The 48,729-nt window shown below is 68.9% G+C and carries 43 protein-coding genes (1 of these 43 only partly in view); 23 read left to right on the top strand and 20 right to left on the bottom strand.

Features of this window, described 5'->3' with window-relative positions:
- Positions 1-684: 684 nt before the first annotated feature.
- The 3 genes from PIQ37_RS17270 to hemH form a co-directional block, all read right to left on the bottom strand.
- Positions 685-2,880 (bottom strand): methyl-accepting chemotaxis protein, encoded by a 2,196-nt coding sequence (locus PIQ37_RS17270; protein WP_342074401.1) that lies wholly within the window; start codon positions 2,878-2,880, stop codon positions 685-687.
- A 228-nt stretch (positions 2,881-3,108) separates the two neighbouring features.
- A complete protein-coding gene (locus PIQ37_RS17265; protein WP_267085926.1) occupies positions 3,109-3,951 on the bottom strand; it encodes an alpha/beta fold hydrolase in 843 nt (280 codons plus the stop codon).
- Complete coding sequence (hemH, locus tag PIQ37_RS17260) at positions 3,948-4,907, bottom strand: ferrochelatase (protein WP_342074400.1); 960 nt, start codon at positions 4,905-4,907, stop codon at positions 3,948-3,950. Before hemH ends, PIQ37_RS17265 begins: the two co-directional genes overlap by 4 nt.
- Positions 4,908-5,074: 167 nt before the next feature.
- Here hemH and PIQ37_RS17255 point away from each other — a divergent pair, with 167 nt between their 5' ends.
- The 4 genes from PIQ37_RS17255 (at position 5,075) to tatC (ending at position 7,622) form a co-directional block, all read left to right on the top strand.
- Positions 5,075-5,971, top strand: coding sequence for a lipid-binding SYLF domain-containing protein (locus tag PIQ37_RS17255; RefSeq protein WP_342074399.1), 897 nt, complete (start codon positions 5,075-5,077; stop codon positions 5,969-5,971).
- 125 nt (positions 5,972-6,096) lie between these two features.
- Positions 6,097-6,327: a Sec-independent protein translocase subunit TatA gene (tatA, locus tag PIQ37_RS17250; RefSeq protein ID WP_019798768.1), complete on the top strand. Its 231-nt coding sequence runs from the start codon at positions 6,097-6,099 to the stop codon at positions 6,325-6,327.
- Positions 6,328-6,342: 15 nt separating this feature from the next.
- Positions 6,343-6,885, top strand: coding sequence for a Sec-independent protein translocase protein TatB (tatB, locus tag PIQ37_RS17245; protein WP_342074398.1), 543 nt, complete (start codon positions 6,343-6,345; stop codon positions 6,883-6,885).
- Complete coding sequence (gene tatC / locus PIQ37_RS17240) at positions 6,882-7,622, top strand: twin-arginine translocase subunit TatC (RefSeq protein WP_184646866.1); 741 nt, start codon at positions 6,882-6,884, stop codon at positions 7,620-7,622. The genes tatB and tatC overlap by 4 nt, the downstream gene beginning before the upstream one ends.
- A 163-nt stretch (positions 7,623-7,785) precedes the next feature.
- On the opposite strand, the gene PIQ37_RS17235 is transcribed toward tatC, so the two are convergent.
- From PIQ37_RS17235 to PIQ37_RS17225, 3 genes are all read right to left on the bottom strand, one after another.
- Positions 7,786-8,685 carry a BPSS1780 family membrane protein gene (locus tag PIQ37_RS17235; RefSeq protein WP_342074397.1) on the bottom strand — a complete coding sequence of 300 codons (900 nt, stop codon included), beginning with the start codon at positions 8,683-8,685 and terminating at the stop codon, positions 7,786-7,788.
- Between the two features lie 48 nt (positions 8,686-8,733).
- Positions 8,734-9,504, bottom strand: a complete 771-nt coding sequence (locus PIQ37_RS17230) for a glutamine amidotransferase (protein WP_342074396.1) — start codon at positions 9,502-9,504, stop codon at positions 8,734-8,736.
- 103 nt (positions 9,505-9,607) lie between these two features.
- Complete coding sequence (locus PIQ37_RS17225) at positions 9,608-11,428, bottom strand: GspE/PulE family protein (protein WP_342074395.1); 1,821 nt, start codon at positions 11,426-11,428, stop codon at positions 9,608-9,610.
- A gap of 75 nt (positions 11,429-11,503) precedes the next feature.
- On the opposite strand from PIQ37_RS17225, the gene glyQ reads away from it, so the two are divergent.
- From glyQ to glyS, 3 genes are read left to right on the top strand one after another with little or no spacing between them, the layout of a single operon-like run.
- Positions 11,504-12,412, top strand: coding sequence for a glycine--tRNA ligase subunit alpha (gene glyQ / locus PIQ37_RS17220; protein ID WP_342074394.1), 909 nt, complete (start codon positions 11,504-11,506; stop codon positions 12,410-12,412).
- 10 nt (positions 12,413-12,422) lie between these two features.
- Positions 12,423-12,683, top strand: a complete 261-nt coding sequence (locus PIQ37_RS17215) for a hypothetical protein (RefSeq protein ID WP_342074393.1) — start codon at positions 12,423-12,425, stop codon at positions 12,681-12,683.
- The gene (gene glyS, locus PIQ37_RS17210) at positions 12,680-14,947 is read left to right on the top strand and encodes a glycine--tRNA ligase subunit beta (protein ID WP_342074392.1); all 2,268 of its coding nucleotides are present in this window, start codon (positions 12,680-12,682) and stop codon (positions 14,945-14,947) included. Before PIQ37_RS17215 ends, glyS begins: the two co-directional genes overlap by 4 nt.
- Before the next feature lie 809 nt (positions 14,948-15,756).
- On the opposite strand, the gene rep is transcribed toward glyS, so the two are convergent.
- Complete coding sequence (gene rep, locus PIQ37_RS17205) at positions 15,757-17,733, bottom strand: DNA helicase Rep (protein WP_342074391.1); 1,977 nt, start codon at positions 17,731-17,733, stop codon at positions 15,757-15,759.
- A gap of 132 nt (positions 17,734-17,865) precedes the next feature.
- On the opposite strand from rep, the gene PIQ37_RS17200 reads away from it, so the two are divergent.
- A complete protein-coding gene (locus PIQ37_RS17200) occupies positions 17,866-18,486 on the top strand; it encodes a thymidine kinase (RefSeq protein WP_150409980.1) in 621 nt (206 codons plus the stop codon).
- A gap of 165 nt (positions 18,487-18,651) precedes the next feature.
- Entirely contained in the window at positions 18,652-19,416 is a 765-nt protein-coding gene (locus PIQ37_RS17195; RefSeq protein WP_342074390.1) for an SEL1-like repeat protein, read from the top strand.
- 462 nt (positions 19,417-19,878) lie between these two features.
- Here the strand turns inward: PIQ37_RS17195 and PIQ37_RS17190 are convergent, their stop codons facing one another.
- From PIQ37_RS17190 to PIQ37_RS17175, 4 genes are all read right to left on the bottom strand, one after another.
- The gene (locus tag PIQ37_RS17190; RefSeq protein ID WP_342074389.1) at positions 19,879-21,483 is read right to left on the bottom strand and encodes a glucan biosynthesis protein; all 1,605 of its coding nucleotides are present in this window, start codon (positions 21,481-21,483) and stop codon (positions 19,879-19,881) included.
- Between the two features lie 403 nt (positions 21,484-21,886).
- Positions 21,887-22,699, bottom strand: a complete 813-nt coding sequence (gene mutM, locus PIQ37_RS17185; RefSeq protein ID WP_342074388.1) for a bifunctional DNA-formamidopyrimidine glycosylase/DNA-(apurinic or apyrimidinic site) lyase — start codon at positions 22,697-22,699, stop codon at positions 21,887-21,889.
- Between the two features lie 135 nt (positions 22,700-22,834).
- Positions 22,835-23,179, bottom strand: coding sequence for an EF-hand domain-containing protein (locus tag PIQ37_RS17180; protein ID WP_267123179.1), 345 nt, complete (start codon positions 23,177-23,179; stop codon positions 22,835-22,837).
- 59 nt (positions 23,180-23,238) lie between these two features.
- The gene (locus PIQ37_RS17175; protein WP_342074387.1) at positions 23,239-24,435 is read right to left on the bottom strand and encodes a DesA family fatty acid desaturase; all 1,197 of its coding nucleotides are present in this window, start codon (positions 24,433-24,435) and stop codon (positions 23,239-23,241) included.
- A 135-nt stretch (positions 24,436-24,570) separates the two neighbouring features.
- Here PIQ37_RS17175 and PIQ37_RS17170 point away from each other — a divergent pair, with 135 nt between their 5' ends.
- A complete protein-coding gene (locus PIQ37_RS17170) occupies positions 24,571-25,413 on the top strand; it encodes an ABC transporter ATP-binding protein (RefSeq protein WP_342074386.1) in 843 nt (280 codons plus the stop codon).
- A gap of 153 nt (positions 25,414-25,566) precedes the next feature.
- Here the strand turns inward: PIQ37_RS17170 and PIQ37_RS17165 are convergent, their stop codons facing one another.
- The gene (locus PIQ37_RS17165) at positions 25,567-26,019 is read right to left on the bottom strand and encodes a winged helix-turn-helix transcriptional regulator (protein WP_342074385.1); all 453 of its coding nucleotides are present in this window, start codon (positions 26,017-26,019) and stop codon (positions 25,567-25,569) included.
- A gap of 133 nt (positions 26,020-26,152) precedes the next feature.
- On the opposite strand from PIQ37_RS17165, the gene PIQ37_RS17160 reads away from it, so the two are divergent.
- Positions 26,153-27,064 (top strand): NmrA family NAD(P)-binding protein, encoded by a 912-nt coding sequence (locus PIQ37_RS17160; protein WP_342074384.1) that lies wholly within the window; start codon positions 26,153-26,155, stop codon positions 27,062-27,064.
- A gap of 29 nt (positions 27,065-27,093) precedes the next feature.
- On the opposite strand, the gene mnmE is transcribed toward PIQ37_RS17160, so the two are convergent.
- The 5 genes from mnmE to rpmH form a co-directional block, all read right to left on the bottom strand.
- A complete protein-coding gene (gene mnmE / locus PIQ37_RS17155; protein WP_342074383.1) occupies positions 27,094-28,437 on the bottom strand; it encodes a tRNA uridine-5-carboxymethylaminomethyl(34) synthesis GTPase MnmE in 1,344 nt (447 codons plus the stop codon).
- Between the two features lie 32 nt (positions 28,438-28,469).
- Positions 28,470-31,211 (bottom strand): polysaccharide deacetylase family protein, encoded by a 2,742-nt coding sequence (locus tag PIQ37_RS17150; RefSeq protein ID WP_342074382.1) that lies wholly within the window; start codon positions 31,209-31,211, stop codon positions 28,470-28,472.
- Positions 31,212-31,312: 101 nt separating this feature from the next.
- Positions 31,313-33,043 carry a membrane protein insertase YidC gene (gene yidC / locus PIQ37_RS17145; RefSeq protein ID WP_342074381.1) on the bottom strand — a complete coding sequence of 577 codons (1,731 nt, stop codon included), beginning with the start codon at positions 33,041-33,043 and terminating at the stop codon, positions 31,313-31,315.
- Between the two features lie 18 nt (positions 33,044-33,061).
- Positions 33,062-33,499, bottom strand: coding sequence for a ribonuclease P protein component (gene rnpA / locus PIQ37_RS17140; RefSeq protein WP_026143608.1), 438 nt, complete (start codon positions 33,497-33,499; stop codon positions 33,062-33,064).
- Positions 33,500-33,537: 38 nt separating this feature from the next.
- Positions 33,538-33,678, bottom strand: a complete 141-nt coding sequence (gene rpmH / locus PIQ37_RS17135) for a 50S ribosomal protein L34 (RefSeq protein ID WP_003469983.1) — start codon at positions 33,676-33,678, stop codon at positions 33,538-33,540.
- A 261-nt stretch (positions 33,679-33,939) separates the two neighbouring features.
- Between rpmH and dnaA the strand changes: the two genes are divergently transcribed.
- The 12 genes from dnaA to PIQ37_RS17075 all read left to right on the top strand — a co-directional run bounded on the left by dnaA (position 33,940) and on the right by PIQ37_RS17075 (position 47,312).
- Positions 33,940-35,280, top strand: coding sequence for a chromosomal replication initiator protein DnaA (gene dnaA, locus PIQ37_RS17130; protein ID WP_026144198.1), 1,341 nt, complete (start codon positions 33,940-33,942; stop codon positions 35,278-35,280).
- Positions 35,281-35,602: 322 nt separating this feature from the next.
- The gene (gene dnaN / locus PIQ37_RS17125) at positions 35,603-36,703 is read left to right on the top strand and encodes a DNA polymerase III subunit beta (protein ID WP_017911750.1); all 1,101 of its coding nucleotides are present in this window, start codon (positions 35,603-35,605) and stop codon (positions 36,701-36,703) included.
- A 490-nt stretch (positions 36,704-37,193) separates the two neighbouring features.
- Positions 37,194-38,294, top strand: coding sequence for a DNA replication/repair protein RecF (gene recF, locus PIQ37_RS17120; RefSeq protein ID WP_342074380.1), 1,101 nt, complete (start codon positions 37,194-37,196; stop codon positions 38,292-38,294).
- Between the two features lie 112 nt (positions 38,295-38,406).
- Positions 38,407-40,869: a DNA topoisomerase (ATP-hydrolyzing) subunit B gene (gyrB, locus tag PIQ37_RS17115; RefSeq protein WP_153751409.1), complete on the top strand. Its 2,463-nt coding sequence runs from the start codon at positions 38,407-38,409 to the stop codon at positions 40,867-40,869.
- A gap of 78 nt (positions 40,870-40,947) precedes the next feature.
- Positions 40,948-41,793: a CPBP family intramembrane glutamic endopeptidase gene (locus PIQ37_RS17110; RefSeq protein ID WP_342074379.1), complete on the top strand. Its 846-nt coding sequence runs from the start codon at positions 40,948-40,950 to the stop codon at positions 41,791-41,793.
- Positions 41,794-41,861: 68 nt separating this feature from the next.
- On the top strand, positions 41,862-42,668 hold the full coding sequence (locus tag PIQ37_RS17105) for a M48 family metallopeptidase (RefSeq protein ID WP_342074378.1): 807 nt from the start codon (positions 41,862-41,864) through the stop codon (positions 42,666-42,668).
- A gap of 159 nt (positions 42,669-42,827) precedes the next feature.
- The gene (locus tag PIQ37_RS17100; protein ID WP_342074377.1) at positions 42,828-44,021 is read left to right on the top strand and encodes a tetratricopeptide repeat protein; all 1,194 of its coding nucleotides are present in this window, start codon (positions 42,828-42,830) and stop codon (positions 44,019-44,021) included.
- 152 nt (positions 44,022-44,173) lie between these two features.
- On the top strand, positions 44,174-44,848 hold the full coding sequence (locus PIQ37_RS17095) for an energy transducer TonB (RefSeq protein WP_242082628.1): 675 nt from the start codon (positions 44,174-44,176) through the stop codon (positions 44,846-44,848).
- A 97-nt stretch (positions 44,849-44,945) separates the two neighbouring features.
- Positions 44,946-45,710 carry a TonB-system energizer ExbB gene (gene exbB / locus PIQ37_RS17090; RefSeq protein WP_010340667.1) on the top strand — a complete coding sequence of 255 codons (765 nt, stop codon included), beginning with the start codon at positions 44,946-44,948 and terminating at the stop codon, positions 45,708-45,710.
- 40 nt (positions 45,711-45,750) lie between these two features.
- On the top strand, positions 45,751-46,176 hold the full coding sequence (locus tag PIQ37_RS17085; RefSeq protein WP_010340666.1) for an ExbD/TolR family protein: 426 nt from the start codon (positions 45,751-45,753) through the stop codon (positions 46,174-46,176).
- 3 nt (positions 46,177-46,179) lie between these two features.
- A complete protein-coding gene (locus PIQ37_RS17080) occupies positions 46,180-46,593 on the top strand; it encodes an ExbD/TolR family protein (RefSeq protein WP_026143210.1) in 414 nt (137 codons plus the stop codon).
- Between the two features lie 311 nt (positions 46,594-46,904).
- Positions 46,905-47,312, top strand: coding sequence for an ExbD/TolR family protein (locus PIQ37_RS17075; RefSeq protein ID WP_342074376.1), 408 nt, complete (start codon positions 46,905-46,907; stop codon positions 47,310-47,312).
- A gap of 195 nt (positions 47,313-47,507) precedes the next feature.
- Here PIQ37_RS17075 and PIQ37_RS17070 read toward each other — a convergent pair whose 3' ends face one another.
- From PIQ37_RS17070 to cls, 3 genes are all read right to left on the bottom strand, one after another.
- Positions 47,508-48,260 (bottom strand): pyridoxine 5'-phosphate synthase, encoded by a 753-nt coding sequence (locus PIQ37_RS17070; RefSeq protein WP_342074375.1) that lies wholly within the window; start codon positions 48,258-48,260, stop codon positions 47,508-47,510.
- A 14-nt stretch (positions 48,261-48,274) separates the two neighbouring features.
- A complete protein-coding gene (locus PIQ37_RS17065; protein WP_267098921.1) occupies positions 48,275-48,541 on the bottom strand; it encodes a hypothetical protein in 267 nt (88 codons plus the stop codon).
- Positions 48,542-48,652: 111 nt separating this feature from the next.
- On the bottom strand, positions 48,653-48,729 hold the end of the coding sequence (cls, locus tag PIQ37_RS17060; protein ID WP_267082408.1) for a cardiolipin synthase. 1,396 nt of this gene lie beyond the right edge of the window; 77 of the gene's 1,473 nt are visible here — the last part of the coding sequence; the start codon falls outside the window, past its right edge; the stop codon is at positions 48,653-48,655.

Below are 48,729 nucleotides of genomic sequence, written 5' to 3'. Positions count from 1 at the left end.
GCTTCAGCCGCGACGGGCGTCACCGGTAACGCCCGTCGCGGCTGAAGCCGCTCCTACAAGCCAAGCACACGACAGGCTTGGCCGAAGCACGTTCTTCGAAACGTCCGGAAGGCCCCGCGGCGGTGACACACCCGGACCTCGGCTGAACGCCGAACATCGCGGTGCGCGCGGCGTCAGCGGCGAGGGTTCATTTGGTCGCGAATCGGGCACGCATGCTGCGCTGCGGCACGACATGGCGCAAACGGGGATGCGAACAAGGGGGGAATGAGCAGGCAGGTGGGCGCACCGATGCGGTCGCATCGCGGTGTGTTGGCCCAGCGCTGCGGAAGCAGAACTCCATGCAGCGCCCGGCAGGCCCCCTCTCCTCCCGCCTACCGCGAATCAGGCGCGACCTCCGGCGCCAGCGAGGCGGTACGGTCCGTGCGGCACTACGCCGGCATGTCAGGACGCCGGGATCGAGCCGCGTACACAGGACGTATCGCGTCTACGCCTGTTGACGGCAGGCGTGGGCGCAACTTAAGCGAAAATTTTTCTACACACAAGCTTCACGATGGGTGTGTAGGGAACACACCGACAGGCCTGTCCGCATGCCCCTGACGTGGGTGCGTCCGGCCTGGCGATCGACGCCATATCGGTCGTCAACCGCACTGCGCGCGGCGCGCCGCTCAAGGGAACGCTTCCGCATCAGGCGCTGCGCGCATAGTCGAAGCCGGCTGGCGCAGGCTGGATCGCCAGCACCGGCAACGCCTGCTCCGGCAGCGGGACCGACGGTGCCGCGTCGGCCAGCCGGAACACCGCCACCGCCTCGCTCAGACTGCCGGCCTGCTGCTCCAACGCGCGCGACGCGGCCGTGGCCTGCTCCACCAACGCCAGGTTCTGCTGGGTGCTGCGGTCCATCTGCGCCATCGCCTGTCCGACTTCGTCGATGCCGGCGGCCTGCTCCTGCGAGGCCGCCGCAATGCCCGCCATGAGTGCATTGACCTCGTCCACCGAGGCCAGCACGCGCCCCATGGTGCGGCCGGCGTCGTGCACCTGCGCCGAGGCCACCGCGACCTGGTCCACCGAGGCCTCGATCAGGCGCTTGATCTCCTTGGCCGCATCGGCCGAGCGCTGCGCCAGCGCGCGCACCTCGCTGGCGACCACCGCGAAGCCTCGGCCCTGCTCGCCGGCACGCGCTGCCTCCACCGCGGCATTGAGCGCCAGGATATTGGTCTGGAAGGCGATGCCGTCGATCACCGCGATGATCTCGCCGATCTTGCGCGAGGCCGCTTCCACGCCCTGCATCGCACCGACCGCCGCGTCGATCGAAGCGCCGCCCTGCCCGGCCACGGTCGCCGCCGCGTCGGCCAGCTGGTTGGCATGGTGCGCATGGGTGGCGTTCTGGCGCACGGTGTCGGTCAGGCGCGCCGCCGCACGGGCGGTGCGCTCCAGCGTGCCGGCCTGTTCGGCGCTGCGCAGCGACAGGTCCTGGTGGCCGCCGGCGATGGCGCCGGCCTCGGCGTCGATCGCCGCGGCCGCGTGCTGGATGCCGGCCACGATCGCCGCGAGCTGGTCGGCGCTGGCGTTGGCGTCGTCGCGCATGTCGGCGAACACGCCATGGAAGTCGCCGTGCATGCGCACGCCGAGGTCGCCGCTGGCGATGGCGCGCAACAACCCGGACAATTCGCCCAGGTTGCCGTCCACCGTCGCCATCAGTTGGTTGAGGCTCTCGAGCATGATGCGGAAATCGTGCTGGTGCGCGCCGAGATCGGCACGCGCGCTGAAGTCGCCGGCCGCGGCGGCCTCGGCCAGATGCCAGATGTCGCGGCTGAGCGTACCGAGGTTGGCCTTGATCGCATCCATCGCCTCGGAGATCGCGGCCTGCTCGCCCGGCAGGCGCGGCATGTCCTCGCTGAGATCGCCGATGGCGTAGCGCCGCATCAGCGCCACCATCGACTGCGCGGTGCCCACGTGCAGGTCGACCAGCGCGTTGGCGTCGCGCAGCAATTGGCCGTAGTCGCCGGGGAACGCCGCCGCATCGCCGCGGCAGGCGATGGCGCCGTCCGCATGCCGTTGCGCCATCCGCCGCTGCTCGGCCAGCACCGCGCGCAGCTGCGTTTGCATGGTCTGCATGCTGCGCAGCAGCTCGGCGGCCTCGTCGTTGCCCTGTGCCTGCACCACCGCGTCGAGCTGGCCGGCGGCGATCGCCGCGGCGACGCGGGTACCTTCGCGCAGCGGCCGCACCAGGCTCTGGGTGATGCACCAGCCCAGCCACGCACTGACCGCCAGCAGCAGGCCGCCGCCGAGCAGCAGCAACCAGCGCGCGCGGGCCATCGTGGTCACCGCCTGCGCATAGGAGCCGTCGCTGAGCGTGCGCAGGTGCGCGGCGTTGCGCTGGATCGCCTGCTGCCACTGCGCCAGCAGCGGCTGCAAGGTGTACAGGTGCAAGGTCTGCGCATCCAGGTTCTGGTTGTCGGCGGCCATCGCCAGTACCTGCGACTGGAACGGCTGCACCTGCACATAGGCCTTGTCGATTGCCGCGCGCAGCTGCGCGCCGGTGCGGTCGGCCGGGTCCAGGCGCAGCGCGAACAGCTTGCGACGTGCCTGCGCGTAGTCGCGCTGGGCCTGGTCGATGGCGCGCACCACCGCCTGCTTCTCGTCGGGGTTGGTGAGGATGACGTCGTTGAGCAGGCCGATCTCCAGCCGCGCCTGCGCCGCGACCATGGCGTTGGACAGGCGGATCTTCTCCATCTTGTCCAGGGCGATGTCGTCGAGCTGCTGGCGCGCAAGCGCCATCGACGCGAGGCTGGCCACGATCAGGGCGCCGCAGATCAACAGCAGGGCAGCGAAGGCGAAGGTCAGGCGTGGGCCGACCCGGTAGCGGCGAAGGAGGCGGATCATGGAAGCGCGGCGTCAGGGCGAAAGGTGCGCGCTACGCTGTGCGTCGAAGTTTTCCGAACCGCGACGGCATGGCGACAACATGGCGAACTGTGACGCCGCGAAAGGAACGACTGCGGCGGCCTGCGCAGCGCCGGCGCACACTGCGTCGCAGTGTGCGTGCGCGATGCCCGGAGTTCGATGGTCGCGGCGGCGCAGGCGCATGACGACGCGGTCAGCGCCGCGTCTGCCTCAGAGGAAGCCGTGCAGCAACGCGGCCACCGCCGCCGGTTGCTCCATGTGCAGATGGTGGGTGCCGGGCAGCGTGTGCACCCGGCCGTCGCGCAGGCACGCCGCGCGCGTCAGGCGCAGCGACTCGGGCAGGATGTCCTGCGCCGGATCGGCGAACACCACCGCGGTCGGGCACTCGATGCCGGCCAACAGCGCCTGCATCTGCGGCTCGGTCGGGCGGATCGCGGTGGGCAGGGTCAGCCGGCGGTCGCTACGCCACACGTAACCGCCGTCCACCGCGCGCACGCCGCGTTCCACCAGCAGCCGCGCCGCCGGCTCGCTGAGCTGGTTGGCCAGCATCCGCGCCCGCACCGGGGCGGCCAGATCGGGAAACACGCGCAATGGCGTGGCATTGACGCGGCGGGTGCTGGCGACGCTGTTGCGCAACCGTTCCACCGCGCCCGCCTCGCTCTCGGCCAGGCCGCCCAGCATCTCGATCGCCACGAACTTCTCGATGCGCTGCGGCGCCGCGGCGGCCAGCAGGCTGGCGATGGCCGCGCCCATCGAGTGGCCGATCAGCACGAAGCGCTCCCAGCCCAGCGCATCGGCCGCGTCCAGCACCGGGTGCAGGGCGCTGGCCAGCAGGTACTCGGCGCCATCGGGCAGGTCGCTGCTGTGGCCATGGCCGGGCAGGTCCAGCATCACCAGGTCCAGCTGCGGCAGGTGCCGGCTCAGCGGCACGAAGCTGGCGGCGTTGTCGAGCCAGCCGTGCAAGGCCAGCGCCTTGGGGCCCTCCGGGTCACCGCTGCGCAGCCCGGCCAGCGCGCCCACCCGCGACGGGCAGGCAAAAGCACGCAAACTCATGCCGCGCGGGCCGCCAGCTGCGCCAGGGCACGGGCGTGCGCCGGGGCGTCGTTGAGGCAGGGGATGTAGCGCACCTGCATGCCGCGTTCGGCGCAGGTCTCGACGAAGCCCATCGCCACTTCTTCCAGGGTTTCCAGGCAGTCGGTGGCGAAGCCGGGACAGATCACGTCCACCTGCTTGACCCCCTGCCCGGCAAGCTCCCACAGCCGCGGCTCGGCATACGGGCGCAGCCAGCGCTCGGCGCCGAAGCGCGACTGGTAGCCGAGCTCCCACTGGCCCGCCTCCAGGCCCAGTGCGGTGGCGATCGCCTGCGCACTGGCTTCGCAGCGCTGCGGGTAGGGATCGCCGTTGTTGGCCACGCGCTGCGGCAGGCCGTGGAAGGAGAAGAACAGGCGCTCGCCGCGGCCATGCTGCGCCCAGTGCGCACGCACGCTGTCGGCCACCGCCGCGACCCAGGCCGGATCGGTCGGGTAGTCCTCGATCAGGTGTACCGGCAACTGCGGATGGCGCGCCTGCCAGGCCTGCACCACGTCCTCGATCGAGGCGGTGGTGGTGGTCGAATACTGCGGGTACAGCGGCAGCACCACGATCCGGCGCACGCCCGCCTCGCGCAGCGCGTCCAGGGCCGGCGCCAGCGCCGGCGCGCCGTAGCGCATCGCCCAGGCCACGCGGTGCCCGGGCAGCTCGCGCTGCATGCCCTCGGCCAGGCGGCGGGTGTACACCGCCAGCGGCGACCCGTCCGCCAGCCACACCTGGGCGTACTTCTCCGCCGATTTCGGCGAGCGCCGCGGCAGGATCACCCAGTGCAGCAGCGGCCACCAGAACAGGCGCGGGATCGCGACCACGCGCTTGTCGCCAAGGAACTCGGCCAGGTAACGGGCGACCGCAGGCGCGGTCGGCGCCTCGGGCGTGCCTAGATTCACCACCAGGATGGCGGTCTCGGGTGCGTCGGACATGCGCGCATTGTGGCAGAGCGCGCGCGCCGCGGCGTGTCGATACGCTCGATCGCGGCGATCGACGGCGCCTGCATGCGGTGCCGGCACCACTCATTGCCGATTCATTGCCCTGTGACTAAGTTCAAGGACTTGCAGTATCTTGCTGCGGACCTATTTCGGAGCCCGCCATGCCCCTCCTGCCGCGCCTCGCCCTGTTGTTGAGCACCCTGTTGTTCGTCGGCCACGCCGTGGCCGGACCGGAAGAGGACGAGCGCGCCCGCAACGCGCTGCGCGTGCTGACCGACATCCAGAAGATTCCCGAGCAGGCCATCCCCGACAAGCTGCTCGACGAGGGCCGCGCCATCGTGGTGATCCCGGACACCCTCAAGGCCGGCCTGGTGATCGGCGGGCGTCGCGGCCATGGCCTGATGTCGGTCAAGCGCCCGGACGGCACCTGGTCGAACCCGGTGTTCGTCAAGCTCACCGGCGGCAGCATCGGCTTCCAGGTCGGCGTGCAGTCCTCCGACGTGGTGCTGGTGTTCCGCAACGACCGCAGCCTGGACAACATCGTCAACGGCAAGTTCACCCTCGGCGCCGATGCCGGCGTCGCCGCCGGCCCGGTCGGGCGCAACGCCGCCGCCGCCACCGACGGCCAGCTCAAGGCCGAGATCTGGTCGTGGTCGCGCGCCCGCGGCCTGTTCGCCGGTGTCGCCCTGGATGGCGCCGCGCTGCAGATCGACGATGCCGCCGACCTCAACGCCTACGGCAGCAATACCACCCCGCGGATGATCTTCGAGGGCCGCACCACCAACCGGCCGTCCAACGACATCGTCGCCTTCCGCGACAAGCTCGAGGAAGCCACCTACGCCGCACGGCAGAGCCGCGGCACCGATAGCAACGGCAGCCCGGGCGCCGCCCCGGCGCCGGCCATGCCGGCGCCGCAGCCCACGCCGGAACCGACCGCCGCGCCCGACGCCGCCGCCAGCACCGTGCCCCTGCAGGGCCAGGCGCCACCGGCGCAGCAGGGCTTCCAGCCGGTGTCCGACGGCGAGATCCGCACCGAGAAGCTCGACGGCGATCGCTGAGCGCGGTTCCCAACGCCACCTGTCCATCGCACCGTGCAGGCCTGCCTGCACGGCCGGGAGAGGTAACGCGGCGCGGCGCGGTGCGTTATCCTGCGGGTTCCTTACGACTTTTCTGCGAGCGGATCATGGGCAGTCTTAGCATCTGGCACTGGCTGGTGGTGCTGGTGATCGTGCTGCTGGTGTTCGGCACCAAGCGGCTGACGAGCGGCGCCAAGGATCTGGGCAACGCGGTCAAGGAATTCAAGAAAGGCATGCGCGACGAGGACAAGCCCGCCGGCCAGCTCGGCGACGAGACGCGCAGCAGCAGCGAGCCGTCCCGCCAGACCCAGGCCGAGCGCGACCGCGACGCGCACTGACGGGACCCCGCCGGCGTGTTCGATATCGGATTCAGCGAACTGCTGGTGATCGCGGTGGTGGCCCTGGTGGTGCTCGGTCCCGAGCGCCTGCCCAAGGCGGCACGCTTCGCCGGGTTGTGGGTGCGCCGCGCCCGCGCGCAATGGGACTCGGTGAAGCAGGAACTGGAGCGCGAACTGGAAGCCGAGGAACTCAAGCGCAGCCTGCACGACGTGCAGAGCTCGCTGCGCCAGGCCGAGACCCAGTTTCGCGACGGCAGCGAGGAACTGCAGCGGCAGACCGAGGCGCTGCGCCGCGAGATCGATCCGAACCCGCCGGTGCCGCCTGCCGACAGCGCGCAAGTAGTTGTGCCGCCAGTGGCCGCCGCCACACCCGAAGTCTCGACCGACGTTTCGACTGCGCACGCTCCCGCCTCGGCTACGCCCCTGCCGACGCCGCAGGCGCCCGCAGCTTCCGTACTGCCCCCTGCCGCGCGCGGTGCAGCCGCACCGCATCCGACGTCCACCGCCACGGCGCACACCGGCCAGCCGCCCTCCATTGATCCGGAGGCGCCGCGATGAACGTGGAAGCCGAGAGCAGCCTGATCGAACACCTGATCGAACTGCGCGCGCGGCTGATGCGCGCGCTGATCGGCCTGGGCGTGGTGGTGGTGGCGCTGCTGCCCTTCTCCAAGCGCCTGTACTCCTGGCTGGCCGAGCCGATGCTGGCGCAGTTGCCGGTGGGCCAGAGCGTGATCGCCACGCACCCGGCCGGCGCGGTCATCGCGCCGCTGAAGCTGGCGTTCTTCCTGGCCCTGTTCGTGTCCGCCCCCTGGTTGCTGTACCAGGCCTGGGCCTTCGTCGCCCCCGGCCTGTATCAGCGCGAGAAGCGCCTGGCGTTGCCGCTGCTGGCCTCGGCAGTGCTGTTGTTCTACCTCGGCTGCGGCTTCGCCTACTTCCTGGTGCTGCCGGCGGTATTCCACTTCCTGACCACGTTCAAGCCGGACGTGATCCAGCTCACCCCCGATGCCGGTGCCTACCTGGACTTCGTGCTGGCGATCTTCTTCGCCTTCGGCGCCAGCTTCGAACTGCCGGTGGCGCTGGTGATCCTGGCCCTGCTCGGTTGGGTGACCCCGCAGCAGCTGCGCGAGGGCCGCGGCTACGCGGTGGTCGGCATCTTCGTGCTGGCGGCGGTGCTGACCCCGCCGGACGTGGTCTCGCAGCTGATGCTGGCGATCCCGATGTGCCTGCTTTACGAACTGGGCATCATCGCCGCCGCGGCAGTGACGAAGAAGCCGGGAGTGGAGATTCGGGAGTAGGGATTGGTAAGAGCGGTTCGCTGCGCCTGACGCATCCTCTGGCTCCGGCCAGATAGGCGCCGTCGCACTTGCGCACCTGTACAAAGCAAAACGGCCCCGAGGGGCCGTTTTGCTGTTGCTGTTGCTCTTACGATTCCCCAATCCCGACTCCCCAATCCCCGCCCTACGCCACAAAGACGTTGGAGGGCGGCGGCGGCACCGCCGGCGCTGCATCGCCGGCGTGCACGAACATCTGCTTCCAGGCCACGTACACAATGCCGGCGATCGCCGGCGGTAGCACCGCCATCAGCAGCACCTGCGCAATCAGCGCCGCCATCGTAGTGCCCAAGAGCAGTTGCACCACCAGCGTCACCACGGTCAGTGCGAAGTAGAACGCGAACATGGCCAGGAAGGCGAGCACGAAGAACACCAGCATCGCCGGCAGGTTGTGCAGGCAGGCGCGCAGCCCGTGACCGATGGCGGCCACGCCATTGCGGCCGTCGAACATCACCTGCGGCGCGAACAGGAACAGGGTCAGCGCCACCCCCACGACACCCACCGCCACCAGCATCAGCCACAGCACGATGCGCAGCGCCGGCAGGGTCGCGATCAGATCCTCCACCTGCTTCGGATCCGGCTGCGCGCCGGACTGGCCCAGTTCGTTGAGCTTGAGCATCACCGTGTTCAGCTGCATCAACCCCTCCGGACGGATCACCACAACGGCGAGGAACGACAGCGCCAACAAGGCGATCGCCTGCGGCAACACCGCCACCAGGAGGTTCGGCGCGCGGCTGCCGTGCAGGCCCTGCAGCAGGTGGGCCGGCTCGGCACTGCGGCCCTGATCGACCTCGCGCACGGCCCACACCAGCCCGCCGAACAACAGCGGCCCGGCCAGCCCGATGAGCATTTGCGCCAACATGCCCAGGATCGGATGGAGCGCGCTGAGGAACACCGCAAGCAGTGTCGCCAGGCCCCAGATCACCCCGAGCCGGCCCAGCGCCCACGGCGCGCGCCGCAGCAGGGACACACCGCCCAACAGCCATTCCGCGCCGGCCGAGGCCGGCAGCTTGCGAATCTCGATCATTGCCAATCCGAAGTGGGGGACGCCGTACAGCGGCGGCGACTGCACAGATTATCGCGGTTTTGCCTGGCCGCTGCTGTGCTGCCCGCGTGCGTGCTGAACGAAGCGCCGCAACAGTTTGCGTGCCAGCGGTGCGGCGCTGACCTCGCGGGCGATGGTACGGGCGCAGCGTCCGGCGCTGCGTAGACAGTCGGCACGCGCCTGCACGTAGCCGCGCATGTGGTGGGTGGCGAACTCCGGATGGAACTGCAGACCCCAGGTCGCCTCGCCCCAGCGGAACGCGTGGCACTGGTCCTGCGCCGAGCGCGCCAGCACCGTGGCGCCGGACGGCGCGCGCAGCACCGTCTGCAGATGCGTGGCATGCGCGGGGAAGCGAGGCGGCAGGCCGGCGAACAGCGGATCCTCGGCGGCAGGCGGATGCAGTTCGATGTGCACCGTGCCCGATTCGCGCCCGGCCGGGTTGTAGGCGACCTCCCCGCCCAGCGCGTGCGCCAGCAACTGGTGGCCGTAGCAGATGCCCAGCAGCGGCGTGCCGTCCTCGGCGGCCTCGCGCAGCCAGACCGCCGAGCGCTCGCTCCAGTCGGCCCGGTCGGTGACGAACGCCGCCGAGCCGGTGACGATCACTCCGGCGAAGTCGCCCCGCGCCGGCAAGGCCTCGCCGGCGGCGACATTGGCCACCACCGTCTCGCGCTCGGCCAGGCCTGCGGCGACGCGGATCCAGTGCGGGAAGCGTCCGTAGCGGCGCATCGTCGCCACCGGTTCACCGGTTTCGAGGATCAGGAAGGGCGCAGCACGGCGACGGACGGGAGAAGCGAACGGCATGGTGGGATTCTAGACGCCGTCGCCGTGGATTGTTCAAGGCCGCGCGGCGGTGGCGGCATAGCCATATAACTGGCGATCATGAGGCGGGGAAGCGCCCCGCGCTTCACTCCCGCGGCGGCAGCACCGACAGCACTTCTTCGATCGTGGTCAGCCCGGCGGCCACCTTTTCCAGGCCGGCGCGGCGCAGCGTGCGCACGCCCTCGTCCTGGGCGGCCCGGCTGAAGCCGGCCAGGTCCATGTCGGCGCGGATCAGGGTGCGCAGGCGTGGCGTCACCGGCAGCAGTTCGTACAGGCCCACGCGGCCCAGGTAGCCGGTGCGGCGGCATTCCAGGCAGCCGACCGGGGCGTAGGGTTGCAGTGTCTCGGGCAAGGCCTCGCCCGGTTCGCGCAACGCGTCCCACTCGAGCGGCTCCAGCGTGTGCGGGCGCTTGCAGTGGCTGCACAGGGTGCGCACCAGGCGCTGCGCCAGCACGCCGTTGAGGGTGGAGGCGACCAGGTAGTGCGGCACGCCCAGGTCGAGCAGGCGGGTGATCGCCGAGGGCGCATCGTTGGTGTGCAGGGTCGACAGCACCAGGTGCCCGGTCAGCGAGGCCTGCACCGCCATCTGGGCGGTTTCCAGGTCGCGGATCTCGCCGATCATGATGATGTCGGGGTCCTGCCGCAGCAGGGTGCGCACGCCGCTGGCGAAGTCCAGGTCGATGTTGGTCTGCACCTGCATCTGGTTGAATTCGGTGGCGATCATCTCGATCGGGTCCTCCACGCTGCACACGTTCACGTCCGGCGTGGCCAGGCGCTTGAGCGTGGAGTACAACGTGGTGGTCTTGCCCGAGCCGGTGGGGCCGGTGACCAGCACGATGCCGTGCGGGCGTTCCACCAGCGCGTTCCAGCCGGCCGCTTCCTGCGCGCTGAAGCCGAGCTGGTCCACGCTCTTGAACGCCGCATCCGGGTCGAAGATGCGCATCACGCACTTCTCGCCGAACGCGGTGGGCATCGTCGACAGGCGCATCTCGGTCTCGCGCCCGCCCGGCGAGCGGGTCTTGATGCGCCCGTCCTGCGGGCGCCGCCGCTCGGCCAGGTCCATGCGCCCGAGCACCTTGATGCGGCTGACGATGGCGGTCATCACCGCCGGCGGCACTTCCAGCACCTTGTGCAGCACGCCGTCGATGCGGAAGCGCATGCGCCCGGCCTCGCGCCGCGGCTCCAGATGAATGTCGCTGGCGCGCTGTTCGTAGGCGTACTGCAGCAGCCAGTCGACGATGTGCACGATGTGGTGGTCGTCGGCGTTGACGTCGCCGCCGCGGCCCAGTTCCACCAGTTGCTCGAAGCTGGGCAGGCCGCTGCTCTGTTCGGTGCGCCCGTCCTTGGCGCCGCGCACCGAGCGGGTCACGCCGAAGAACTCCATCGTGTAGCGATGCAGGTCCAGCGGGTTGACCACCACCACGTCGATGCGGCGCCGCGCCAGGTGCTGCACGTCGCCGAGCCAGTCCAGCGCCAGCGGTTCGCTGGTCGCCACCAGCAGACGCTCGGGCTGCAGGGCAAGCGGCAGGATGCGGTGGCGGCGCGCATAGGCGTGCGAGACCACGCCGGTAACCGCGGCCACGTCGACCCGGGTCGGGTCGATGCGCAGGTAGGGCAGGCCGCAGCGCTGCGCCAGCCATTCGGTCAGCCGCTCCAGGCTCAGCTCGCTGCCCGGCGGACGGGTCGCGGCGAGTTTCAGGTTGGACAACAGCACCAGCGGATGCACGTCGCTGACGGTGCGTGCGGTCTGCGCCGAGAACTGCACGCGGCCGCGTTCGGCCGGCGCGACCAGGCCATCGGCGAGCAGCGCGGCGGCCACACGTTCGAAGCTCAGCCGGCCCGGCGGCAACGCCACGGCGGGCTCGGCGGGCAACGACGCGGGCGGCGCGGCAGGGCGCGAATCCATGGTCCAGGTCCGGTGCGCGGAAGTCCCCGCGAGTCGGTCGCTATACTAGCGCACCCCTCAACCGGCCCCTGCTAGATGTCCGTCACCCGGTCCGTACCGATCACGTTCCAGGGTCTGATCCAGACCCTCAACCAGTTCTGGGCGCAGCACGGCTGCGTGCTGATCCAATCGCTGGACCTGGAAGTGGGCGCCGGCACCTTCCATCCGTCCACGTTCCTGCGGGCGCTCGGACCGGAGCCGTGGAACGCGGCCTACGTGCAGCCGAGCCGCCGCCCCACCGACGGCCGCTACGGCGAAAATCCGAACCGCCTGCAGCGCTACTACCAGTACCAGGTGGCGATGAAGCCGAACCCGGACAACATCCAGCAGCTGTACCTGGATTCGCTCAAGGCGCTGGGCATCGATCCGCTGGTGCACGACCTGCGCTTCGTCGAGGACAACTGGGAATCGCCCACGCTGGGCGCCTGGGGCCTGGGCTGGGAGGTGTGGCTCAACGGCATGGAAGTCACCCAGTTCACCTACTTCCAGCAGGCCGGCGGCCTGGAGTGCAAGCCGGTGCTGGGCGAGATCACCTACGGTCTCGAGCGCCTGTGCATGTACCTGCAGAACTGCGACAACGTCTACGACCTGGTGTGGACCTACGGCCCCGACGGCACCCCGGTCACCTACGGCGACGTCTACCACCAGAACGAGGTGGAGCAGAGCGCGTACAACTTCGAACACGCCAACGTGGCCGAGCTGTTCCACCGCTTCGACGCGTGCGAGCAGGAAGCGCAGGCGCTGGTCGAGGTCGGGCTGCCGCTGCCGGCGTACGAGCAGGTGACCAAGGCCAGCCACGCCTTCAACCTGCTCGACGCACGCCGCGCGATCTCGGTGACCGAACGCCAGCGCTACATCCTGCGCGTGCGCGCGCTGGCGCAGGCGGTGGCCAAGGCCTACTACGCGCAGCGCGAGAAGCTCGGCTTCCCCGGCGTGAAGCGCTGAGGCGCGGCCGATGCGGCCTGATCGGGAGCTGTTCGTGATGCTCGGCCTGCTGTGGTCGGCGCCGTTGGCGTTCGGCTACTTCTGCGCCTGGTGGGCGCAGCAGCGCGGGCGCAGCGCCTTCGGCTGGTTCCTGTTCGGCTGCTTCCTGCTACCGGTGGCCGGCTTGTGGCTGCTGGCGATCAACGGCGACGACCGCGATGGTCGTGGCAAGCCTAAAGACAAATCGATTGGGCGCAGCGACCTGCTGGCGACCCGGAAGGACGTGATATGAGCATGCATCCCCTGCTGATCGAACTGGGCACCGAGGAACTGCCGGTCAAGGCATTGCCGGGCCTGGCCCAGGCGCTGTTCGACGGCGTGATCGCCGGGCTGGAGAAGCGCGGCATCGCGGTCGAGCGCGGCGACGCCAAGCCGCTGTCCACGCCGCGCCGGCTGGCGGTGCTGCTGCCGGGCGTGGCGGTCGAGCAACCGGAGCAGCGCGCGGAAGTGCTCGGCCCCTACCTCAACATCGCGCTGGACGCGGATGGCCAGCCGACCAAGGCCCTACAGGGTTTCGCCGCCAAGGCCGGGATCGACTGGACCGCGCTGGAGCGCACCAGCGACGCCAAGGGCGAGCGCTTCGTGCACCGCGCGGTGAATCCGGGCGCGCGCACCGCGACGCTGCTGCCGGAGATCCTGCGCGAGGCGATCGCGGCGATGCCGATCCCCAAGCCGATGCGCTGGGGCGATCACGACTACGGCTTCGCGCGGCCGGTGCAGTGGCTGGTGCTGCTGTTCGGCAGCGAGGTGGTACCAATGCCGCTGTTCGGCGTGGAGGCCGGGCGCGACAGCCGCGGCCACCGCTTCCTGCACGACGCGCCGGTGCCGCTGGCGCAACCGGGTGACTACGTGGCCGCGCTGCAGGCCGCGCAGGTGCTGGTGGACCCGGACGTGCGCCGCGCGCGCATCGTCGCCGAGGTCGAACAGGCCGCGCGCGAGGCCGGCGGCAGCGCGCGCATCGCCGAAGACAACCTGGAGCAGGTGGTGAACCTGGTCGAATGGCCGTCGGCAGTGCTGTGCAAGTTCGAGCCGGCGTTCCTGGCGGTGCCGCAGGAAGCGCTGATCGAGACCATGGAGAGCAACCAGAAGTTCTTCCCGGTACTGGACGACGGCGGCAAGCTCACCGAGCATTTCATCGGCATCGCCAACATCGTTTCGCGCGACGTCGCCGAAGTGGCCAAGGGCTACGAGCGGGTGATCCGCCCGCGCTTCGCCGACGCCAAGTTCTTCTTCGACGAAGACCTCAAGCAGGGCCTGCAAGCGATGGGCGCCGGCCTGGCCAGCGTCACCTACCAGGCCAAGCTCGGCAGCATCGCCGACAAGGTGCAGCGCGTGGCCGCGCTGGCCGAAGCGATCGCCGCACAGGTCGGCGTGGACCCGGCGCAGGCGCGCCGCGCCGCCGAACTGAGCAAGAACGACCTGCAGTCGCGCATGGTCAACGAGTTCCCGGAACTGCAGGGCATTGCCGGCCGCCATTACGCCGTCGCCGCCGGCGAACCCAGCGAGATCGCCCTGGCGATCGACGAGGCCTACCAGCCGCGCTTCGCCGGCGACGACATCGCGCTGTCGCCGCTGGGCAAGGTGCTGGCGATCGCCGAACGCCTGGATACGCTGGCTGGCGGGTTTGCCGCGGGGTTGAAGCCCACGGGCAACAAGGATCCGTTCGCGCTGCGGCGCAATGCGCTGGGGTTGGCGCGGACGGTGATTGAGAGTGGGTTTGAGTTGGACGTGCGCAAATTGCTTGGAGTGTCGGCATTGCAGGCGCTTACAGCAGTTGCAGCGAGTAATCCGAAGAAAGACAAGACGGCCAGTCAGTCCAACGCAGTCGCGGCCACTCCCAAGGCATCCGACGACAAGGGTTCTGTCGCAGACTTCCTGACTTCTCACTTCGCCCAGCAAGGTCAGACACTCACGACCGTCGATACAGTGGCGACGGTCTCGGAGTTGTTCGACTTCATCCTCGACCGCCTGCGCGGCTACTACGCCGACAAGGGCGTGCCGGCGACGCAGTTCAATGCGGTGGCTGCGTTGTTCTCGGTCGCGGCTGAAGCCGCTCCTACGACGGCGCCGGCAACCGCGGCGCTGGGTTCGCTGTACGACTTCGACCGCCGCATCGACGCGATCGGTACCTTCGCCGCGTTGCCGGAGGCCGAGGCCCTGGCCGCGGCCAACAAGCGCATCCGCAACATCCTACGCAAGGCCGAGGGCGAGATTCCGACGCAGATCGAGGTGGGCCTGCTGCGCGAGCCGGCCGAGCGCGCGCTGGCCGAGGCGGTGGAAGCGGCGATCGCCGAGACCGACGGCGCGCTGCGCCAGCACGACTACGTCACCGTGCTGAACTTCCTGGCGCGGCTACGCCCGCAGGTGGACGCGTTCTTCGATGGCGTGATGGTCAACGCCGACGACCCGGCGTTACGCCGCAACCGCCTGGCCCTGCTCAAGCGCCTGGGCGACCGCCTCGGCAGCGTCGCGGCGATCGAGCACCTGTCGGCGTAAGCGCCAGCGCCGTTGAAAGAGAGACGGGCCGCCTGGCGCGGCCCGTTCTCGTTTTATGGAAATGGCAGCTGCCGCGATGCGCGGCGCGACCGGCTCCGGCACACGCAATGCGTCGGGACTGAAGTCCCTCCCACAGTGCATTGGCTGTGTGCTCCGCAAGCCTCGGCAGGAGCCGCGCGTGTTTCTGCCGCGGCGAAAGGAACCAACAATTACACCGCAGAAGAGAACGCGCCTGGCCGGAAGCCTGCACACAAGGGACAGTGTGTGAGCGCCCGCATCAAGCCCCTCTCCCACCGGGAGAGGGGTTGGGGTGAGGGTGCGGCGCAAAGCGACCCGCGGCGTGTGGGTACACGAGGCTTCGCCCATACCCTCATCCGCCCCTGCGGGGCACCTTCTCCCGAGGGGAGAAGGAACAGCCGACTAGCCCCTCTCCCACCGGGAGAGGGGTTGGGGTGAGGGTGCGGCGCAAAGCGACCCGCGGCGTGTGGGTGCACGAGGCTTCGCCCGTACCCTCATCCGCCCCTTCGGGGCACCTTCTCCCGAGGGGAGAAGGGACAGCCGACTAGCCCCTCTCCCACCGGGAGAGGGGTTGGGGTGAGGGTGCGGCGCGAAGCGACCCGCGGCGTGTGGGTGCACGAGGCTTCGCCCGTACCCTCATCCGTCCCTTCGGGGGCACCTTCTCCCGGTGGGAGAAGGAACAGCGCAAGTCCACGCACTACACGCACTATCCCAAGCCTCACCACCCGCAACGCACCGCACACCCGCCGCGGCGCATCCAATCCCCAATCCCGACTCCCCAATCCCGGCATCTAATCAAACAACGCCTGGATCGCCGCCAACCCCGCATTCGCGCGCTCCTTCTTGCGCGCGGCGTCGGCCACCGGGTCGGCGCCGTCGCGCTGCATTTCCTCGGCCGGGATCTCGTCGAAGAAGCGGCTGGGCCTGAGCCGGATGTGCTCGCCGAACTTGCGGGTGAGCTTGCTGTAGCTCATCCACAGCTGCTCCTTGGCGCGGGTGATGCCCACGTACAGCAGGCGCCGCTCTTCCTGCAGGTTGCCCTCTTCCAGGCTGACCTCGTGCGGCAGCACGCCGTCCTCGCAGCCGACGATGAACACGTAGCGGAACTCCAGGCCCTTGGACGCGTGCATGGTCATCATCCGCACCTGGTTGCCGCCGTCGTCCTTGTCGTTGCGCGACAGCAGCGCCAGCTGCGCGGCCAGGTCACCGACGGTGGCGCCGCGCGGGCCGCCCTCGAACCACTTGGCCAGCTCCTCCAGGTTGCCGCGGCGGCGCTGGAACGTCGCTTCGTCCTTGCATTGGCTGCGCAGTTCGCGGATCAGCCCGGATTGCTCGGCGAGCTGGCGCACCACGTCGGCCGAGGACAGCGTGGCCGAGGCGGTGCGCAGTTCGTGCAGGATGTCGACGAAGTCGCTCAGGCCGTTGGCCGCGCGCGGCGGCAATTGCTGCAGCGCGCCCACCGACTCGGCCGCGCGCGACATCGGCAGGTGCTTGGCCGAGGCCAGTTCGGCCAGTTTGGCCAGCGAGGTCGCGCCGACCTCGCGCTTGGGCGCCTGCACCGCACGCAGGAACGCCGCGTCGTCGTCGGGATTGACCAGCAGGCGCAGCCACGACAGCACGTCCTTGACCTCCTGCCGCTCCAGGAACGCGGTGCCGCCGGTGATGTGGTACGGCACGCTGGCCATCTGCAGCGCCTTCTCCAGCGGCCGCGACTGGAAGTTGCCGCGGAACAGGATGCAGAAGTCGCTCCACGGCACCTGCTTGGCGGTGCCCAGATAGGCGATCTCGGCGGCCACCTTCTCCGCCTCGTGCTCGCTGTCGCGGCACTCCCACACGCGGATGCGCTCGCCGTCGGCCTGGTCGCTCCACAGCGTCTTCAGATGCTCGTGCGGGTTGTGCGCGATCAAGGCGTTGGCCGCGCGCAGCACGCGGTTGGAGCAGCGGTAGTTCTGCTCCAGCTTGATGATCTGCAGGGCCGGATAGTCGCGGCCCATCTGCATCAGGTTCTCCGGGTTGGCGCCGCGCCAGGCGTAGATGCTCTGGTCGTCGTCGCCCACGCAGGTGAAGTTGCCGCGCGGGCCGGCCAGCATCTTCAGCAACCGGTACTGCGCATCGTTGGTGTCCTGGCTTTCGTCCACCAGCAGATAGCCGATGCGTTCGCGCCAGGCCATCACGATGTCCTCGTTCTCCTCCAGCACCTGCACCGGCAGGCGGATCAGGTCGTCGAAGTCCACCGCGTTGAAGGTGCTCAGCCGTGCCTGGTAGCGCTCGTACAGGCTGGCCGCTTCCTGCTCGCGGTTGCTGCGCGCCGCCGCCATCGCCTGTTCCGGCGACAACCCAGCGTTCTTGGCGCGCGAGATCAGGTTCTTGGCGTCCTCGATCGCATCGGGCTTGGCCCCGGGCATCAGGTCCTTGATCTGCGCGGCGGCATCGTCGGCGTCGAAGATCGAGAAACCGCGCTTCAGGCCCACCGCGGCATGTTCGATCTGCAGGAACTTCAGGCCCAGGGCGTGGAACGTGCAGATGGTCAGGCCGTCGGCGGCCTCGCTGCGGATGCGCTTGGCCACGCGCTCGCGCATTTCCTTGGCCGACTTGTTGGTGAAGGTGATCGCGGCGATGCGCTTGGCCGGGTAGCGGCCGCTGGCGATCAGGTGCGCGATCTTTTCCACGATCACGCGGGTCTTGCCGCTGCCGGCGCCGGCCAGCACCAGCAACGGACCCTCGCAATGCAGGACCGCGGCGCGTTGGGGAGGATTGAGACCGTGCATGAAGACTTCCCTTGGCCGCGCATTGTAACGGGCGCCGGCCGGGGCCGACGCCCCACCGCCGCGCCGGCGCTGAACCGGTTCGCGAACCGCCCGGCGGCCGGGGCGCGCGGCCGCCGCGCTAGAATCGGCGGCATGGCGAAACTGTATTTCTACTATTCGGCGATGAACGCCGGCAAGACCACCACGCTGCTGCAGTCGGCGCACAACTACCGCGAGCGCGGCATGCGCACGGCGATCCTGACGCCGCGGCTGGACCATCGCGCCGGCAGCGGCGTGGTCGCCTCGCGCATCGGCCTGCGCGCCGACGGCATGCCCTTCGTCGCCGACACCGATCTGCTGGCCACCATTGAAGCCGACATCGCCAGCCACGGGCCGCTGCATTGCGTGCTGGTGGACGAAGCGCAGTTCCTCAGCCGTGCGCAGGTCTGGCAACTCAGCGAAGTGGTCGACCGGCTGCGCATCCCGGTGCTGTGCTACGGCCTGCGCACCGATTTCCGCGGCGAGCTGTTCGAAGGCAGCCAGTACCTGCTGGCCTGGGCCGACGAGCTGCAGGAGATCAAGACCATCTGCCACACCGGCAGCAAGGCGACGATGACCGTGCGCGTGGACGAGAACGGCCATGCGGTGCAGGACGGCCCGCAGGTGGAGATCGGCGGCAACGAACGCTACGTGTCGGTCAGCCGCCCCGAGTTCAAGAAGATCATGCGTGGCGAGGGACGCATCGATCCGCTGCAGATCGCGCTGCCGCTGTAACCCGGATGCAACGCGCGACGCACCGCACTGGTGCGTCGGATCGGACCGCGATGAACCGCCGCTGACGATTGCCGCGCAGGCGCCCGTGCCTATGCCATCAGTCTATGGAGCGCACCCAAGCGGCATGCCTAGAATCGCGCCGATCGCACTCATGGGATGAGGAACATGGTTTCGTTGAAAGGATTTTTCGCCGGCAGCGGCACCGCGTTGGCCTGCGCCCTGCTGCTCGCCCTGCCCGGCCGCGCCGCTGCGGCCCCGGGTGACCACACCTTCCAGGACATCCCGGCGCAGGTACTCACCGACGGGTTCCTCGACGCGCACCTGGACCTGTTCTATCGCCGTGCCGGCATCCGCGCCGACAAGAAGGGCGAGTACGCCGAGGCCAGGAAGCAGTACCAGCTGGCCGCACGCTATGCCGACAAGCCGTCGCAGGCGCGGTTGGGCGAGATGTACTGGGAAGGCCAGGGCGGCGCCGCCGACCATACGATGGGCTTCCTGTGGATGGCGCTGGCCGCCGAGCGCGGCTACGACCAGTTCGGCGCGCGCAAGATGGAGTACTGGAACCAGCTGACCCCGGACGAACGCAAGCGCGCGGCCAAGCTCGACAAGTCGATGCTCGCCGAGTACGGCGACCAGGTCGCCAAGCCGCGCCAGGAAGCGGTCCTGCGGCGCGAAGCGATGCGCAGCACCGGCGGCCTGCTCGGCCACTCCGGCGCGGCCGGCCCGCTGTCGATCAACGGCCCGCGCGGCGGCAGCATCGATCCGGAAGTGTTCTACGCCAAGCAGTTCTGGGAACCGAGCGCGTACTGGAAGCTGCAGGACCAGGTGTGGGACGGCCGCACCCCGGGCCGGGTCGACATCGGCGATGTCGAGGACATCAGCACGGAAGGTACGCCGCCCCCGCCGCCGCAGGAGCCGGCCAAGCATTGAGTGCAGGGCAGACGGTTGCTTCGCGCTTGTAGTGCGGCGCGAAGAGCGTCGGGACTGAAGTCCCTCCCACAGGCGAAGGTCCGGGTATCAGGGCGCATTGCCAGAGGCGGCAACGTATGTCTGTATGCTGGATCGGCGGTGACGCCTGCCTTCTCGGTTAGGAGCGGTCGCGGCTGAAGCCGCTCCTACGGTTGGAGGCGGGCGCCATGCAGGCAGCGCAGGCGTGCGCTGCTTGGAGGAGTGGCAACGCAGTTGCGCAAGCGCCGCCCCCGTTGCACCCGTTGTAGGAGCGGCTTCAGCCGCGACGACGAAGCAACCCGTCAGCTACGCGCCACCGCAACCTGACGCATCAGGACGCAACCAGGACATCCCAACCCGCGCGCGCACACCCGCGAAAGGTGTGGCGACCTGCACTTCGAAGATGCGACGGGCACGCACTTCGGTCGTGCATGCCCACCCCGCTCAATACAGCTTGCGCTCGGCCGCCGGCGGCGGCGTCCACTGGTACAGCCAGGTCTCGGTGAGCGGACGCTCGCCGCTGCGCAGGTACAGGCGGATGTCGATCTGCTCGGTGCCGTCGTCCGGCGGCACCACGTCGAACATCGCGCGGTAGCCTGAAATCTCGTGCAACGGCCGCGCCGAGACGATCTCGGTGCGGCCGCGATTGAGCTGCAGCACCGCCTCGACCTTGGCATCCTTCTCCTTGCCCAGCTTGGCCAGTTCGCCACCGACGAAATCCACCGCGAAGCGCCACGAGAAGTAATGCCGCTTCTGCCCGACCACGCCGCCCAGGCCGGTACGCGTGGCCACGCAGTGCGCCAGCGGCGAGGACGCCGGCGCCTGCGCGCCCCAGTACAGGCGGTAGCCGAACAGCAGTTCCTGGCCCGGCTGGGGCTTGTCCTGTGGGTTCCAGAACGCGACGATGTTGTCGAAGGTCTCGTCGACGGTGGGGATCTCCACCAGTTGCACCGAGCCCTTGCCCCAGCCCTGCTTCGGCTCCACCCACAGGCACGGGCGCTTCTCGTAGAACACGCCGTCGTCCTGGTAATGATCGAAGTTGCGGTCGCGCTGCAGCAGGCCGAAACCGCGCGGGTTCTCGTCGACGAACATGTTGAAGCGCAGGTGCGGCGGATTGCACAGCGGCCGCCAGATCCATTCGCCGCCGCCGGTCCACATCGCCAGGCCGTCGGTGTCGTGGATCTCCGGGCGCCAGTCCCAATCCATGCGGCGGTCGTTCTCGCCCACCTGGTACATGCTGGTGCACGGCCCCAGGCCCAGGCGCTCGATGGTCTTGCGCGGATACAGCGCACTGTCGATGTCCATCAGCAGCACGTCGCCGTTGGTGATCGCGAAGCGGTAGGCACCAGCCACGCTGGGCGAATCCAGCAGCGCGTACACCACCACCGTGTCCGAGCCGGCCTTGGGCTGCTCCAGCCAATAGGCGATGAAGTCCGGGAATTCCTCCGGGCCGCCGGTGCCGGTATCGATCGCCAAGCCGCGCGCCGACTGGCCGTACTGGCCCTCCTTGCCCACCGCACGGAAGTAGCTGGCGCCGAGGAACGCGGCGAAGTCGCGCTCGGTGTCCTGCTTGGTGTTGAGGCGGAAGCCGGCAAAGCCCAGTTCCTTCGGCAGCGGCTTGCCCTTCAGCCCGCTGCTGCCGTAATCGAATGCCGCGCTGTCGTAGGCCAGTTCCTGCGCCTGCCCGTCGACCAGGTCGAACATGTGCACCGGGGTCTTGAAGTACAGGCCCAGGTGGAAGAACTTGGCCTGGAACTTCGGGCCCTGCTCGGCCGCCCACAACGCATGGTCCTGGCGGTAGCGGATCGACTGGTACTGGTCCCAGGTCAGGCCCTCCACCGGCGCCGGCAGCACCCGCTTGTGGCTCTGGTACGGCGCATCGGCCATGGCCCGCGCATGGCCCTTGAGCCAGGCGTAGTCGAACGGCTGCGGCTTGCCCAGGCGGCGCAGGCCCACCGCAGGGGCCGCCTGGCCGAGCATCGGCATCGCCGGCAAGCCCATGGCGGCGAAGGCGGCGGCGGCGTTCTTGAGAAAATCGCGTCGTTGCATGGCCGGGATCGAAACGGAAAAGGACGCCCATCATAGACAAGCGGCGCCGAAGGTGGCGGTGATGGTGTCCGTGGGAGCGCGTCCCGGGCGCAGACGTGCGGGAGGTAGCGGGCGAGCCCGCGCGCCACGGTTTGCCGACCCGACCACATCGGCGTCGCTATGCCCGAGTGGGCGAGGCGTCTTCGAGAGACGCTAACGACGCGGCAAGGCCCACTGGAAGGCCCACCGACATGTGCGCTTGAGCCGACGCGTTACCGGCAAGGCCGGGCGCGGCTGAATCGCGCTCGCGGTCGCGACGGCCCATCGTGCCGAGACGCTGCAAGAAGCGCGGTGCTGGCGGTGTCCCTGCAGACGCCGCACCGCCTTCGTCGGTGCGTGCAGCGCGATCGCGTTCGTTCGTTGCTCAGCGCTGGCAGTGGCCACACCAGACGCTGGCGCGCTGGCCGATGCTGGCATGGCGCAGCGTGCGCCCGCAGCGCTTGCAGGCCTCGCCCTCGCGGCCGTAGACCGACAGCTCCTGCTCGAAGTAGCCCGGCGCCCCGTCCGGACTGATGAAATCGCGCAACGTCGTACCGCCGCGCTGGATCGCATAGCCCAGGATCGCCTTGGCCGCGTCGGCCAGGCGTGCGTAGCGGGCGCGCGAGACCTCGCCCGCCTCGCGCAGCGGACTGATGCCCGCCTGGAACAGACTCTCGGCCGCGTAGATATTGCCCACCCCGACCACGATGCGCTGATCCATCAGGAAGGTCTTGACCGGCGCAGTGCGGCCGCGGCTGAGCCGGAACAGATGATCGCCGTCGAACGCATCCGACAGCGGCTCCGGCCCCAGCTCGGCGAGCAGCGGATGGGTCTCCCCCGGCGCCTGCCACAGCAGGCAACCGAACCGGCGCGGGTCGTTGAAGCGGAGCACCCGGCCGTCTTCCAGGCTGATGTCGACGTGGTCGTGCGCCCGCGGCGGCGTATCGCCCGGCAGCACACGCAAGCTGCCGGACATGCCCAGATGCAGCAGCGCACTGCCGACCGCGGTATCCAGCAACAAGTACTTCGCGCGCCGGCGAATGCCGTCGATGCGCTGCCCCGGCAACTGCTCGGCCACGTCCGGCGGAATCGGCCAGCGCAGATCCGGCCGACGCAGGATCACCCCATGGATGCGCCGCCCCGACAGATGCGGCTCCAGGCCGCGCCGGGTGGTTTCGACTTCGGGGAGTTCGGGCATGGTTTCGGTGAATGTCGCAGGTAGAGGGACAAGCTTAGCTGGCGCGAGGTGCGCTTCCGCTGAAGCCGGAATCGCCGGTTGGATCGCCCGCGCTGCGCGTGGGCACGCACGGCGCGCGTGGCGACACAGCTGCGCTCACTGCGGAGGCGCCGCCAGCTCCCGGGCGCTAAGGTAGCCGTCGCCGTTGGTGTCCTGCTTGCGGAAACGGGCGGTCAGGGTGGCGAGGTGCTGTGCGCGGGTGATCGGGGGGCCGCGGCCGCCGGGCAATTCGGCGGGGCTGAGCACGCCGTCATGATCGAGGTCGCGCGCGTCGAAGGCGTAGCTCATCCAGGCCAGGTATTCGTCCAAGCTGACGCGGCCGTCGCCGTCGCGGTCCATGCGCTGCAGGTAGCTGGTGGTGCTGTCGATCGCCTGCGCGTGGGCGCTGACGATACCGCCGGCGAACAGGACGCAGGCGATGCGCAGTGTCAGTCCGGCCATCAACGACGAACGCCGCGCAAGGCGGCGTTCGTGCGATTGGGTGCGCGGTGCGCCGCAGCTCATGCCAGGGCGTAGCCCTTCAGTCGCGCGGCGTAGGCCTGCAGCGCGGCGATGCCGCTGGCTTCGGCGTCGTGACACCAGGCCTGCAGGTGCTTGAGACGCTCGCTGGCATCATGGGTGCGCGCTTCGAGCAGGGCCGCCAGGCGGGCGCGATGCTCGACCAGCGTGCGCATGCGCGGCCGCTGCGCCACCCAGTGCTGCAGCTGTTCGCGCGCGTCGGGCTTGAGCCAGCGGCCGTCGTCGACCAGGCCCTTGCGCAGGCGCCGCGGCAGCAGTTTGCGCAGCTTGGCGCCGGCCTGGGCGGCTTCTTCCTTGAGCGCGGGCTTGAACACGTTGCGCTGGTAATCGGTCATCGCCTGGAAGCGATGCGACAGCAGCGCGCGCAGGGTGTCGGCGTCGGGCACGGCGATGTTCGGGCGCACGTCCAGGGTCGGCGCCACGCGCAGGATCTTGGCCAGGCGCAGCGCGGCCAGCGCGCGGATCGCGATCCAGCCGATGTCCAGTTCCCAACGGCGCATCGAGAAGCGCGCCGAGCTCGGGAAGGCATGGTGGTTGTTGTGCAGCTCTTCGCCACCGATCCACAGCGCCCACGGGGTCAGATTGGTCGAGGTGTCGGCGGACTCGAAGTTGCGGTAGCCCCACCAATGGCCCAGGCCGTTGATCACGCCGGCGGCCCAGAACGGGATCCAGGCCATCTGCAGCGCCCACAGCGCGATGCCGGGCAGGCCGAACAGCGCGAAGTTGACCGCGAACAGCGCCACCGGCCCCACGTTCGCGTACGGGGTGTACAGGTGCCGCTCGATCCAGTCGTCCGGCGCGCCCTTGCCATACTGCTCGATGTCGCCACGCTGGGTGCGCGCTTCGCGGTACAGCTCCACGCCGCGCCAGAACACGCGGGCGATGCCCTTGGTCTGCGGGCTGTGCGGGTCTTCCTCGGTCTCCACCTTGGCGTGGTGCTTGCGATGGATCGCCACCCACTCCTTGGTGATCATCGAGGTGGTGAACCAGGTCCAGAAGCGGAAAAAGTGCGACAGCAGCGGATGGAAGTCGACGCCGCGGTGCGCCTGGCTGCGGTGCAGGTACAGCGTCACCGCGAAGATGGTGAGCTGGGTGAACAGCAGCAGCACGGCCAGCATGCCCCACCAGCCGACGCCGAGCAGGCCGTTGCCGAGGAAGTCGAGGATCGCGTCGAACATTGCCAGAAGCTCCAGAGCGTAGGACGGCGTGAGGGGATGACGACATGATGGGGGTTGCGGGGGCAAACTTCACCCGGCGCTCGCGTATGGTATTCAGCCGCCAAGCGCTTCCGATCACAGAACGGTTTCGGTTCCATGTCAGCCGCCTCTTCCCAAGCAACCCCCGTGCCAGCGGCCGCGCCGTTGATCGAACTCGACCGTGCCAGCGTCGTCCGCGGCCAGGTCCGCGTGCTGCATGCGCTGAGCCTGCGCATCGCGCTCGGCCAGCACACTGCGATCCTCGGCCCGAACGGCTGCGGCAAATCCTCGTTCATCAAGCTCATCACCCGCGAGCTGTATCCGCTGGCGCGCGCCGGCGAAGAACCGGCGGTGCGGGTGCTCGGCCAGAGCCGCTGGCAGGTGGACCGGCTGCGCAGCCAGTTGGGCATCGTCACCGGCGACCTCAGCGTCAATCTCGCCGACATGCCTGGGCTGGACGTGGAAAGCGCGGTGCTGTCGGGGTTCTTCGCCAGCTATGTGGTGCCGCCGCACCGCGAGGTGACCGATGCGATGCGCGACCGCGCGCGCGAGGCGCTGCAGGCGGCGCACGCGTTGCCGCTGTTGCGGCGTCCCTATGCCGAACTGTCGGCCGGCGAGACCCGACGCGTGCTGATCGCGCGCGCCCTGGTCAATCGTCCACAGGCCTTGCTGCTCGACGAACCCAGCACCGGCCTGGACCTGGTCGCACGCGAGCACCTGCTGGCGACCATGCGCGACCTCGCCCGCCAAGGCATCACCCTGGTGCTGGTCACCCACCACATCGAGGAGATCGTGCCGGAGATCGAACGCGTGATCCTGCTGCGCGAGGGCCAGGTGTACGCCGACGGCACGCGCGAGGAACTGCTGGCCGATGCGCCGTTGTCGGCGGTGTTCGGCGGACCGGTGCGGGTGCAGCGCGACGGCGACAGCTACAGCGCGCGGGTGGTTAGCGCGGGTTGATCCCAGATTGCCGGGTTGGGACGTTCGGGCCTTGCGGTTTCAGGCTGCGAGATGTCGCAGATGATGCGGGCATAGTCGTAGGAGCGGCTTCAGCCGCGACCGGGCGTTCTCGGTAAAGCCCGGTCCCGGCTGAAGCCGCTCCTACGGGACGCGTCAACCGTACGCGGCGCCCGCCGCCCGCGCCGGTGCATCGGCCTCGAACGCAGCACGTGCGCTGCGGATCTCCGCGTGATGGTCGGCCGCCCAGCGCACCAGCGGTGCCAGCACCACGCTCAAGGATTGCCCCAGTGGAGTGAGCCGATACTCCACACCGGGCGGCACGGTCGGCAGCACCTCGCGGGCGACCAGCCCTTCGCGTTGCAGGTCGCGCAAGGTCTGGGTCAGCATGCGCTGGGAGATGTCGGGCACCGCGCGGCGCAGTTCGCCGAAGCGGTGCGGGCGTTCGGCAAGCAGCATCACGAACAGGGTGCTCCACTTGTCGCCGATCTGCGCCAGCACGTCGCGCACCGGGCACTGGTCGATGGCCATGCCGGCACGCTGGTAGTCCTGCAGCTGCTGGCTCAACAGCGGGTCGCAGGCAGCAGCAGGCGGTACGACGGTGTCCATGGTGGTTACCTCGGGGTAATCAGGGGCGGAAAAAGTGCCGTCTTTACAGGTCGGCCCAGGTCTCTAGGATAGACCAGGTTCCTTTTCCAGACCATGGCGTCCTGCGACGCCGCCCTTCCTCAGGAGACCTGTCATGTCCGCATCTTCCGATTCCCTGCTCGTCACCGGCGCTGGCGGCCAGTTCGGCCAGCGCGTGCTCGCGCACCTGCTCGACACCCTCAAGGTGGCGCCGGCGCGCGTGGTGGCGATGACCCGCCAGCCCGAGCGCCTGGCCGCCTGGGCCGCACGCGGCGTGGACGTGCGCCACGGCGATTTCGACGACGCCACGTCGCTCGACACCGCGTTCCGTGGTGCTGGCCGCGTGCTGCTGATCAGCACCGACGCGCTGGACCGCCCCGGCCACCGCCTTCAGCAGCATCAGGCCGCGATCGCCGCCGCCGAACGCGCCGGCGTCGGCCACCTGGTCTACACCTCGTGCCCGGAACCGCACGACTCGCCGCTGCTGCTGGCCACCGACCATGCCGGTACCGAAGACAGCCTGGCCGCCAGCGCCCTGCCCGCCTGGACCGTGCTGCGCAACCACTGGTACTTCGAAAACCTGTTCATGAGCCTGCCGTCGGTGCTGGCCTCGGGCCACTGGTACAGCGCGGCCGGCGACGGCGGCATCGCCCATATCGCGCGCGACGACCTGGCCCGCGCCGCCGCGGTCGCCCTGGCCAGCGGCGACGGCAAGCGCACGCGCACGCTCACCCTCAGCGGCGCGCACGCCTACACCACCGCCGAGATCGCCACGCTGGTCGCGCAGGTGCTGGACGTGCAGATCCAGGTGGTGCCGGTACCGGTCGAAGGCCTGGTGCAGGGCATGGTCGGCGCCGGGCTACCCGAGCCGGTCGCGCGCATCTATGCGTCGTTCGACACGAACACCGCGGCCGGCCGCGTCGCCACCGTCACCGGCGACTACCAGGCGCTGACCGGGCAGACGCCGCTGCCGTTCGAACAGTGGCTGCAGGAGCAGCGCGCGCACCTGGCGGCGTTGAAGCCGTAAGCGAACTCGGCGGCGCGCGGCAGTGCGCGCTACTTCCCGATGCAGAAACTGGAGAAGATCCGCCCGAGCAGGTCGTCGGCGCTGAGCGTGCCGACGATCTCGCCGAGCGCGGCATGGGCCAGGCGCAGCTCTTCTGCGGCCAGTTCCAGGCGTTCGTATTGCAGTTCGACCGCCGCCGCGTCGGCATGCGTCGCGGCGCGCTGCAGCGCGTCGACGTGGCGGGCGCGCGCGGAAAATTCGCCGTCGCTGCCCTCGCCGGCCGCGGCACCGGCGATTGCGCGCAACTGCGCGTGCAACTGCTCCAGACCGCTGCCGGTGGCGGCGGACACATAGACGCGCTCGGCGCTGGCCGCGGGCACGGCGGTGAGCAGGTCGCTCTTGTTGTGGATCCACAGCCGCTGCGGCACGTCGGCGATGGCGTCGGCGATCGCCGCATGGCCGGCCTCGGCGGCGCGCGCATCGAGCACGATCAGCGCCAGGTCGGCGCGCTGCAGTTCCTGGCGCGCGCGGCGCATGCCCTCGCGCTCGATCGCATCGCCGCCCTCGCGCAGGCCGGCGGTGTCGACCAGGGTCAGCTCCACGCCGTCGAGGCGCACGGTCTCGTGCAAGGTGTCGCGGGTGGTGCCGGCGATGTCGGTGACGATGGCGCGGTCGCTGCCGGCCAGCGCGTTGAGCAGTGAACTCTTGCCGGCGTTGGGCGGGCCGACCAGCACCGCGTGCAGGCCATCGCGCAGACGCCGGCCGCGTTCGGCGTCGGCACGCAGCTGTGCCAGGTCGGTGCGCGCCTGCGCGAGGCCGGCACGGACCTGCTCGCCGCCCAGCGTGTCCAACGCCTCGTCGGCGAAATCGATCGCCGCTTCGATGTGGATGCGCAGGCGGATCAGCTGCTCGGCCAGGTCGTCGACGCGGCGCGAGAACACCCCGTCCAGCGAGCGCCGTGCCGCGCGTGCCGCACGCAGATCGCCAGCGGCGATCAGGTCGGCAATCGCCTCGGCCTGGGCCAGATCGAGCTTGCGGTTGAGGAAGGCGCGCTCGCTGAACTCGCCCGGGCGTGCCGGCCGCGCGCCGAGTTCGCAGCAGCGCGCCACCAGGTGCCGCAGGAGCACCGGGCTGCCATGCGCCTGCAGTTCCAGCACGTCCTCGCCGGTGAAGCTGCGCGGCGCCGGAAACCACAGCGCGATGCCGTCGTCCACGATCTCGCCATGCGCGTCGCGAAAACGCGCGTAGCGGGCGGTGCGCGGCACCAGTGCGCCCAGGCCCAGCCCCTCGGCGATGGCCACCGCCGCCGGACCGGACACGCGGACCACGCCGACGCCGCCCGCGCCGGGAGCGGTGGCGATGGCGGCGATGGTGTCGGTAGCGGAAGACGGCATGGCGAAGGCAGCAGGTTCGGCGGCGTGGTGGATCACAGCGTCTGCAGGTGGCCGCGGACGTAGGCGGCCGACGCCCCGTTGGGTTGCAACTCCAGGTAGGTCTGGAAAGCACGCTTGGCCTTGGCTGCATCGCCGAGCTGGCGGTAGGCGTCGCCCAGGTTGACGTAGGCCACCGCGCGCGAGGGATCGATCTTCAGCGTGTTCTCCAGCCAGCGCACGGCCTGCGCGTACTTGCCCTGGCGATAGTAGATGAAGCCCAGGTTGTTGGCCGCCAGCGCGAAGTCCGGGCGCAGCTTCAGCGCCTCGGTGAACTGCGCTTCGGCCTCGTCGTAGCGCTTCTCCTTGTACAGCTGCAGGCCGCGGTCGTTGGCGCGCTGCGCACGCTGGCGGTCGGACACCGGGCCGGCCGCGGCCGGCACCGCCAGCGGCCGCTCGCCGCCCTGCAGATCCTTGACCACCACCGCGGGCTTGGCCGCAGCGGGCGGCGCGTCGGCGCTACCGGCGCCCGCGTTCGGCGTCGCGGTCGATGCCGGCGCGGCCGCGTCGACGCGGTCGTTCATCGCGATCGCCGCCGAGGACAGTTGCTGGGTGCTGGCGGTGAGGAACTCCTCGCCCTCCGGCACCTGCAGCACGAACTCGCCGCCCTGCGAACCGGGCAGGCTGCCGAACGCGGGCGTCTGCTGCGAGATGCTCGACACCGCCGGTGCCACGTAGGCGGCCAGCTCGGTGCCGGTGATCAGACCGTCGCCGTTGAGGTCGGCCTTGCCCGACAGGGCCTGCAGCAGCACCCAGGTGAACACCGAATGGCCATTGGGGCCGCTGTCGGCGACCTGCTGGTCGGCGCCGCCGGCGGTGAGCATCTGCCGGGCGATGCGCCGCGCGTTCTCGCGCAGGTAGGCGCTGGTGCCGCCGCCGCGGGTCAGGCCCAGGCCGCTGTAGCACGCGTCCATCACGAACAGCACGTGCTTGGCTTCCAGGCTTTCGGCGATGTCCTGGATCTCGGTCATCGGAATCGCATCGGTGGCGAACTGCGCCGGGTCCGAATCGGCGGGCACGATGTAGCCGAGGTCGCGCCCGGAGGCCAGCTTGCGGGTCGCGCCGTGGCCGGCGAAGAACACGAACACGCGGTCGTTCTTGCCGACGCCGCCGTGTGCGAGGCGATCGTGGAAAGCGGCCAGGATGTTGTTGCGGGTCGCCTCCTGGTTCTTCAGCACGATCACCTGCGACGACGGGAAACCGAAGCTGCCGGTGAGCGTCTGCGCGATGGCCTGCGCGTCGTTGGCCGCGTACTGCAGCTTGGGCCAGTGCGCGTAGTCGTCGATGCCGATGACGATGGCCCACGACTTGTCGTAGCCGCTGGTCACCGCCGGTGCGGCGGCGTTGCTGGCCGCGCGCGCCACGCTGAAGTCGCGCCCGTTCCAGGCGGCGAACTGGTAGCCGTCGGCGCTGAGCCGGTCCAGGATCTGCGGCAGCGCCTTGACCGTGCGTTCGTGGATGTCGTGGAACAGCAGGATACCGCGCTGCTCGCGGCCGACCTGCTCGAGCACGCGCTGCACGATCGACTCCGGCACCGGGTCGGCCCAGTCCAGCGAATCCACGTTCCACATCACCGACTTCAGGCCGGCCTCGCCGAGGATCTGCATGCCCTCGGCATTGCGCGCACCGTAGGGAAAGCGGAACAACGGCGCGCGCTTGGCGTCGACCGCGCGCAGCATGCGGTCGGTGTCGAGGATCTGGCTGCGCAGCGCGGCGCCGGTTTCCTTGGACAGTTGCGCATGGGTCAGGCTGTGGTTGCCGACGGTGTAGCCCTGCTCCATCAGGCTGCGGCTGACGCTGGCCAGCGGCGACAGGTCGACCTTGCCGTCCGGCTCCAGCTTGCCAAGGTTGCGGCCGACTTCGAAGAACGTGGCCGGCACGTCGTAGCGCTTGAGGATGGCGACGATCTCGTCGGTGTACTCGCGATGCGGGCCGTCGTCGAAGCTCAGCACCACGGTCTTCGGCGGCAGGTCGCGACCGAACACCTCGCGGTCGCTGTCCTTCATCGACATCGGGTACGGGGTGATCACGCCGTAGTCGCGCAGGATCGCTTCGCGCGTGTACAGCGTGCCCAGGTGGGCGACGTAGTCCTCCCACTTCTCGCGCTTCTGCACGATCGCCCGGGTGCGATCGAAGCGGCTGAAGATCGCGGTGATCTCGCGATTGTAGGTGCGTTCGATCTCGTCGAGCGCTTCCAGGTCCTCGCCGATGCGCTGGTGCAGCTTGATCGCCGGCAGCGAGGAGTCCTTGCCGATGCGCACCTGCCAGTCGGCGAGAATCTCGCGGAATGCCAGGCGGTCGGCGTCGTACAGGTCCGGCGCCGATTCGACGTAGTCCAGCAGGCTGCCGACCGCAGCGAAGCGCTGCGGATCGGGCAGCGCCAGCAGCGCATCGAATTGCTTGGCCAGCGCCTCACGGCGCTCCAGGCCCTCGTGGAACAGCTGCTGGCCGACGCTGCTGGAGGTCTGCCGGTCGGCCGGCGACTGCTTGGCCTCGTCGGCCAGCAACACGATGATCTTGCGCTGCGCCGCCAGCTGCGCCTGCAGGCCTTGCAGCAGCGTCGCCGCCTGGGTCTGCAAGGCCGGCGAGCCGGGGATGGCGATCGTCGACGCGGCCGCCGCCGGTTTCGCGGCAGTTGCCTCGCTGCCAGCAGGCTGGCGCTGGCACGCGGCCAGGGCCAAGGCGAGCAGGCCGATCACGGCCACGGACGGCGACAACGGACGATGGCGCTTGCGCATGACCACGGACTCGCGAGCAAGGCGCTACAGGAAGAACGCAGACGCCGGCGCCTTCCCCGGCCGCATGCGCAACGCCCGCCGGAGGGCGGGCGTTGTCGGGTTTACTTCTTGGCCTTGGCCGGCAGCTTGCCGCTGCCGCCACCACCGGCAGTGGCCGGTTCGCCGTGGCGCTTGGTCATCCACCACTGCTGCAACAGACCCAGCGAGCCGTTGGTGACCCAGTACAGCACCAGGCCCGACGGCACGAAGGCCATCATCACGCCGAACACCAGCGGCATGAACTGCATCATCTTGGCCTGCACCGGATCCATGCCCGGCGACGGCGTCAGCTTCTGCGTCAGCCACATCACCGCCACGTTGATCACCGGCAGGATGAAGTAGGGATCGCGCGCGGTCAGGTCCTGGATCCAGGCGAACCACGGCGCCTGGCGCAGTTCCACCGACTCCACCAGCACCCAGTACAGCGCGAAGAAGATCGGCATCTGGATCAGCACCGGCAGGCAGCCGCCCATCGGGTTGATCTTCTCCTTCTTGTACAGCTCCATCATCGCCGTCTGGAACTTCTGCTTGTCGTCGCCGTAGCGCTCCTTCAGCTGCTGGATGCGCGGCTGGAATTTGCGCATCTTGGCCATGCTCTTGTACTGCGCGGCCGACAGCGGATACAGCATCAGCTTCAGCAGCACCACCAGGCCGACGATCGACCAGCCCCAGTTGCCGAGCAGGCTGTGCAGGTGGCTGAGGATCCAGAACAGGCCCTGGCCGAGCAGCGCCATCAGCGAGAAGCGGCTGTAGTCGACCACGCGGTCGAGGCCGCGCACGTTCTCCTTGGCGATCTGGCTGACCAGCTTCGGGCCGACCCACAGCCGCGCCTCGGTGCTGGCGCTGGCGCCCGGCGCCACGGTGAAGCCCGGGCCGCGCGCTTCGATCACATGCCGCGGGCCGTCGTTGGACAGCACGTACAGCGCCTGCTGGTCGGCCTGCGGGATCCAGCCGGTGAAGAAGTGGTGCTGCAGCAGCGCGATCCAGCCGCCGGAGATGGTCTGGTTGAGCGGGCCGTCTTCCAAGTAGTCCTTGAACGCGCGACGCTGGTAGCCGTCGGCCGGGCTGAACCAGGTGGCGCCGTTGAAGCTGAAGGAATCCGGGTTGGTCATGCCGCGGCTGACGATGGTCGGCACCCGGCTCAGCTTGCGGAACACGTAGCCCTGCCACGGCTTGCTGCCGTGGTTGACGACCTCGTCGCGCACCTGCACGGCGTAGTGGCCGCGCTGCAGGGTGTAGATGCGACGGATGGTGACGCCGTCCGGGCCGTTCCACACGAACGGCACCTGCAGGCTGTCCTGGCCCTTGGCCAGCACGTAGTCCTGGCCCGGATGCTCGGGGCGGAAGCCGCCCGGGCCCGGCGACGGCGAGTTGTGCTCGCCGACCCAGCCGCTGGTGGCGGTGTACGGATGCGCCGCATCCTCGGTCAGCAGCTGCACCGGCGGGCTGCCGGGCTGCTTGGTCTGCGGGAACAGCAACAGGTCGGCGTCGAATACGCTGCGGCCATCCAGGGTCAGGCGCAGCACGTCGGTGGTGACGGTGACCCGCGGCGCGGCGCTGGCCGCGGTGGTCTCAGGCGTGGTGCTGGCCGGCGCGGTGCCGGGCACCGTGGCCTGCGGAACGGCCGGCGCATGCGTGGCGCCGGCATCGGCGTCCTGCGCCGGCGGCACCGTGGTCGCCGCCGCGACCGTCGCCGCGGTGGCGTTCGGCGCGTGTTCCTTGTTCCACTCCATCCACAACAGCGCCGCGACCATCAGCCAGGCGAAAATCAGGAAAAGGCGGGTCTGGTTCATCGGACAGGCAAGCTCGGCTCAGCCAGAAGCAGGTTCTGACGTGGATGTGGGGGAAGAAGGACGATCGGGCGGCGGCATTGTGCCGTCCGCGGCCGGGGCCGGCAATGCGCCGGCGCGACGCAGCAGGCGCAGATAGGCCTGGCGCAGTTGCTCGCCGCTGGCCTGGGCGGCGGCGCTGCGCGCCACCACCACGTAATCGCCGGGCGCCAGCCACGGCAACAGCTGCCGCGTGGCCTCGCGCAGCACGCGCTTGATGCGATTGCGCACGACCGCGCGCTTGTCGACCTTGCGCGACACCGCCAGACCCAGCCGCGCCGGGTGCGGCGCACTGCGCCAGTGCAGGCTCATCAGCGGCTCGGAACAGCGGCGCGCGGCATCGAACACGACGCGGTATTCCGCAGACGTGCGAACCCGCGCAGAGCGAGGAAATCGCCTACGCGGGTCGGGATGATTCACGGTCCGGATTGCAGGCGCCGCCTGGGGCGGCGAAGCAATCAAGCGCTCAGGCGCTTGCGGCCCTTGGCGCGGCGACGGGCCAGGATCTTGCGGCCGTCGGCGGTGGCCATACGGGCACGGAAGCCGTGGTCGCGCTTGCGCTTGAGGTTGCTGGGCTGGAAGGTGCGCTTGGTGGCCATCGGGGCGCTCTGATCTGAATGGGGCGGAAAGAACCGGAAATTCTATAGGACCCCTCACGCCGCGGTCAACTCCCTGTATTGACGACGGCAATGGTCGGCCACGCCAGGCCTGTGGATGGATCTGTGAATAGCCGTGGGAAAACCATTCCCGACCCTGCGCGCCGGTGGTAGTCTGATCCATCCGCTTTCCTCTCCCACCGGCCGAATGCGCCGCGCCCGAGCGCGCCCTTCATGCCCGGTCTATCGACGAATTTAGATCTGATGGATGCTTGGCCCCGTTGCCTGGAACGTCTGGAAGCCGAATTTCCAGCCGAGGACGTTCACACTTGGTTGAAACCGCTGCAAGCCGAACAGCGCCATGACAACAGCATGGTGCTGTACGCCCCGAACGCCTTCATCGTCGAGCAGGTGCGCGAGCGCTACCTGCCGCGCATCCGCGAACTGCTGACCTACTTCGCCGGCAGCGGCGAGGTGTTGCTGCAGGTCGGTTCGCGCCCGCGTGCGCCGGAACCGGCGGCCGCCCCGCCCAGCGAGACCGCGGCCGCACGCACGCCGGCGCCGCCGTTGCTGGAGCCGTTCGCCGGCAACCTCGATTCGCACTACACCTTCGCCAACTTCGTCGAAGGCCGCAGCAACCAGCTCGGCCTGGCCGCGGCGGTGCAGGCCGCGCAGAAGCCCGGCGACCGCGCGCACAACCCGCTGCTGTTGTACGGCGGCACCGGCCTGGGCAAGACCCACCTGATGTTCGCCGCCGGCAACGCCATGCGCGAGCAGAATCCGAACGCGCGGGTGATGTACCTGCGCTCGGAACAGTTCTTCAGCGCGATGATCCGTGCGCTGCAGGACAAGACCATGGACCAGTTCAAGCGCCAGTTCCAGCAGGTGGACGCGCTGCTGATCGACGACATCCAGTTCTTCGCCGGCAAGGACCGCACCCAGGAAGAGTTCTTCCACACCTTCAACGCGCTGTTCGACGGCCGCCAGCAGATCATCCTGACCTGCGACCGTTATCCGCGCGAGGTCGAGGGCCTGGAGCCGCGGCTGAAGTCGCGCCTGGCCTGGGGCCTGTCGGTGGCGATCGATCCGCCCGATTTCGAGACCCGCGCGGCGATCGTGCTGGCCAAGGCGCGCGAGCGCGGCGCGGAGATCCCCGACGACGTGGCGTTCCTGATCGCCAAGAAGATGCGCTCGAACGTGCGCGACCTGGAAGGCGCGCTCAACACGCTGGCGGCGCGCGCCAACTTCACCGGCCGCGCGATCACCACCGAGTTCGCCCAGGAAACCCTGCGCGACCTGCTGCGTGCGCAGCAGCAGGCGATCGGCATCCCCAACATCCAGAAGACCGTGGCCGACTACTACGGCCTGCAGATCAAGGATCTGCTGTCCAAGCGGCGCACGCGCTCGCTGGCGCGGCCGCGGCAGGTGGCGATGGCGCTGACCAAGGAACTGACCGAACACAGCCTGCCGGAGATCGGCGATGCGTTTGCCGGGCGCGACCACACCACCGTGTTGCACGCCTGCCGGCAGATCAAGCACCTGATGGAAACCGACGGCAAGCTCCGCGAAGACTGGGACAAGCTGATCCGCAAGCTCAGCGAGTGAGCCCGGAGAGGACAGGGGCGGCACGCTGATCCACGCGCGCAGCGTGTACGTTCGGCGGCCACCTGGCGCCACGTGATAAATCGGTGCATGACTTCGCGACAAATCCGGGAGAAACTGTGGATAAAGCGCGACGCGGCGGCGACGGCAAAACTATCCACAGGTTTCCCCACCAGTTCCGGGACAGTAGTACACGGGATTGAGGGCGCTAAAAATCTTTTGTTTTCAGTGGTTTGAGCTACATTTGCACCGAATTTCGCTCTACCATCACCACCAAGCTTTTGATTTATTCCACATCTTTTAAAGCATAGGGGCACGGAACCACATGCGTTTCACACTGCAGCGCGAAGCCTTCCTCAAGCCATTGGCGCAAGTCGTCAATGTGGTCGAACGCCGCCAGACCTTGCCGGTTCTGGCCAACTTCCTGGTGCAGGTGCAGGGTGGCCAGCTGTCGCTGACCGGTACCGATCTGGAAGTGGAAATGGTCTCGCGCATTGCGGTCGACGATGCCCAGGACGGCGAAACCACGATCCCGGCGCGCAAGCTGTTCGAGATCGTGCGAGCCCTCCCCGACGGCAGCAAGGTCACCGTCTCGCAGTCCGGCGACAAGATCACCGTGCAGGCCGGGCGTAGCCGCTTCACCCTGGCCACCCTGCCCGCCAACGACTTCCCGTCGGTCGACGAAGTGGAAGCCACCGAGCGTGTGGTCGTGCCGGAAGCCGCGCTGAAGGAACTGATCGAGCGCACCGCGTTCGCGATGGCGCAGCAGGACGTGCGCTACTACCTCAATGGCCTGCTGTTCGATCTGCGCGACCAGACCCTGCGCTGCGTGGCCACCGATGGTCACCGCCTGGCGCTGTGCGAGACCGAGCTGGAGAACGCCGGCGGCGCCAAGCGCCAGATCATCGTGCCGCGCAAGGGCGTGACCGAGCTGCAGCGCCTGCTGGAAGGCGGCGAGCGCGAAGTCGAGCTGGAAGTCGGCCGCGCGCACGTGCGGGTCAAGCGTGACGATGTCACGTTCACGTCGAAGCTGATCGACGGCCGCTTCCCCGATTACGAAGCGGTGATCCCGATCGGTGCCGACCGCGAGGTCAAGCTGGATCGCGAGATCCTGCGCGCAGCGCTGCAGCGTGCGGCGATCCTGTCCAACGAGAAGTACCGCGGCGTGCGCGTGGAAGTCTCGCCGGGCCAGCTGAAGATCAGCGCGCATAACCCGGAGCAGGAAGAAGCGCAGGAAGAAGTGGAAGCGGACACCAAGGTCAGCGACCTGGCGATCGGCTTCAACGTGAACTACCTGCTAGATGCCCTGTCTGCGCTGCGCGAGGAGTTCGTGGTGATCCAGCTGCGCGACGCCAATTCCTCGGCGCTGGTCCGGGAAGCCAGCAGCGCCCGCTCGCGTCATGTGGTGATGCCGCTGCGTCTCTGACGGTTCCTGTTTCGTGTTCCACGTGGAACACGTGCGAAAGCGACCCGGCCTTCGTGCCGGGTTTTCTTTTTGTTGGGCTCCAAGATCAACGCTCCCGCACTGAGAGGGATTCGTTGCCACGGGAGGCCCGCGCAGCTTGCACCCTTGCATTACCCGGCCAAAACGCATCGGCCGTGACGGCCGTGACTGTGTCTGCAAAGAGACGGGCTCCGGCACCTCGGCGGGATCACCCCATTATCGAAGCGCCAGGAGACCGTGCGGCAAGACAACGTGCCTGTGATCGCCTGGCCGACCCTCTTACCCACGCCCCCCACCGTCCCGCGGGAGTCCGTCCTCCCAATGATGCGGAGGTTGCTGGCACGCAGCGCTGCCAGTTTCCCGAGGGCGGCCGTCCTGACAGCGCCCGTCAGCCGTTTTGGGTATGCTGCCGCCCTACCCCAAGCCCCGATCTGCGTGCGCCCGGTGCGAGCGCCCTCGCCTCTATCCCCGCATGCACGTCTCCCGCCTCGACTTCCATCACCTGCGCCGGTTCGCGGCGCTCGAGCTGGCGCCCGCGCCCGGACTGAACCTGATCACCGGCGACAACGGTGCCGGCAAGACCACGGTGCTCGAGGCGATGCACCTGATGGCGTATGGCCGCAGCTTTCGTGGGCGCGTGCGCGATGGGCTGGTCAGCCAGGGCCAGGACGCGCTGGACGTCTTCGTCGAATGGCAGGAGCAATCGGCTGAAGCCGGCGCGACACGCCGGCGCCGCGCCGGGCTGCGCCACAGCGGCCAGGAATGGCGTGGCCGCCTCGACGGCCAGGACGTCGCCCATCTCGGCACCTTGTGTGCGGCGCTGGCGGTGGTGACCTTCGAGCCGGGCAGCCACCTGCTGGTCAGCGGCGGCGGCGAGCCACGGCGCCGCTTCGTCGATTGGGGCTTGTTCCACGTGGAACCTGACTTCCTGTCCCTGTGGCGGCGCTACGCCCGCGCGCTCAAGCAGCGCAACGCCCTACTCAAGAGCGGCGGCAGCGGCGCGGCACTCGATGCCTGGGACCACGAACTCGCCGAGTCGGGCGAGCCGCTGACCTCGCGCCGCCAGGACTACCTGGACAGGCTGCTACAGCGCCTGCTAGCCCTTGCCCCGGATCTCGCCCCCGCGCTGGGCATCGCGCATCTGCAGTTCGCGCCCGGCTGGCGCCGTCAGGAGGTCTCGCTGTCCGATGCACTGTTGCTCAATCGGGAGCGCGACCGGCAACTCGGCTATACCTCCGCCGGTCCGCACCGGGCCGACTGGAGCCTCAGCTTCGCCGAGATCCCCGGCCGCGACGCGCTTTCCCGCGGCCAGGCCAAGCTCACCGCCCTGGCCTGCCTGCTGGCGCAGGCCGAGGACTACGCCGAGCAGCGCGGCGAATGGCCGGTGATCGCCCTGGACGATCTGGGCTCGGAGTTGGACCGTCACCACCAGGCCCGGGTGCTGGAGCGCCTGCGTGCCGGGCCGGCACAGGTGTTCGTCACTGCCACCGAAACCCCGCAGGCGCTGGCCGACGCCAGCCTGCCGATCGCTCGGTTCCACGTGGAACATGGACAGATCCTGGCGGTTTCCTAGGCCGCCGCGGGTCCGGCGGCCCGGGCTGCTATAATTTCCGCCAATCCCCTATCCAGCGGCGCGAACCGGCCCCGGCCTGTCTTCGCCGCCTCGTGGAGCCTACGGCACCCGCATGACCGACGAACAGAACACCCCGCCCAGCAACGGCAACTACGACGCCAACAGCATCACCGCCCTGGAAGGCCTGGAGGCGGTCCGCAAGCGGCCCGGCATGTACATCGGCGACGTCCATGACGGCACCGGTCTGCATCACATGGTGTTCGAGGTCGTCGACAACTCCATCGACGAAGCCCTGGCCGGGCACGCCGACCACGTCGCCGTGACGATCCACGCCGATGGTTCGGTGTCGGTGTCGGACAACGGCCGCGGTATCCCGGTCGGCAAGCACGCGCAGATGAGCGCCAAGCTCGGCCGCGAGGTCTCCGCCGCCGAAGTGGTGATGACCGTCCTGCACGCCGGCGGCAAGTTCGACGACAACAGCTACAAGGTGTCCGGCGGCCTGCACGGCGTGGGCGTCAGCGTGGTCAACGCGCTGTCGGAGAAGCTGCTGCTGGACGTGTTCCAGGGCGGCTCGCACTACCAGCAGGAATTCAGCAACGGCGCGGCCGTCGCGCCGCTGGTTCGGCTCGGCGAGACCACCCAGCGCGGCACCACCGTGCGCTTCTGGCCGTCGGTGGTGGCCTTCCACAACAACGTGGAATTCCATTACGACATCCTGGCCCGGCGCCTGCGCGAGCTGTCCTTCCTCAATTCCGGGGTCAAGATCGTGCTCGCCGACGAGCGCGGCGAGGGGCGCCGCGACGACTTCCACTACGAAGGCGGCATCCGCAGCTTCGTCGAGCACCTGGCGCAGCTGAAGACCCCGCTGCACCCGAACGTGATCTCGGTCACCGGCGAGCACAACGGCATCACCGTGGACGTGGCGCTGCAGTGGACCGACTCCTACCAAGAGACGATGTACTGCTTCACCAACAACATCCCGCAGAAGGACGGCGGCACCCACCTGGCCGGCTTCCGCGGCGCGCTGACCCGCGTGCTCAATACCTATATCGAGCAGAACGGCATCGCCAAGCAGGCCAAGATCAACCTGACCGGCGACGACATGCGCGAAGGCATGATCGCGGTGTTGTCGGTGAAGGTGCCAGACCCGAGCTTCTCCAGCCAGACCAAGGAGAAGCTGGTCAGCTCCGACGTGCGTCCGGCGGTGGAGAACGCGTTCGGCGCGCGCCTGGAGGAGTTCCTGCAGGAGAACCCCAACGAGGCCAAGGCCATCGCCGGCAAGATCGTCGATGCCGCCCGCGCCCGCGAGGCCGCGCGCAAGGCAAGAGACCTGACCCGCCGCAAGGGCGCGCTGGACATCGCCGGCCTGCCCGGCAAGCTGGCCGACTGCCAGGAAAAGGATCCGGCGCTGTCGGAGCTGTTCATCGTCGAGGGTGACTCGGCAGGCGGCTCGGCCAAGCAGGGCCGCAACCGCAAGAACCAGGCAGTGCTGCCGCTGCGCGGCAAGATCCTCAACGTCGAGCGTGCGCGCTTCGACCGCATGCTGTCCTCCGACCAGGTCGGCACGCTGATCACCGCGCTGGGCACCGGCATCGGCCGCGACGAGTACAACCCGGACAAGCTGCGCTACCACCGCATCATCATCATGACCGACGCCGACGTCGACGGCGCGCACATCCGCACCCTGCTGCTGACCTTCTTCTACCGGCAGATGCCGGAGCTGATCGAGCGCGGCTACGTCTACATCGGCCTGCCGCCGCTGTACCGGCTCAAGCAGGGCAAGCAGGAGCTGTACCTGAAGGACGACAACGCGCTCAATGCCTACCTGGCCAGCAGCGCGGTCGAAGGCGCGGCGCTGGTACCGGCCAGCAACGAGCCGCCGATCACCGGCGCGGCGCTGGAGAAGCTGCTGCTCCTGTTCGCCAGCGCCAACGAGGCGGTGGCGCGCAATGCGCACCGCTACGACCCGGCGCTGCTGAGCGCGCTGATCGACCTGCCGCCGCTGGACGTGGCCCAGCTCGAGAGCGAAGGCGAGACGCATCCGAGCCTGGACGCGCTGCAGGCGGTGCTCAACCGCGGCAGCCTGGGCTCGGCGCGCTACAGCCTGCGTTTCCAGGCCTCCAATGCGCAGCGCCCGGCCACCCTGCTGGTGGAGCGCCGGCACATGGGCGAGGAGACCACCTACGTGGTGCCGATGGCGGTGTTCGAGAGCGGCGAGCTGCGGCCGCTGCGCGAGATCGCGCGCGAGCTGCATGGGCTGGTGCGCGAGGGCGCGCAGATCGTGCGCGGCAACAAGACCCAGGCCATCACCAGCTTTGCCCAGGCCTACGCCTGGCTGTTCGAGGAGGCCAAGAAGGGCCGCCAGATCCAGCGCTTCAAGGGCCTGGGCGAAATGAACGCCGAGCAGCTGTGGGAGACCACGGTGAACCCGGACACGCGCCGCCTGCTGCAGGTGCGCATCGAGGATGCGGTCGCCGCCGACCAGATCTTCAGCACGCTGATGGGCGACGTGGTCGAACCGCGCCGCGACTTCATCGAGGAAAACGCGCTGAAGGTCGCCAACCTCGACATCTGACCCTGGCGGTCCCCGCCCTGGCGTGCGCCGGGGCGGGCGTCCCGCTGTGCCTTCCGCCCGCTTCCGCACAGGATCGCGATGACCGCACCGCCGTTGCCCGCCACCCCGCTGCCGTTGCCTTCCGCGCCGCCGGCCCGCCCGCGCCGGCCGATCCTCGGTTTCTTCCTCGACGTGCTGCTGGCGGCGGTGGTGCTGCTGGCGGTGAGCGTGCTGTGCGGCCTGATCTGGGGCGTGATCCGCGGCTTCCAGCTGGCGATGGAGCTGAAGGCGCAGGGCGTGCCTGCCGATCGCCTGGCCGCGCTGGTCGCGCAGCAGGTCGGCCAGCCGGGGGCGCTGGCGCAGTTGCTGATCGCCTTGGTCAGCACCCTGTCCGCGGCGCTGCTGCTGTACTTCCTGCGGCGCCCGGCCAGCGCCGCCGAGCGCCGCGCCTCGTGGCAGGCGGCGCGCACACCCTCGACCTGGGGCTGGGTGCTGCTGGTCGCGGTCGGGGTGTTCGTCGGCAGCGCGGCGATCTCCGCGCTGGCGGCGCAGATCGGCATCAAGCCGGTGCCGACCAACCTGCCGCTGATGCAGGACGCGATGGCGCAGATGCCGCTGTTCCTGTGCGTGTTCGCGATTGTGATCGCGCCGGCCTACGAGGAACTGCTGTTCCGCCGCGTGCTGTTCGGGCGGCTGTGGGATGCGGGCCGGCCGCGGCTGGGCATGCTGCTCAGCGGTGCCGCCTTCGCCCTGGTGCACGAGGTGCCCGGGACCACCGGCAACGGGCTGGCCGAGACCGCGCAGCTGTGGCTGGTCTATGGCGGCATGGGCGCCGCGTTCGCCTGGCTGTACAAACGTACCGGCACCCTGTGGGCGCCGATCGCCGCGCATGGGCTCAACAACGCCATCGCGGTCGCCGGACTCTACTGGTTTGGCGCAACCTGAAGGTTTGTTTGACGAAATGTTAAGACGCGGCCCCCCACACTGCGACGCGTGTTAGGAGGGGGGACCGTATGAAGCAAGTGGTACTTGGCGCATCGCTCGCGATGCTGCTGGCAGCGTGCGCGACGACGACATCGCCAACCGGGCGCACCCAGGTCGTGGGCGGCATCTCGCAACAACAACTCGACCAGATGGGCGCGCAGGCCTTCGCCGAAGCCAAGGCCAAGGAACAGCTGGACACCGATCCCAAGCGCAATGCCTACGTGCGCTGCGTGGTCAACACGCTGGTCGCGCAGCTGCCCGAGCAATGGCGCGGCACCGGCTGGGAAACCGCGCTGTTCAACGACAAGGAACCCAACGCGTTCGCCCTGCCCGGCGGCAAGGTCGGGGTCAACAGCGGCATCTTCAGCGTGGCCAAGAACCAGGACCAGCTCGCCGCCGTGCTCGGCCACGAGATCGGCCACGTCATCTCGCGTCATCACGAAGAACGCATCACCCGCCAGCTCGGTGCGCAGGCAGGGCTGAGCGTGATCGGCGCGTTGGCCGGTGCCCGCTACGGCCAGGGCGCGGCCGACACCGTCGGCCAGGTCGGCGGCATGACCGCGCAGACCCTGTTCCTGCTGCCCGGTTCGCGCCAGCAGGAAACCGAAGCGGATGTCGTCGGCCAGCGCCTGATGGCGCAGGCCGGATTCGACCCCGCGCAGGCGGTGGATCTGTGGAAGAACATGATGGCCGCCGGTGGCGAACGTCCGCCGCAATGGCTGTCCACCCACCCCGATCCCAGTGCCCGCATCGGCGAGCTGCAGCGCGACGTCGCCGCGCTGGAACCGGTGTATGCGCAGGCGCGCAGCGCCGGCAGGACGCCCAAGTGCGGCTGAGTCGTTCGTCGTCCCTGTGCCCGTCGTCGGCACTGTCACAGAAAACGCATCCAAAAACGTTTTCACGGCGTACAGGTTTCTGATAGGTTTGCTGGCTCGGCCGAGGAATGGCCGCTCCGTCTTCCGTGCCGCTCCGGGCGGTTTCCACCGAGGTGACCCATGAAATTCCGCATTCGCAAGCAAGCGTTGTTGTCCCTGGTGATCGCCGCCGCCCTCGGTGGCGCGGTGGTGACCGATGCCGCTGCGCAGAGCGATCGCACCGACCACCGCTCCTCGCGCAATGCGAAGAACGAGAAGGCCGCGGTGCTGTTCCCCAATGCCGAGCGCAAGGAGCCGACCGGCAAGCCGTCGTCCAAGCTCGGCAGCAAGCTGCAGAAGCTGATCGACACCTACAACAAGGGCGAGGACTACGCGTCGGTGCGCGCCCAGGCCGATGAGATCCTGGCCAACAGCGGTGCCAACGAGTACGACAAGTCGGTCGCCGCGCAGCTGGCCGCGCAGGCCGCCTACAACCTCGACGACAGCAAGGCCGCGCAGGCCTATCTGAAGCAGGCGATCCAGTTCAACGGCCTGGACAACAACGGGCACTACCAGTCGATGCTGATGCTGGCGCAGCTGCAGCTGCAGGACGAGCAGACCGCCGAAGGCCTGGCCACCCTCGACAAGTTCCTCGCCGAAACCAAGTCCACCCGCCCGGAAGACCTGATCCTCAAGGGCCAGGCCCTGTACCAGGCGCAGCGCTACCAGGAAGCGATCCCGGCGCTGAAGCAGGCGATCGCCGCGTCGCCGGAGCCGAAGGACAGCTGGAACCAGCTGCTGATGGCGTCCTACGCCGAAGCCGGCCAGACCGGTGAAGCGGTCAAGGCCGCCGAGGCACTGGCCGCCAAGTCGCCCAACGACAAGAAGGCCCAGCTCAACCTGGCCAGCATGTACATGCAGGCCGACCAGATGGACAAGGCCGCGGCGGTGATGGACAAGCTGCGTACTTCCGGTCAGCTGACTGACGAGAAGGAATACAAGCAGCTGTACTCGATCTACGCCAACACCGACGGCCACGAAAAGGACGTCATCGCGGTCATCAACGAAGGTATGCAGAAGGGCATTCTGAAGCCGGACTACCAGACCTACCTGGCGCTGGCGCAGTCGTACTACTACACCGACCAGCTGCCGCAGGCGATCGAGAACTGGCAGAAGGCGGCGCCGATGTCCAAGGACGGCGAAACCTATCTGAACCTGGCCAAGGTGCTGCATTCGGAAGGCCGCGTTGCCGAGGCCAAGCAGGCCGCGCAGCAGGCACTGGCCAAGGGCGTCAAAAAGCCGGAAGACGCCAAGAAGATCATCAACCTGAAGTAGCACGCAAAAAAAGCCCCCGATGACCAGTGCTGAAAGTAGTGCAGGTAACAGGGATTGGTATAAGCTTGGAGGTTCCTGCGGTGTCATCCCCGCGTGAACTTGGGTTCCGCTCCACAGCGGAATCCGCCCCCCTTTAATCGAGTCATTGGCGCATGACGGAACAACTGGTCATCCATCGGCAGTACGACAAAGATGACGCCTCCGGCCTCAGCTGGCCGCGCATCATCGGTATTGCCTTCGTAATCGCGCTGCACCTTGCAGCGCTGATGTTGCTGCTGATTCCGGCCGTTGCGCCCAAGGCGGTGGCGGAGAAGGAACGCAACATCATGGTCACCCTGGTGGACGCACCGCCGCCGCCTCCCCCGCCGCCGCCGCCGCCGCCGAAGCCGCCGGAAACTCCGCCGCCGCCGGTGAAGAACCTCGCGCCGCCGAAGCCGACCCCGCTGCCGCCGCCGCCGGAAGCCCCGGTGATCGACGTGCCGGAGCCGCGCCCGAACGACGTGGCCACCCCGCCGTCGCCGCCCGCGCCGCCGGCCGCACCCTCCGACATCAGCGCTAGCGTCGATATTTCGTCGAAGAACATGAACCCGCCGAAGTACCCGCCGGCTGCATTCCGGTCGGGCGCGCAGGGCGAGGTGATCCTGATCATCGATGTCGATGCCAGTGGTAACGTCACGAACGTTGCCGTCGAGAAATCCAGCCGCAACCGCGACCTGGACCGCGCCGCCATGGAAGCAGCGCGCAAGTGGCGGTTCAATGCCGCTGTCGTCAATGGACAGAAGACCGCCGGCCGCGTCCGCGTCCCGGTCAACTTCGCGCTGAACTGATACAAAGGTTGCGCGGACCGGCGCACCGCCGGTCCGCAAACCCTGTCTACTCTTTGCACCACCCTCATCACCACCACACACAACAAAGGTAAGCGTCATGCTGCAGGAAATTTTCATCGCCGCTGCTGCGGGGGGCAACAACGCATCGAACGCCCTGTCGCAGATGGGCTTCGAGCACCTGATCACCGAAATGACCTCCAAGCCGGGTGACTTCGCCGTCTCCTGGGTGGTGCTCATCACCCTGATCATCATGTCCGCCTCGTCCTGGTACTGGACGATCATCAACATCTTCCGCGCCACCCGCCTGAAGAGCCAGGCCGACCGCGTCACCAGCCTGTTCTGGGATACCCCGAACGCCCAGGACGCCATCCGTGCGATGGAAGAGCAGCCGGCCTCCGAGCCGTTCTCGAAGATCGCCCTGGACGCTGCGCAAGCCGCCGCGCACCACCAGCGCGCCGAAGCCGGCACCGGCACCGGCCTGGGCGAGACCCTGAGCCGTTCGGAGTTCGTCGACCGCGCCCTGCGTCAGGCCGTGACCCGCGAAAGCACCAAGCTGCAGTCGGGCATGACCCTGCTGGCGACCGTCGGTGCGACCGCGCCGTTCGTCGGTCTGCTGGGTACGGTGTGGGGCATCTACGGTGCGCTGATCAAGATCGGTGCCACCGGCTCCGCCTCGATCGACGCCGTGGCCGGCCCGGTCGGTGAAGCGCTGATCATGACCGCGATCGGTCTGTTCGTCGCGATCCCGGCCGTGTTCGCCTTCAACTTCTTCAGCAAGGTCAACAGCTCGGTGATCGCCAAGTTCGACACCTTCGCTCACGACCTGCACGACTTCTTCGCCACCGGTTCGCGCGTTCGCTGATCCCGGCTAAGTCGTCCACGCAACGTTAACGGAGCCCGTTATGGCTTTCAGTAGTGGTAACAGCGGCGGCCCCATGGCCGACATCAACGTCACGCCCCTCGTGGACGTGATGCTGGTGCTGCTGATCATCTTCATCATCACGGCACCGCTGATGTCCCACAAGGTCAAGGTGGAACTGCCCCAAGCCAACTTGAAGCAGGATCCGGACAAGGACGACAAGCGTTCGAATCCGATCACCCTGGCGGTCAAGGAGGACGGGTCGCTGTACTGGAACGATGAGCCGATTTCCAAGGAAGCCCTGGAATCGCGCTTCTCGACCGCCGCACAGCAGACCCCGCAGCCGCCGCTCAACCTGCGTGGCGACCGCACCACCAAGATGCGCACGATCAACGAGATCACCAAGATCGCGCAGAGTCAGGGCATGCTGGACGTCGGCTTCGTTGCGACCAAAGAGAAGGGGAACTGAGCCATGGCGTTCAGCTCAGGAGGCGGCCGTGGTCCCATGGCCGACATCAACGTCACGCCGCTGGTCGACGTGATGCTGGTGCTGTTGATCATCTTCATCGTGACCGCGCCGATCATGACGTATCCGATCGACGTGGATCTGCCGCAGCGGGTCATCAACCCGCCGCCGCAGTTGCGCGATCCGCCGCCGCCGATCGATCTGCGGATCGATGCGTCGAACCAGGTGTTCTGGAACAACAGTCCGGTGGCGGTGACTGCGCTCCCGCAGATGATGGAAAACGAAGTACAGCGCGATCCGACCAACCAGCCGGAACTGCGCATCGATGCCAATCCGGATTCCGAGTACGAAGTGATGGCCAAGGTGCTGGCCGCCGCCAAGAACTCGGACATGAAGAAGATCGGCTTCGTGCAGCAATAAGCTTCACCGCAATTCGCTTCACCGCAACACCTCAGTCATGACGCGACTGCAAACGCCACCGGCAACGGTGGCGTTTTTTTATGCGCGCACGCTGGCTGCCCTGCCCGACAATGTCCGCCGTCGGCCTGGCGTGTGGCGTGACGTGCCGTCCAGCCTCGCTGGAGGCCCCGCGCGTTCGCCCCCCACCCGACCTGAGCGACTGGACGTTCCTCCGTGCCAAACCGAAGCACGTCCGCCTGTCGCCCCCTCGCGCACCGCCGCAACACGGGTGTAGGCTGGTGACGCGACACCACACCCACAGGAGGCTGGCCATGGCGTTCAGTGCTGCAGGGAATCGGGGACCGCTGGCGGAGATCAATGTCACTCCGCTGGTCGATGTGATGCTGGTGCTGTTGATCATCTTCATCGTCACCGCGCCGATGCTGACGCGGACGATCACCATGGACCTGCCGCAGCGGACCCACGCGCCGCTACGCCTGTTGCCGCCCCCTGAGCCAATCCAGTTGCGCCTGGACGCCAGTGGCCAGTTGTTCTGGAACGCGGCGCCGCTGTCCTTTCGCGATCTGCAGCCGCGGCTGCAGGAGGCGATGGCGCAGGCCAGCGACAACCCGCCCGAACTGCGTGTCGACGCCAGTCCGGATGCCGACTACGAGGCCATGGCCAAGGTGCTGGCCGCGGCCAAGAACGCCGACGTCCAGCGCATCGGCTTCGTGCAGTAACAGGCGGCCTGCGGCGCGACGCCACCGTTGCCGGTGGCGTCGCCCACGCCGGGAAGCCGCGCGGTCCCGCTTGCGGGAGACAGCGAACGCCCAGGTCGATCGCATTGCGCCGATCGCGACGGCCTTGCCGCACGCGATCGCTGCGCTCGCGACGCGGGCAAGTTCCAGGGAGCCAGGCCGCGTTGTCGGCCTCGCTCAGCGTGCCCCGGCCAGCACCGCCAGATACGCCTTCACCGTGGCGTCGAGCCCGGCGTACAGCGCCTCGCCGATCAGCGCGTGGCCGATCGACACTTCCAGCACGTCCGGGACTGTCGCCAGGAACGCGCCAAGGTTGGCCTGGGCCAGATCGTGGCCGGCGTTGACGCCCAGCCCGGCGGCCTGCGCGCGACGTGCGGCCGCGGCGAACGGCGCGGCCGCCGCACTGTCGCCCTCTTCCCACGCGGCGGCATAGGGACCGGTGTACAGCTCGATGCGGTCGGCGCCCAGTTCGGCCGCCACCGCCAGGTCGGGGTTGTCGGCATCGACGAACAGGCTGACCCGGCAGCCCAGGGCCTTCAGTTCGGCGATCAGCGGGCGCAGGCGGTCGCTGTCGCGGCCGAAGTCGAAGCCATGGTCGGAGGTGAGCTGGCCGTCGCCGTCGGGTACCAGGGTGGCCTGCGCCGGGCGGGTCTGCGCGCACAGGGCGATCAGCCCCGGATAGCCGGGACGCGGCGGCGCGAACGGGTTGCCCTCGATGTTGAATTCGACGCCGCGCTCGCGGGTCAGTTCGGCCAGCGCCAGCACGTCTTCGGCATGGATGTGGCGCCGGTCCGGGCGCGGGTGCACGGTGATGCCGTGCGCGCCGGCGTCCAGGCAGGCGCGTGCCGCCTCGAGCACGCTGGGCAGGTCGCCGCCACGCGAGTTGCGCAGCACTGCGATCTTGTTGACGTTGACGCTGAGCTTGGTCATCGCCGGTGCGCCGCTTACGGCGCCGTGGCGTCGTCGCTGGCGGCGGCCGCGGCGCGGCGCGCCTCGGCCTGCTCGCGCAGGCGGCGCAATTCGGCCGGGTCGATCATCGGCATCGCGTCGCGCTGGCTGGCGTCGCCGATCTTGGCCACGTACCAGCCGCGCGCCCAGGCCAGCAGGAACGCCAGCGCGGCCAGCAGGCTCACCACCAGCAACCACATGTGCGGCGTCGTGAACGCCAGAACGAAAGCACCCAGTGCGAGCGGCAGAAAGAGCCAGTACATGACGATCTCCCCAAGGATGGCGCAGTGTAGCGCCGCCGGGCGTGCCGGTTCCACGTGGCACCGCGGCCGGCGCGCGGTGATTCGGGCGCCGGGGTGCCGTGGCGCCCGCCGCTACAGCAGCGGCGAGGTCAGCCGCGCCACCGCCTCCGGCAGCCGGTAGCGCCACAGCGAGCGCTTGCGGTCGTCGC

It is taken from the genome of Xanthomonas protegens (genome assembly GCF_038442435.1).
GTDB lineage: Bacteria > Pseudomonadota > Gammaproteobacteria > Xanthomonadales > Xanthomonadaceae > Xanthomonas_A > Xanthomonas_A sontii.
Note: the sequence above shows the minus strand (reverse complement) of the source record. Positions and strands in the feature narration are given on the sequence as shown.

Bases quoted from the DNA above. Each gene is read 5' to 3' on its own strand.
- tatA (WP_019798768.1), top strand. From the start codon at position 6,097: ATGGGCAGTCTTAGCATCTGGCACTGGCTGGTGGTGCTGGTGATCGTG.
- mnmE (WP_342074383.1), bottom strand. From the start codon at position 28,437: ATGCCGTCTTCCGCTACCGACACCATCGCCGCCATCGCCACCGCTCCC.
- hemH (WP_342074400.1), bottom strand. From the start codon at position 4,907: ATGTCCGACGCACCCGAGACCGCCATCCTGGTGGTGAATCTAGGCACG.
- PIQ37_RS17080 (WP_026143210.1), top strand. From the start codon at position 46,180: ATGGCGTTCAGCTCAGGAGGCGGCCGTGGTCCCATGGCCGACATCAAC.
- PIQ37_RS17095 (WP_242082628.1), top strand. From the start codon at position 44,174: ATGACGGAACAACTGGTCATCCATCGGCAGTACGACAAAGATGACGCC.
- glyQ (WP_342074394.1), top strand. From the start codon at position 11,504: ATGTCCGTCACCCGGTCCGTACCGATCACGTTCCAGGGTCTGATCCAG.
- PIQ37_RS17230 (WP_342074396.1), bottom strand. From the start codon at position 9,504: ATGCCGTTCGCTTCTCCCGTCCGTCGCCGTGCTGCGCCCTTCCTGATC.
- PIQ37_RS17255 (WP_342074399.1), top strand. From the start codon at position 5,075: ATGCCCCTCCTGCCGCGCCTCGCCCTGTTGTTGAGCACCCTGTTGTTC.
- PIQ37_RS17175 (WP_342074387.1), bottom strand. From the start codon at position 24,435: ATGTTCGACGCGATCCTCGACTTCCTCGGCAACGGCCTGCTCGGCGTC.
- PIQ37_RS17235 (WP_342074397.1), bottom strand. From the start codon at position 8,685: ATGATCGAGATTCGCAAGCTGCCGGCCTCGGCCGGCGCGGAATGGCTG.
- PIQ37_RS17265 (WP_267085926.1), bottom strand. From the start codon at position 3,951: ATGAGTTTGCGTGCTTTTGCCTGCCCGTCGCGGGTGGGCGCGCTGGCC.
- yidC (WP_342074381.1), bottom strand. From the start codon at position 33,043: ATGAACCAGACCCGCCTTTTCCTGATTTTCGCCTGGCTGATGGTCGCG.
- PIQ37_RS17180 (WP_267123179.1), bottom strand. From the start codon at position 23,179: ATGGCCGGACTGACACTGCGCATCGCCTGCGTCCTGTTCGCCGGCGGT.
- PIQ37_RS17225 (WP_342074395.1), bottom strand. From the start codon at position 11,428: ATGGATTCGCGCCCTGCCGCGCCGCCCGCGTCGTTGCCCGCCGAGCCC.
- rpmH (WP_003469983.1), bottom strand. From the start codon at position 33,678: ATGGCCACCAAGCGCACCTTCCAGCCCAGCAACCTCAAGCGCAAGCGC.
- PIQ37_RS17200 (WP_150409980.1), top strand. From the start codon at position 17,866: ATGGCGAAACTGTATTTCTACTATTCGGCGATGAACGCCGGCAAGACC.
- PIQ37_RS17065 (WP_267098921.1), bottom strand. From the start codon at position 48,541: ATGTACTGGCTCTTTCTGCCGCTCGCACTGGGTGCTTTCGTTCTGGCG.
- PIQ37_RS17070 (WP_342074375.1), bottom strand. From the start codon at position 48,260: ATGACCAAGCTCAGCGTCAACGTCAACAAGATCGCAGTGCTGCGCAAC.
- tatC (WP_184646866.1), top strand. From the start codon at position 6,882: ATGAACGTGGAAGCCGAGAGCAGCCTGATCGAACACCTGATCGAACTG.
- PIQ37_RS17110 (WP_342074379.1), top strand. From the start codon at position 40,948: ATGACCGCACCGCCGTTGCCCGCCACCCCGCTGCCGTTGCCTTCCGCG.
- recF (WP_342074380.1), top strand. From the start codon at position 37,194: ATGCACGTCTCCCGCCTCGACTTCCATCACCTGCGCCGGTTCGCGGCG.
- PIQ37_RS17150 (WP_342074382.1), bottom strand. From the start codon at position 31,211: ATGCGCAAGCGCCATCGTCCGTTGTCGCCGTCCGTGGCCGTGATCGGC.
- PIQ37_RS17270 (WP_342074401.1), bottom strand. From the start codon at position 2,880: ATGATCCGCCTCCTTCGCCGCTACCGGGTCGGCCCACGCCTGACCTTC.
- PIQ37_RS17190 (WP_342074389.1), bottom strand. From the start codon at position 21,483: ATGCAACGACGCGATTTTCTCAAGAACGCCGCCGCCGCCTTCGCCGCC.
- PIQ37_RS17215 (WP_342074393.1), top strand. From the start codon at position 12,423: ATGCGGCCTGATCGGGAGCTGTTCGTGATGCTCGGCCTGCTGTGGTCG.
- exbB (WP_010340667.1), top strand. From the start codon at position 44,946: ATGCTGCAGGAAATTTTCATCGCCGCTGCTGCGGGGGGCAACAACGCA.
- PIQ37_RS17075 (WP_342074376.1), top strand. From the start codon at position 46,905: ATGGCGTTCAGTGCTGCAGGGAATCGGGGACCGCTGGCGGAGATCAAT.
- PIQ37_RS17105 (WP_342074378.1), top strand. From the start codon at position 41,862: ATGAAGCAAGTGGTACTTGGCGCATCGCTCGCGATGCTGCTGGCAGCG.
- dnaA (WP_026144198.1), top strand. From the start codon at position 33,940: ATGGATGCTTGGCCCCGTTGCCTGGAACGTCTGGAAGCCGAATTTCCA.
- PIQ37_RS17100 (WP_342074377.1), top strand. From the start codon at position 42,828: ATGAAATTCCGCATTCGCAAGCAAGCGTTGTTGTCCCTGGTGATCGCC.
- dnaN (WP_017911750.1), top strand. From the start codon at position 35,603: ATGCGTTTCACACTGCAGCGCGAAGCCTTCCTCAAGCCATTGGCGCAA.
- rep (WP_342074391.1), bottom strand. From the start codon at position 17,733: ATGCACGGTCTCAATCCTCCCCAACGCGCCGCGGTCCTGCATTGCGAG.
- gyrB (WP_153751409.1), top strand. From the start codon at position 38,407: ATGACCGACGAACAGAACACCCCGCCCAGCAACGGCAACTACGACGCC.
- PIQ37_RS17170 (WP_342074386.1), top strand. From the start codon at position 24,571: ATGTCAGCCGCCTCTTCCCAAGCAACCCCCGTGCCAGCGGCCGCGCCG.
- mutM (WP_342074388.1), bottom strand. From the start codon at position 22,699: ATGCCCGAACTCCCCGAAGTCGAAACCACCCGGCGCGGCCTGGAGCCG.
- glyS (WP_342074392.1), top strand. From the start codon at position 12,680: ATGAGCATGCATCCCCTGCTGATCGAACTGGGCACCGAGGAACTGCCG.
- PIQ37_RS17195 (WP_342074390.1), top strand. From the start codon at position 18,652: ATGGTTTCGTTGAAAGGATTTTTCGCCGGCAGCGGCACCGCGTTGGCC.
- PIQ37_RS17160 (WP_342074384.1), top strand. From the start codon at position 26,153: ATGTCCGCATCTTCCGATTCCCTGCTCGTCACCGGCGCTGGCGGCCAG.
- PIQ37_RS17165 (WP_342074385.1), bottom strand. From the start codon at position 26,019: ATGGACACCGTCGTACCGCCTGCTGCTGCCTGCGACCCGCTGTTGAGC.
- PIQ37_RS17085 (WP_010340666.1), top strand. From the start codon at position 45,751: ATGGCTTTCAGTAGTGGTAACAGCGGCGGCCCCATGGCCGACATCAAC.